This is a genomic window from Flavobacterium aestuarii, assembly GCF_040049115.1.
Taxonomy (GTDB): Bacteria; Bacteroidota; Bacteroidia; order Flavobacteriales; family Flavobacteriaceae; genus Flavobacterium; species Flavobacterium aestuarii.
In genome coordinates, this window is record NZ_JBDLZZ010000016.1 from 1 (window position 1) to 57,671 (window position 57,671).

At 35.2% G+C, this 57,671-nt stretch carries 40 protein-coding genes (1 of these 40 running past the window's edge); 31 read left to right on the forward strand and 9 right to left on the reverse strand.

What is annotated here, in order from left to right:
- Positions 1–323 precede the first annotated feature (323 nt).
- The 4 genes from ABEG11_RS15205 to ABEG11_RS15220 are packed head-to-tail and all read left to right on the forward strand — an operon-like array spanning position 324 to position 5,830.
- Positions 324–1,226, forward strand: coding sequence for an IS1595 family transposase (locus ABEG11_RS15205; RefSeq protein ID WP_348825027.1), 903 nt, complete (start codon positions 324–326; stop codon positions 1,224–1,226).
- A 12-nt stretch (positions 1,227–1,238) separates the two neighbouring features.
- On the forward strand, positions 1,239–3,404 hold the full coding sequence (locus ABEG11_RS15210; protein WP_348825104.1) for an AAA family ATPase: 2,166 nt from the start codon (positions 1,239–1,241) through the stop codon (positions 3,402–3,404).
- Between the two features lie 2 nt (positions 3,405–3,406).
- Positions 3,407–4,831 carry a hypothetical protein gene (locus tag ABEG11_RS15215; RefSeq protein ID WP_348825028.1) on the forward strand — a complete coding sequence of 475 codons (1,425 nt, stop codon included), beginning with the start codon at positions 3,407–3,409 and terminating at the stop codon, positions 4,829–4,831.
- A gap of 33 nt (positions 4,832–4,864) precedes the next feature.
- On the forward strand, positions 4,865–5,830 hold the full coding sequence (locus ABEG11_RS15220) for a hypothetical protein (protein WP_348825029.1): 966 nt from the start codon (positions 4,865–4,867) through the stop codon (positions 5,828–5,830).
- A gap of 344 nt (positions 5,831–6,174) precedes the next feature.
- On the opposite strand, the gene ABEG11_RS15225 is transcribed toward ABEG11_RS15220, so the two are convergent.
- On the reverse strand, positions 6,175–6,939 hold the full coding sequence (locus ABEG11_RS15225) for an XRE family transcriptional regulator (protein WP_348825030.1): 765 nt from the start codon (positions 6,937–6,939) through the stop codon (positions 6,175–6,177).
- An 86-nt stretch (positions 6,940–7,025) separates the two neighbouring features.
- Between ABEG11_RS15225 and dinB the strand changes: the two genes are divergently transcribed.
- From dinB to ABEG11_RS15350, 25 genes are all read left to right on the forward strand, one after another.
- A complete protein-coding gene (dinB, locus tag ABEG11_RS15230; RefSeq protein ID WP_348825031.1) occupies positions 7,026–8,207 on the forward strand; it encodes a DNA polymerase IV in 1,182 nt (393 codons plus the stop codon).
- Positions 8,208–8,213: 6 nt separating this feature from the next.
- Positions 8,214–11,270 (forward strand): DNA polymerase III subunit alpha, encoded by a 3,057-nt coding sequence (locus tag ABEG11_RS15235; RefSeq protein ID WP_348825032.1) that lies wholly within the window; start codon positions 8,214–8,216, stop codon positions 11,268–11,270.
- 58 nt (positions 11,271–11,328) lie between these two features.
- Positions 11,329–11,763: a DUF1810 domain-containing protein gene (locus ABEG11_RS15240; protein ID WP_348825033.1), complete on the forward strand. Its 435-nt coding sequence runs from the start codon at positions 11,329–11,331 to the stop codon at positions 11,761–11,763.
- A 396-nt stretch (positions 11,764–12,159) separates the two neighbouring features.
- Complete coding sequence (locus tag ABEG11_RS15245; protein WP_348825035.1) at positions 12,160–12,555, forward strand: single-stranded DNA-binding protein; 396 nt, start codon at positions 12,160–12,162, stop codon at positions 12,553–12,555.
- 37 nt (positions 12,556–12,592) lie between these two features.
- The gene (locus ABEG11_RS15250) at positions 12,593–13,654 is read left to right on the forward strand and encodes a DUF932 domain-containing protein (RefSeq protein WP_348825036.1); all 1,062 of its coding nucleotides are present in this window, start codon (positions 12,593–12,595) and stop codon (positions 13,652–13,654) included.
- A gap of 47 nt (positions 13,655–13,701) precedes the next feature.
- Positions 13,702–13,908 carry a hypothetical protein gene (locus ABEG11_RS15255; protein WP_348825037.1) on the forward strand — a complete coding sequence of 69 codons (207 nt, stop codon included), beginning with the start codon at positions 13,702–13,704 and terminating at the stop codon, positions 13,906–13,908.
- A 4-nt stretch (positions 13,909–13,912) separates the two neighbouring features.
- Positions 13,913–14,452: a prtrc system protein e gene (locus ABEG11_RS15260; RefSeq protein WP_348825038.1), complete on the forward strand. Its 540-nt coding sequence runs from the start codon at positions 13,913–13,915 to the stop codon at positions 14,450–14,452.
- The gene (locus ABEG11_RS15265; RefSeq protein ID WP_348825039.1) at positions 14,446–14,664 is read left to right on the forward strand and encodes a PRTRC system protein C; all 219 of its coding nucleotides are present in this window, start codon (positions 14,446–14,448) and stop codon (positions 14,662–14,664) included. Before ABEG11_RS15260 ends, ABEG11_RS15265 begins: the two co-directional genes overlap by 7 nt.
- 56 nt (positions 14,665–14,720) lie before the next feature.
- Positions 14,721–15,812 (forward strand): hypothetical protein, encoded by a 1,092-nt coding sequence (locus ABEG11_RS15270; protein ID WP_348825040.1) that lies wholly within the window; start codon positions 14,721–14,723, stop codon positions 15,810–15,812.
- Positions 15,809–16,525 (forward strand): PRTRC system protein B, encoded by a 717-nt coding sequence (locus tag ABEG11_RS15275; RefSeq protein ID WP_348825041.1) that lies wholly within the window; start codon positions 15,809–15,811, stop codon positions 16,523–16,525. Before ABEG11_RS15270 ends, ABEG11_RS15275 begins: the two co-directional genes overlap by 4 nt.
- A complete protein-coding gene (locus tag ABEG11_RS15280) occupies positions 16,522–17,325 on the forward strand; it encodes a PRTRC system ThiF family protein (RefSeq protein WP_348825042.1) in 804 nt (267 codons plus the stop codon). Before ABEG11_RS15275 ends, ABEG11_RS15280 begins: the two co-directional genes overlap by 4 nt.
- Before the next feature lie 886 nt (positions 17,326–18,211).
- Positions 18,212–21,046: a KAP family P-loop NTPase fold protein gene (locus ABEG11_RS15285; protein ID WP_348825044.1), complete on the forward strand. Its 2,835-nt coding sequence runs from the start codon at positions 18,212–18,214 to the stop codon at positions 21,044–21,046.
- A 270-nt stretch (positions 21,047–21,316) separates the two neighbouring features.
- Positions 21,317–21,457 carry a hypothetical protein gene (locus ABEG11_RS15290; protein ID WP_348825045.1) on the forward strand — a complete coding sequence of 47 codons (141 nt, stop codon included), beginning with the start codon at positions 21,317–21,319 and terminating at the stop codon, positions 21,455–21,457.
- Positions 21,458–21,515: 58 nt separating this feature from the next.
- Positions 21,516–27,794: a P-loop NTPase family protein gene (locus ABEG11_RS15295; protein WP_348825046.1), complete on the forward strand. Its 6,279-nt coding sequence runs from the start codon at positions 21,516–21,518 to the stop codon at positions 27,792–27,794.
- A complete protein-coding gene (locus tag ABEG11_RS15300) occupies positions 27,751–28,476 on the forward strand; it encodes a hypothetical protein (protein WP_348825047.1) in 726 nt (241 codons plus the stop codon). The genes ABEG11_RS15295 and ABEG11_RS15300 overlap by 44 nt, the downstream gene beginning before the upstream one ends.
- Positions 28,477–28,594: 118 nt before the next feature.
- Complete coding sequence (locus ABEG11_RS15305; protein WP_348825048.1) at positions 28,595–30,019, forward strand: hypothetical protein; 1,425 nt, start codon at positions 28,595–28,597, stop codon at positions 30,017–30,019.
- 522 nt (positions 30,020–30,541) lie between these two features.
- On the forward strand, positions 30,542–31,777 hold the full coding sequence (locus tag ABEG11_RS15310) for an exonuclease SbcCD subunit D (RefSeq protein ID WP_348825049.1): 1,236 nt from the start codon (positions 30,542–30,544) through the stop codon (positions 31,775–31,777).
- A 1-nt stretch (position 31,778) separates the two neighbouring features.
- Complete coding sequence (locus ABEG11_RS15315) at positions 31,779–35,516, forward strand: AAA family ATPase (RefSeq protein WP_348825050.1); 3,738 nt, start codon at positions 31,779–31,781, stop codon at positions 35,514–35,516.
- Between the two features lie 20 nt (positions 35,517–35,536).
- Positions 35,537–37,444 carry an ABC-three component system protein gene (locus ABEG11_RS15320; protein WP_348825051.1) on the forward strand — a complete coding sequence of 636 codons (1,908 nt, stop codon included), beginning with the start codon at positions 35,537–35,539 and terminating at the stop codon, positions 37,442–37,444.
- Positions 37,441–38,061 (forward strand): ABC-three component system middle component 1, encoded by a 621-nt coding sequence (locus ABEG11_RS15325; protein WP_348825052.1) that lies wholly within the window; start codon positions 37,441–37,443, stop codon positions 38,059–38,061. The genes ABEG11_RS15320 and ABEG11_RS15325 overlap by 4 nt, the downstream gene beginning before the upstream one ends.
- A complete protein-coding gene (locus ABEG11_RS15330; protein WP_348825053.1) occupies positions 38,048–41,008 on the forward strand; it encodes an AAA family ATPase in 2,961 nt (986 codons plus the stop codon). The genes ABEG11_RS15325 and ABEG11_RS15330 overlap by 14 nt, the downstream gene beginning before the upstream one ends.
- Positions 41,009–41,044: 36 nt before the next feature.
- Entirely contained in the window at positions 41,045–42,370 is a 1,326-nt protein-coding gene (locus tag ABEG11_RS15335) for a hypothetical protein (RefSeq protein WP_348825054.1), read from the forward strand.
- Positions 42,340–43,020, forward strand: a complete 681-nt coding sequence (locus ABEG11_RS15340; RefSeq protein WP_348825055.1) for a condensin complex protein MksE — start codon at positions 42,340–42,342, stop codon at positions 43,018–43,020. The genes ABEG11_RS15335 and ABEG11_RS15340 overlap by 31 nt, the downstream gene beginning before the upstream one ends.
- Positions 43,013–46,324 (forward strand): hypothetical protein, encoded by a 3,312-nt coding sequence (locus ABEG11_RS15345; protein WP_348825056.1) that lies wholly within the window; start codon positions 43,013–43,015, stop codon positions 46,322–46,324. Before ABEG11_RS15340 ends, ABEG11_RS15345 begins: the two co-directional genes overlap by 8 nt.
- On the forward strand, positions 46,308–47,276 hold the full coding sequence (locus ABEG11_RS15350) for a hypothetical protein (protein ID WP_348825057.1): 969 nt from the start codon (positions 46,308–46,310) through the stop codon (positions 47,274–47,276). Before ABEG11_RS15345 ends, ABEG11_RS15350 begins: the two co-directional genes overlap by 17 nt.
- A 229-nt stretch (positions 47,277–47,505) precedes the next feature.
- Here the strand turns inward: ABEG11_RS15350 and ABEG11_RS15355 are convergent, their stop codons facing one another.
- Positions 47,506–48,327: a universal stress protein gene (locus ABEG11_RS15355; RefSeq protein ID WP_348825058.1), complete on the reverse strand. Its 822-nt coding sequence runs from the start codon at positions 48,325–48,327 to the stop codon at positions 47,506–47,508.
- A 236-nt stretch (positions 48,328–48,563) separates the two neighbouring features.
- Here ABEG11_RS15355 and ABEG11_RS15360 point away from each other — a divergent pair, with 236 nt between their 5' ends.
- Positions 48,564–49,106 carry a TetR/AcrR family transcriptional regulator gene (locus tag ABEG11_RS15360; RefSeq protein ID WP_348825059.1) on the forward strand — a complete coding sequence of 181 codons (543 nt, stop codon included), beginning with the start codon at positions 48,564–48,566 and terminating at the stop codon, positions 49,104–49,106.
- Positions 49,107–49,748: 642 nt separating this feature from the next.
- Positions 49,749–50,261: a hypothetical protein gene (locus ABEG11_RS15365; RefSeq protein ID WP_348825060.1), complete on the forward strand. Its 513-nt coding sequence runs from the start codon at positions 49,749–49,751 to the stop codon at positions 50,259–50,261.
- 162 nt (positions 50,262–50,423) lie between these two features.
- On the opposite strand, the gene ABEG11_RS15370 is transcribed toward ABEG11_RS15365, so the two are convergent.
- The 7 genes from ABEG11_RS15370 to glf form a co-directional block, all read right to left on the reverse strand.
- Positions 50,424–53,708, reverse strand: coding sequence for a chemotaxis protein CheB (locus ABEG11_RS15370; protein ID WP_348825061.1), 3,285 nt, complete (start codon positions 53,706–53,708; stop codon positions 50,424–50,426).
- 136 nt (positions 53,709–53,844) lie between these two features.
- Positions 53,845–54,108, reverse strand: coding sequence for a hypothetical protein (locus ABEG11_RS15375; RefSeq protein WP_348825062.1), 264 nt, complete (start codon positions 54,106–54,108; stop codon positions 53,845–53,847).
- Positions 54,109–54,126: 18 nt separating this feature from the next.
- Entirely contained in the window at positions 54,127–54,609 is a 483-nt protein-coding gene (locus ABEG11_RS15380; RefSeq protein WP_348825063.1) for a CinA family protein, read from the reverse strand.
- A 25-nt stretch (positions 54,610–54,634) separates the two neighbouring features.
- The gene (locus tag ABEG11_RS15385; protein WP_348825064.1) at positions 54,635–55,237 is read right to left on the reverse strand and encodes an SET domain-containing protein; all 603 of its coding nucleotides are present in this window, start codon (positions 55,235–55,237) and stop codon (positions 54,635–54,637) included.
- Positions 55,238–55,239: 2 nt separating this feature from the next.
- Positions 55,240–55,680, reverse strand: coding sequence for an adenylyltransferase/cytidyltransferase family protein (locus ABEG11_RS15390; protein WP_348825065.1), 441 nt, complete (start codon positions 55,678–55,680; stop codon positions 55,240–55,242).
- Positions 55,681–55,697: 17 nt separating this feature from the next.
- Positions 55,698–56,843: a hypothetical protein gene (locus tag ABEG11_RS15395; RefSeq protein WP_348825066.1), complete on the reverse strand. Its 1,146-nt coding sequence runs from the start codon at positions 56,841–56,843 to the stop codon at positions 55,698–55,700.
- Positions 56,843–57,671: the 3' portion of a UDP-galactopyranose mutase gene (gene glf, locus ABEG11_RS15400; RefSeq protein ID WP_348825067.1), read on the reverse strand. It continues 356 nt past the right edge of the window; 829 of the gene's 1,185 nt are visible here — the last part of the coding sequence; the start codon falls outside the window, past its right edge; the stop codon is at positions 56,843–56,845. Before glf ends, ABEG11_RS15395 begins: the two co-directional genes overlap by 1 nt.

The window sequence follows — 57,671 nt, forward strand, 5'->3', positions numbered from 1 at the left end:
TATATCAATAAATTCATTTTTGATAGACCGATAAACAATATTAAAAATCAAACAATTTAATTACACCCAACGGGTTAAAAATAGACTTTTCTTACATCTGCTGTATGGTTTGAGTGGAAAAGAAGTAGCGACAGTGGAAAATAGTCAAAGTTACGAGATGATATTTAGAATTATAGAAATTAAAAATTATGCTGGAACAAATAGAAATTAAAAAAGTTGCATCTTATGATTACACCGGTATTCAAATCACAAATTTGAAGAAAGTAAATTTTATCGAGTTATTAATTTAAATTCTGTATATTATAGCTTGTAAATATTGTATTATGGAAGAATTTAAAGGTCAAAATATCCTCAATTTAGTAAAAGAATTACCCAATGACGATGCATGTAAAGCCTATTTGAGTAAAATCAAATGGCTGGACGGTTTTAAATGCACTAAATGTGGCTCTGAAAAAGGATGTGAAAAAACTGGTTTTAACTATCATTGTTATGCTTGCAATCATGTTGAGAGTGCAACAGCAAACACTTTATTTCATAAAGTAAAGTTTGGTCTGCAAAAAGCATTTTTAATAGTTTTTGAAATGACCACTAGCAGTAAGAGTTTATCTAGTGTTCAAATTGGAAAGCGATATGGAATTAGTCAAACAACCGCTTGGTTTTTTATGCAAAAAGTTCGAATTGCAATGAAAAGCAGTCAGAAATATCCTTTGTCAGAGATAGTCCACGTTGATGAGTTTGTAGTTGGCGGAAAAGAAGATGGCAAGCAAGGAAGAAGCTATGACACAAAAAAGACAAAAGCAGTCATAGCAGTTGAATTGACAGATAAACACAAAGTTAAACGTGTTTATGTAAAAGCAATTGATGATTATTCAGCCAAATCATTAACACCAATTTTTGAAGAACATATTAGTACGAGTGCTAAAATATTTACCGATAAATGGAGAGGTTATTCCCCATTAAAACTGAAATATAATATTGAACAAAAAGAAAGTAAAAACGGAAAGAATTTTAAAGAAATGCACATTGTAATTCATCAGATAAAATCTTGGATAAGAACAGTTCCGACTCATGTCAGCAAAAAGCATATTCAATCCTATTTTGACGAATTTACTTTTAGAATTAATAGATCTATTTTCAAAGAAACTATATTTCACAAAACAATTGAAAGAATGATTATAGCAATGCCAATATATCAAAATCAAATAATACAGAAACTAAATATATAACTCATAAATTTTATTTATGGAGCAAATGGTTGTGGTAAAACCACGATATCTAATTTTTTGCATAATGATTCAGAACCAAAATTTGAAACTTGTGCTCTAAGTTGGAAAAATGAACAAGTATTAAAAACATTAGTTTACAACAAAGGATTTAGGGAAAGAAACTTTGGTAAAGGAAAAATAGGTGGAGTTTTTACCCTTGGTGAAGCCTCTACTGATGAAATCAAAACTATTGAAGATAAGATAGAAGAGTTAACAGTTATAAAAGCGGACGGTGCTAAAAAAAGAGAAACGCTAAATACTCAAACTCAAAAAAAAGAAACATTAGAAAGCAATTTTAAAGAAGCTTCCTGGACAAAGATTTATAAGAAATATGAAACTGTTTTTAAAGAAGCATTTATAGGGTCGTTAAACAAAGAAAATTTTAAAAATAAATTATTGTTAGAATTTGGTAGCAATACCGTAACATTAGCCACATTTGACGAATTAAAGGAAAAAGCAAAAACTATTTTCGGAGAAGTGCCTCAAAATATTCCGCTAATAAATACAATTAGTTTCGATAGAATAATTGAAATAGAAAGCGACCCAATTTGGAAAAAAATAATTGTGGGTAAAGCTGATGTAGATATTGCAAAACTTATTCAAAAATTAAACCTAAACGATTGGGTAAACCAAGGTAGAAATTACATTCAAGAGGATAATACTTGTCCGTTTTGTCAGCAAGACACCATTACGAGTGAGTTCAAAAATCAATTAGAAGATTACTTTGACGAAACCTATCTTGGAGATTTAAATACAATAAAAACCTTAAAAGAAAAGTACAATTCTTTGATGGAAAACTTCGTTAACGAGTTGAATAGTATTGAAACCAATCAAAAAGCATTTCCGAATACAAAATTAAATATTGACAAGTTTTCAGCTTATCTTAAAACCTTAATTAGTCAAAACACAACCAATAGCGAATTTTTAAACAATAAAGTTAAAGAACCAAGTAGAAGTGTCGAATTGGTTTCGATAAAAGAACAGTTTGATTTAATTTCAGAATTAATCACAAATGCCAATATTGAAATCTCAAAACACAACGATATTGTTGCTAATTTTAATACTGAAAAAGCCAACTTAACCCAATCTATTTGGAAATTCATTATTGAAGAATTTAAAACAGAAATTACTAAATTCAATACGGATAGTAGCGGTTTGCAAAGTGGCATTACTTCTTTGGAAGCACAGGTAAAGAAAAAATTAAGTGAGTATAATGTTTTAGATGCTGAAATAAAAATATTAAGTAAAAATGTGACAAGTATTCAACCAACAATCGATGAGATAAATCGACTTTTAAAGTCGTATGGTTTTCTCAATTTTGAGATTGTACCCTCTGCCGAAGAAGGCTTTTATCAAATTCAACGTCAAGACGGTACTATTGCAGAATCAACATTAAGTGAAGGTGAAATTACTTTTATTACTTTTCTATATTACTTACAATTAGCAAAAGGTGGAATTTCTGAAGAAACAGTAAACGACGAAAGAATTCTGGTTATTGATGATCCAATTTCAAGTTTAGATAGCAATGTATTATTTGTTGTCAGTACTTTGATTAAAGAAATTATAAAAAGCATTAAATCTAATACTGGAAATATCAAACAAATTATTCTGTTAACACACAATGTCTATTTTCACAAAGAAGTATCTTTCATTGATGGTAGAACAAAAGTTTGTAATAAAACTAATTTTTGGATATTGAGAAAAAATGATAGGGTTACAAATATTCAATCCTTTTTAATGGCAAATCCTATTCAATCATCCTATGAATTGTTGTGGCAGGAACTAAAAAGTGAAAATGTGAAATCAAGCATTACGGTTCAAAATATTATGAGAAGAATTATTGAGAATTATTTTAAACTTCTTGGAAAATATGGTGATGATGATTTAATACAAAAATTTGGAACCAAAGAAGAACAGGAAATATGCAAGTCATTAATTAGTTGGATAAATGATGGTTCACACAGTATCAATGATGATTTATTTGTTGAACTACAGGATAGAACAATTGAAAATTACAAAAATGTATTCAAGGAAATTTTCATTTTAACTAATCATGAAGGACATTACAATATGATGATGGGAATCAGTGAAACGATAGAGTCTGAATACGAAGAAATTAATATAGTTGAAAATAGTTAATTATGATTAAAGTATATTTAGATTGGAATGTTATGTCAGGAATGAAAAACAATCATTTCCAAGAGCTAAATGATATAATTTTAAACAAGGATAAATTTTTATTATTATACTCTACTTCACACATTGGAGATATCTTCGCTAGTATTAAAGATCACAGTGAGCAAGAACAAAAAATAATTCGAGAAGATTTAGATTACATAACACATTTGACAGATGATTTGTGTTTGGTAAATAATTCAAAAGAAGTAGTTTTAAGCAGTTACCAACCCGGAGAATTACTCGATGACAGAATTAGAGAAGCTCCACTTTTTGAAGATTTTAGTATTGATAATTTATTTAAATCTATTGAAGGAGATGATGCTTTGAATGGGATGGTTAATTCTTTAAAAAATCTTATCGCTTCGATACCATTAGAAGATGTATTTAAAGAAGCTTTCGAAAATCCTGAAAGTGCAGTAATGTTGGATAAAATGTTTCCAGGACTAAAAGAAGATAAAACAATGAATGGTTTCTTTAAGAGTTTTGGAAAAATGTTTCACAATCTGAATGAAAAAGAAGATTACAAAGATTTAAGAAATATAGTGCAACAAGTTGGAGTAAATAGCGGACACTTCAACGAGAATAAAAATCCTTTTGAAGTTATTGATAATGCTTACAAGAAAACAGGAATAGAAAACTTTAATGTAGCTAAATATTTTGATAAAACTAAAAATGCTCCAGAATGGTTTAATGATATTACCAATGAGTATGTCAAGTTAGATATTCACGGTTTTAAAGCCGACAAAGTAAAAGTTACTGATAAAGAGAAAAATACATTTAAGAATACAACTGAAGATGCTTCACATTCTGCATTTGCTTCAAGATGTGAATTTTATATTACGAATGATGATAAAAACTATCAAAAAACAAAAGCAGTTTTTCAAAAGTTAGGTGTTTATACTATTGTATTGAAACCAAATGAATTTATGGAATACTACAATTCATTTTTGGATATAAACAATTTCGATGATCACTTTAGAGGTGTAATTGATGAAATGCAAAAAGTTGAAAACTTTCAAGAACAAAGATATGAGAGTGGAGAAAGTTTTGGTTGGGTAAATTATACAAGTCATTATTTTTTTAATTTTTTCAATAAGATAATGATTCCTAAACCAGAGATAAATGATGCAATGTTTATTTTAGGAAAAGAAAGTCCTTCAAAAAGCTATATCATCAGTCAGCAGGAATTAGAAGCAATGTTGAGATTATTCACTGATAAACTTGGTATAGACGCAAATGGAAAATCCTATTATGAATCGGGAGAAATAAACAACGAAGAAAATTGGATAGGTCGAAGCTGGGAAACAAACATTGGTCAAATTAACATAAAAAGATTAAATGGTTGGTTTCAGATGTACTTTTTTCCTAAAAAAAATGGAGATGAATAGATTGAAAATTAGCCTTATTACAAAAATATAAATATGATGAACTCATTAGAAGCCCTAATAAAAAGTACCAATTTCGCTCAAAATATTAATAAGCAATTAGGTATTGGCAATTCAATTACTCAATTACTCCAGTCAAACCAGTTATGGCAAAAGCAATTGAGTGCTATGACTATGAATGATGCTATTTTCAAAGGTATCGCACAACAACAAAATCTATTTCCAAAAAACATTGCTGGACTTGATACTCTTTCAAAAACATTAGCTATGCAGGCTAAATTATTCCAAATTCCACAGCCCACATTAGATGCTATTAGAGGAATAAGTCAAATGCAGGAAAGTTTATTTGGAAATTTAAGAGATGTTTCAGCAATGCTAGTAGAAAGTCAAAAACCCTATTTGTCCCAAATCAATAGCTTGCAGTTTGCTATGAATGGAATATCAGGGCAAATTGCTGCAATTGCCGCGAAAAGTAATCAATGGAGCTTATTAGACGAGTTTGAAGATATTAATGAACAAGCAATTGAAATAACAAATAGTTTTACTTTAGATATAGCATTAACAGAAGAAGAAAGTATAAGGTTTGAGCAATTAATTGAAAAAATTGTTACTTTCTTCAAAAACAACAAAAAGTTTGGGGTAAGTGCTTTACTATTCGTTTCGGTTATGGTAAATCTTATGAACATTCATCAATACTATGATTTTGTAAAACCAAAAGCTGAACCTGCTACAAAAGAGGATTTAGTAAAGTTCGAAAGGAAAATTCAGCAATCAATCGAATTAAAACTCAAAGAAATAAAAGAATACAGAACTACAAACCGAGTTTCAAAAGTAATGTTGAAACCAAAAACTAAAACCATTATTGTAGCATCACTTCCAAAAGGTTTTGATGTAATTGTATTGCAAATAAACCACAAATGGGCATTTGTAAGCTATATCAATCCAAAAGAAAATTTAATGGAAACAGGCTGGATTATGAAGAAATATTTGGATAAAAATTGATTTCTCAGCTAAAAAAAGAGGATGTCTTTTTCGGTAACCTTCAACTAACTATTCTAAAAAAGAATTACTATTTCGGAACGCTAAAAACTGAACACTATTTTTAAGGCACCCAAAAAAGCAAAAAAAGCCAGCAAGAGTATGGATTTTAATGGTGGTATAAAGTTTCAAATCGGTACAATAAAAATCCATACACTTGCTCACGCTACTGCCAACGCTAGGTATGATGTAAATAGGAAATTTTATGAACATTGCATTACCTATAAAAACTGTGCATTCAGTATAATTTGGGAAGATTAATAACGATCTTCCTTTTAAAAAAGCTACCTCTTATAGCCCTGATAGTATTAATGTTTAATTTTCAAATCATTAATATCCCTTTTCAACTCCAAAAACATATCTTTTACACTTACAGTTTCAGAGCTTTCCTGCTTCCTATCGCTTCGTCCAATATTACACTCGTATTCCCAAATCTCAAGAATATCCGAAGCTTTAACTTCATAAGCGGGGTAAAAATTGTTATCTGATTCCACAACCAGTACATTTTTTTTATTTTTATTCAATCGCTTATACACCATGCCTTCGCTTTTTGTTATAAATATATAAGTCTTCCCATCCATGACTTCGCCCAATTTCTCAATATAACGTCCAACTATGATGGAACCATCCTCATGCGGCGGCATAGAATCGCCTTCTACAGGAAACCCCCTATGCTTTCCTGGTCCCAAAAAAGGCAATGAAATATGTTGCAGGCTTTCAATATATTCTGGATCGGCATAACCATTTAGATAGCCAGCCTTAACTTTTTGTGTAACTACTTCAATAAAATTCTCTCCGGCTGCATCAACTGTGATCGGCAGTACCAATCTGTTATTTTCCAATTTCAACAAATCATCCGTCGGAATTTTTCGCACGTCCACAGAAAGCAACAGATCAATACTGATATGGTAATAATGAGCTATTTTCTTCAGTATTTCATACGGCGCTTCCGAGCTTCCGTCTTCGTATTTGACGTACCTCCCTCGTGTGATTAGAAGGCTTTCAGCGAGCTTTTCCTGCGAAATCTTCTTATTAACCCTAAGGCTCCTGATGTTGTCTGAAAATAAAGACATGTTGATTTTGTTACAATTTGTAACAGCAAATATAAGTATTTTTGTTACAACCTGTGCTAATTTTGTATCGTATAAATGAGATGACCATGCAAAGAGCAATTGTACATATGGATTTGGATACGTTTTTTGTATCCTGTGAAAGGTTAGGCAACTCAAAATTAGAAGGAATACCGCTGATTATTGGCGGCGGTGACCGAGGCGTAGTTGCTTCTTGTTCCTACGAAGCAAGGACGTTCGGCGTTCGTTCGGCTATGCCTATTAAAATGGCACTGAGGCTCTGTCCACAGGCAAAAGTGATGAAAGGGGATATGGAATTGTACTCTAAATTATCCCATGATGTTACCCAAGTTATCGAAGAGAAAGCCCCAATAATGGAAAAAGCCAGCATCGATGAATTCTATCTTGATATTACCGGTATGGATAAATTTTACGGAGGCTATAAATGGACCAATGAGCTGGCACAATCGGTTACCAATGAAACTGGCCTGCCGATAAGCTTTGCTTTATCGGTTAACAAAACGGTTTCTAAAATTGCCACTGGAGAAGGAAAACCAAGGGGGAATTTGGAGATACCGGAGAACATGGTAAAGCCATTCTTAAATCCGCTGTCCATTCAAAAAATTCCTATGGTGGGTGATGTAACGTTTCAGTTATTGTCAAGAATTGGTATCCGTACGATCCAGACACTTTCTGAAATGCCTGCAGAAGTATTGCAACGAATGATAGGCAAAAACGGCATCGAAATATGGAAGAAAGCCAACGGTATCGACAACAATCCTGTTGAGCCCTACACAGAACGCAAATCAATTTCAACAGAACATACTTTTGTACAGGATACTATCGATATCCAAAAATTAAAATCGATACTGATTGGGATGGTGGAAAAACTGGCCTTTCAATTACGCTCCGAAGAATGGCTGACCTCAACGGTGGTTATTAAGATACGGTATTCCAATTTCGATACGGAAACCAAACAATGCCGGATACAATATACATCTGCCGATCACATCCTGACTAAGAGTGTTACTGATTTATTTGATAAACTATACCAACGTCGCATGCGTCTCCGATTGATCGGAATCCGTTTTAGCGGGTTGGTTCGCGGTACTTATCAAATCGACTTATTTGAAGACACGGAAGAAATGCTGTCATTATATCAGGCTATGGACAAAATGAAAAGCCGTTATGGCTTTGATGCCGTAATGCGTTGTGCTGGTGCAACGTTCAAGCCGAACAACAAAGCAGAAATTTTAAAACGTAAATTCTAACTCGCCATGTACCTCAACTGTCATTCCTTCCACTCCCTGCGCTACGGTACTATCCCGTTGATGGATTTGATACAACAAGCTGTTGCATCTAACGTGAAGGCTATGGCATTGACAGATATCAATACGGTTACTGGCATCTACGATTTCATAAAAGCCTGCAATGAGGTTGGGATAAAACCATTGGTTGGTATGGAATTTCGCAGCAACAATCAACTTCGTTATATAGGACTTGCCAAAAATGCTGAAGGACTTGCAGAAATGAACCGATTTCTGACTAAACATAATTTTGAGAATACAAGCCTGTCTTTGGAAGCACCTGAATTTAAGGATGTTTTTATAATTTATCCTTTTGAGAATGTACCAGTGGTTTTGAAACAAAACGAATACATCGGTATTCGTCAGGAACAGCTCCCTAAATTATACCTAGAGGAATGGAAAAATAAACAGAGTAAAATGGTTATTCTGCAACCCGTAACATTCCGCACAAAAAAAGAATTCAATCTGCATAAAATCCTTCGGGCTATCGATACTAATGTCATTTTATCCAAGCTTACTGAGGATGACTACTGCAAAACATCCGAAGTGATGCAACCTTTGGACGAACTACTGGCAAAATATAACGAGTACCCAGATATAGTAGCGAACTCAGAAAAAATAATTCAGGAATGTAATTTCGAATTCGATTTCAAAACCCCAAAAAATAAAAAGTTTTACACCAACAGCAGGAAGAGCGATATGGCATTACTTACAAGCCTTGCACACCAAGGACTTGTTTGGAGATACGGCGACAATAACCCTCAGGCAAAAGCCAGAGTGGAAAAGGAATTGAAAGTTATTGATGAATTGGAATTCAGTGGCTATTTTTTAATTACCTGGGATATTATTCGCTACAGCAACAGCCGAGGTTTTTTGCATATCGGTCGTGGAAGCGGTGCAAACAGCATAGTAAGTTATTGCCTTGGTATTACAGACATATGTCCAATTGAATTGGATTTATATTTTGAGCGCTTCCTAAATGTGAACCGAAAAAGTCCACCAGATTTTGATATTGACTGGTCTTGGAAAGAACGAGATAGCATACTTGAATACATTTTCAATCGCTATGGTGCTGACCATGTAGCTTTTTGCGGAACCAATGTAGAATTCAAATACCGATCAATATTTCGGGAAGTTGGAAAAGTGTTTGGCTTACCAAAAGAAGAATTGGATATGCTGGCTAAAAACCCAATGGCCTTACATGATAAAAATTCAGTAGTAAAGTACGTTCAGCAATACGGAATGATGCTCGAAAAATATCCGAATCAGCGTAGCATGCATTCTTGTGGTATATTGATTTCAGAGGAACCCATTACCAACTACACGGTACTGGAGATGCCACCAAAAGGTTTTCCAATCGTTCTATTCGACATGCACATTGCCGAAGACATTGGCTTTGAAAAATTCGATATTTTAAGCCAGCGCGGTATTGGACATATTGATGATAGTGTAAAGCTGATTCAAAAGAACCGTGGTATTAAGGTAGACATCCGCAATACGTCACTATCCAAAGATGAGGCCAAAGCCAATACGTTTTTAGAACGCGGAAAAACAATCGGATGCTTTTACATTGAAAGCCCAGCCATGCGCGGACTGCTCCGCCGCCTTAAATGTGACAATTACAAAACACTTGTTGCAGCTTCATCAATTATTCGTCCAGGTGTAGCTCAATCAGGAATGATGAAAGAATATATATTCCGTCATAATAATCCAGATAAGTTCGAGTATTTCCATGATGTTTTTAAAGAACAGCTGGGCGAGACCTACGGTATCATGGTCTATCAGGAAGATGTAATTAAGATTGCCTTACATTATGGAGGACTTCCAGCTGCTGATGGTGATATTCTACGTCGTGCTATGAGTGGCAAAGGCCGTTCAAAAGAGGCTTTGCAAAAAGTGAAAGATAATTTCTTTATCTGCTGTGCGCAAAAAGGGCATCCCTTAAAATTGAGTGAAGAAATATACAGACAAATCGAATCTTTCGCTGGATACTCTTTTTGCAAGGCGCATTCCGCATCTTACGCTGTCGAAAGTTACCAAAGCTTATATTTGAAGGTATACTATCCAGTCGAATTTATGGTAGCGGTCATCAATAATCAGGGTGGCTTTTACCGTACTGAAGTCTATGTTCACGAGGCGCGGATGTCGGGCGCAACCATACACAATCCATGTGTCAATAAGAGTGAATACGAAACTACGGTATACGGTATCGACGTCTATCTAGGCTTGATGCACCTTGAAGGTTTGGAAACTAAAATAGCACATGTTATAGTTACGGAGCGGGAGGAACATGGCGAATTCAAATCGTTGGAAGATTTTATAAATAGAGTCCCCATAGGAATTGAAGGAATCCAGATTCTGATTTTTATTGGCGCATTCCACTTTACCGGCAAAACAAAAAACCAATTGCTGGTGATAGCTCGATTAATTTTGGTAAACTTCAAACCTGAAAACCGAAACATGCTGCTGCTTCAGGAGCCGGTAAAAGAGTATAAGCTGCCTGTATTGGAACGCTCTGCATTTGAAGACGCCTTTGACGAAATAGAACTGTTGAGTTTTCCGGTTTCCTGTTCCCCTTTCGATCTGTTGCAGACCAGATACAAGGGTGACGTAATGGCAAAGGATTTGATAAATCATCACAAAAAAAAAGTAAAAATGTTGGCTTATCTGATTTCCCGAAAACACGTGCCTACCAAAAGAGGAACAATGTATTTTGGCACTTGGATGGATATAGAAGGGGAATATTTCGATACGGCGCACTTTACGGACAGCCTTGAAAAATATCCCTTCCAAGGCGGTGGCTGTTATTTACTTTTAGGCAATGTAGAAGTTGATTATCATTTCCCTACCATTACTGTTACCAAAATGGCAAAAATGCCTTTCATTCCTGATCCGAGATATTCAAATACTAAAGACAGGCAATATAAAGTCCACGAACATATTCGGGAAGACGTCAGCATGACACATCGGTCTCCATATCCCCAAGAGCATGAAATTAATTTACCAAGACAGAAAATGAGTATCTAATAACAAATAAATTATTAATTTAGTGATACGGTTTACCGGTAGCACCTAAAGTAAAAAAATGACTGATAACAACGAATTAATCAAATTTTTAGACGCACAAAATCAGGTGTACCTAAAAGCATTCTCAGAAATAAAAAAAGGCAAAAAGAGTACCCATTGGATGTGGTATATTTTTCCTCAAATTAAAGGACTGGGTTCAAGTGAGACTGCAAAACAGTACGGGATCAAAGATTTGAATGAAGCCACTGCATATTTACAGCATCCCATCCTGGGTAAGCATCTGGTTGAAATTTCTGAGGAAGTATTAAATCTCAACGGAAAAACGGCAACACAGATATTTGAAACTCCTGACGATATGAAATTACGATCATGCATGACATTATTTGCAAATGTTAAAAATACCAATCCAGTATTTCTAAGGGTATTGGAAAAATATTTCAATGGATTACCTGATGAACTCACACTACAATTACTAAACTTGATACAATCATAATCCAAAGAAAATAGTATAATCTGAAAATATATTCTTCTAGCAGAGCTATTAGGTATCTATCAATAATAGATTGCTTATTCCCACATTCCGAAAACATTTACCACTTAATCTGATATTTTGAATATCAGATTTTTTTTGTCTAAAAATTAAGAAGTTTTAAAGGATATTTTCATTCGAAACGGACTAAAAGGCAGCTAAGATAGTGTCTTAAGGATGCTGCAAGCGCATAATGGCTGCGTTGCACTTGCCACCCTCTGGGACTTATAGCTCTTCACATCCTTAAGCCACTTTTATCTTGCTTTCTTTTTTTCCGTTTTTTCTTTTGAAAACATTTTTTGAGTGAGACGGTTACAGAGAAAGTAAGGTAAATAATAGTAATCATTAAAAAATCAAGTTATGGAAATTACAGGAAGAGTAACAGCAGATGCCGTAGTTCACAAAGTGAGCAACGACAAACAGGTGGTCAATTTTAGCATCGCTATCAATGACAACTACAAACCCAAAGGAAGTACCGAGGTAAAGGAAGTAGTTACCTATATCAATTGTTCCTATTGGTTAAATGCAAAGACAGCCGAGTGGCTTAAAAAAGGAGCACTCGTACAATTATCTGGGCGTATCGGGTTGAATGTATATAGCAACCACGAAGGCAAACCAATAGGTAGCCTTACGTTTCACACCAATAACATCAAAATTTTGGCTTTTGCAAAAAAAACGGAGCGAACAGAAAACGGTGTAATGTCTTCCATAGCACAGGGGAAGAAATCTGAAACAGCAGACGATTTGTCTTTTTAATCCAAACAATATACTAATCACTTAAATTTTTAACATCATGGCACATAATATAAATTACAACGAGCAAACAGAGAAACACAGTTTTTTCAGCGTTAAGGAAAAAGCTTGGCACAATTTGGGTCAAATCGTAGACGACTACCCAACAAGCGCAGAAGCAATCAAATTCGCAGGATTGGATTATGAAGTAGAAAAACGCAAGTTATTTACGTCCTGTTCAGAGGAAATCAATTTGACTAGTGAAACCATTCACAACAAAATTGAAGTACCAAATTATTTCAGCACTGTACGCACTGATAACGATGCCGTGCTAGGCGTAGTGGGTAAAGACTACCAAATTGTACAAAACAGGGATGCCTTTTCTTTTTTCGACAGCATCGTGGGTGGTGACGGGATTTTATACGAAACAGCAGGAGCTTTAGGTAATGGAGAACGCATCTTTATAACAGCGAAATTGCCTGATTACATTCGTGTGGGGAATGACGATTTAATTGAAAAATATCTTTTCCTTTCTACCTCACATGATGGAAGCGGAAGCATAACCGCCGCATTTACACCAATTCGCATCGTATGCGCCAATACCCTTAATGCCGCAATGAATAACAAAACCAATACGGTACGCATTCGTCATACCTCCAATGCCAAACAACGTTTGGAACAGGCACACAAAGTTATGGGGATATCCGACATGTTATCGGCACAGATGGAAACCATTTTCAACCATTGGACAAAAGTACCCATTACGGACAGCGAGGTAAAAAAACTGATACAGTCTGCTCTAGTTCCCAATAAGGAAGTATTGAAATCCATACAGGAGGGTAGGGAAGAGGAACTTTCCACTTGTTTTACTAATATGGTAGATAGTGCTTTTGAATATGCCATGAGCGACCCTGCACAATTGATGGACACGACAAAAGGAACGGTATTCGGAGCGTATAATTCCGTGACCGGGTATTTTCAAAATGTTAGAAATTATAAAGATGATGAAGCTAAACTAACCTCTCTTTTGATGGGTGGCACGGGACAACTCCGCACGCAGTCTGCTTTTAATCTTTGTTTGGAATTTGCCAATAAAGGTTCGGACGCTTTAATTCTTAATTAACTAATCGGGACAGGCATACCCTGCCTGTCCTTCTAAATCGGCACACCATGATACAAGTAGAAGATAAAGACGGAAAAAACATAACCGTTACCAATTTACCCGAAGCCTTGCAACAGGCAGACTATTTCAGAGATTTCTTCCATACCGATAAAGCCTTTAAGCGGTTTGACCAAGAACGGCAAGCCTATTGGCAAGACCTTTATGAGAAATTAGTGAAAATTAGTGATTTAGATGAAACACAAACTAAACAGTAAAACTATGGAAACCAATTTTTTTAAATCTATTCTAGCCTTGCAGGTAGCAGGAAACTGGAAAATAAGCATAGCCAAAGAAGATACGGACAGGCTCATTGTATCTGTATTGTTTTTTAATGACAACATCGGCGATGATGCCCGTAAAAAAGTACCTCCCATTTTGCTAAAAGGCACGGCAGAGGAACTGGACGAGGGTTTTTTTGAGGCTATTGAACAGCCTGTGAAAGAAACCGCAGAACTTTTTGCCAATATGGAACAGTTCCTTAAAGAAAAGGAACAGGCAAAAATCGCTTCTCAAATGGGAAAAGACAATGCTCTCAAGATGGATAAAGAAAAAACCGAAATGCAGAAAAAGTATGAGGAAGCCATGAAAAAAGCAGACGAACTCGAAACAGCAGGAAAATTTAAGGAAGCGTGGATGAAAGTTCCACAGGCTGACCTTTATCCCGAATACAAAGACATCATTCACACACGCAAAGCGGAACTTTCCGATAAGTTTCCTATTGACCTTTTCAATGACCCTAATACAGAAGAACCATGTTAGTAACTACCACATTAGAGCGCATTTTTACTTTTAGGGACAAGGAACAAGATATTAAACTCGCTGACCCATCATCCTCATTTAGTCCCGAAGCGGTTTTGAACTTTTATGCACAAACCTATCCGATTTTAACAACGGCAACCATAGAAGGTCCTATAATAAATGACGATGCGGTGCAATACAAATTTGTCTCACAAATAGGTACAAAAGGGTAAGCCATGAAAACGAAAACCCCAACAGGCAGTATCAGACTGCCTAAAAACAAAAAACTATGCAAACTATATCAACAACTAGGCACATGGGCAGAAAACGCAGACAGATTGCCCGATGCACAGGAGGTAAAAAAGAACAGGAACAGCTCCGCACCGTTGGAGTTATTGCCGATGGTTTTTTAAGACATCAATTTTTGCCTTTGTTTGAACAAGGTGAAAAACTGCCTGACCCGAAACAAGTAGAAGTAGAATTTTTCAATTCGCTTGTTATCTTGACAGAGGTATATGGTTTTGAGGTAATGGATGTAGAAAACAAACCCTATCCGTACAATATCCTATTGACACATTCATACGTTCAAAAGCAACTCAGAAAATTGGGACAGGATATTGTGTTGTCAATAGTGCAAGATGACAAGGGTACTGTAAAACTGACAACCAACCGCTCCTACAGCACAGGTAATACGCTGTATTATATCCCTGTACTGCCGTTGTACCGACTTTTACAAAACAAAAAGCAAAAACAAACCGCAGAATTAGTACTGTCAGTATTTGCCTATTTGTACCATATTGCTGGGATTCCGTATTATAGAGAAAACAATAGCTATCTTTTTTATCAGTACGAATGTATGGAGGAATGGCTTATAGACGATTTAGAGAATTGTGAAACTGAGGAAGACAATAGTATAATTTCAGAATTTAATGAAGCCATTTATTATGGAGATATAATGTTTCGTAAAATATACAACCCGTATCATCTGAATTGTTTTGAACAGCGAATGGATAGCTACAGACCAAGCACTTCTTTTCAAAAAGATTGTTTTGCAGTGGCAGAAAAAGCATTGACATTACTGCTCGAATATCCTAGCTATACTGTTTTTCATAATACCTTCAATCGGGAATTTGAATATGATGACGGGGTCATCAAAGCAGAACAGTACATTTCCTTTATAGCCGACAGCGACGGATTACTGTACGAGAATATCGCCCGTGTAGTCAATGACGAGTTCAATGAATGCTCCGAAATGGAAGAACCTACTTTGCTACAAATCTATGATACCGAAAACCAACAATTTAACAAGGGACTGGATTTTGAATACAGACTATTTCCTTTAATCAATGATTTATGTACCCTTTTAAATAATACACCATGAAAGATATAACCACACTATTCGGAGCATTATACCATCCAGTAAAAGCCTTTGTAATCTATCAGAAAAATAATACTGACAAGACTATTTATGTAGAAGCCTATGACATGGACAAAAATGGCTATCCTATCAATGCGCATCCTTTAAACGGTAAAGAAAGTGCTGAACTCGCAACTGCGTTGGACACTTCTGACGAACTTACATGCAAATTTTTAAAGCCATTGGGATTGCTTCCTAAAAAAGTGCTGTACATTAATCCCGACCATGATGGCTATGCGATTTGGTACACCCCAGCACAAAAAGTAAATTTGTTTTTCGTGGACAGTTTAGCCATTACAAACGGCAAAGCATTTGTACCACCCTTGCTTTGGAAAGCCTCCAAAAATACCTTATACATTTATGCAATGGACACCGACTCCGAAATAAATGAACTGACTCCCTTATTCCATGCGCCCTTTTTTAATTTATATGCAGATGGCAAAGTTTGTATGGGTACTGTATCGGTCAACATCAAGACGGACTGTCTTTTAGAGGAATTCATACAAGAGTGGGAACAGTATTTTTTTAACAGTTATTTCAGTCATCTGATTGGAGATGCAAGTCCTGTAAAAGGAAACATCATTCAATTATGGCAGACCCTTGTATGTAGCGGAAAGCATTTTCCAATGAAATCCTTACTTAAAAATGGTTTAACAATTAAAAATCTACTGCCATGAACACACAAAAAGTTATACATTATACAGACAATTACCTTATTAATCCAACTAATCCTGTAACGGTAAACCTTATTGGAGCAGGAGGGACGGGGAGCAGAATGCTCACAGAACTTGCAAGAATGAACCACAGCCTTATCGAATTGGGTCATGCGGGATTGCAGGTCAATTTATATGATGATGATATTGTAACCACAGCCAATCAGGGACGACAGCTATTTGCTAATGCTGAGGTGGGACTGCCCAAAGCCGTCGCACTTATTAACCGCACCAACCGCTTTTTTGGAACGAATTGGAAAGCCATTACCGAACAATTCAGTACTACCAATCTGAAATCTCTGCCCAACCGTGGCAAAGCAAACATTTATATTAGTTGTGTCGATACCGTATCGGCACGTTTCGATATTGCAACTGCCTTGCAGGATTGTACTAAACAAAGCAATTTTGAACGCACCAAATCTTTGTATTGGCTCGACATTGGTAATGCCCGAAATACAGGACAAGCAGTACTATCCACTATCGGAGAAATCAAACAGCCGAATTCAAAACTATACAGGACGGTATCAAATCTTCCTATGGTCACGGACGAATTTAGAGAACTGCTTAAAGCGCAGACTGACAACAACGAGCCGAGTTGTTCCCTTGCCGAGGCATTGGAAAAACAAGATTTGTTTATTAATTCCACACTTGCCAATATGGGAGCATCCCTCTTATGGAAGTTGTTCCGTGAGGGGATGACGGCTCATAGGGGCTTCTTTTTAAATCTTTCTAACTTCAGGTCTGAACCAATAGTGGTAGGTTGATGCCCGCCGCCCCGGAATTGTTCTTCCTGGGTCAGAACAATTCCGGGGCGTTTAAAAGCGGAACAACATCCTTATGCGTATTCCTTTTTAAGGAATACGCATAAGGATGTTTGCTATTTAGTTTTTAGTTATTTGGAAACTCTCAATAAGGTACAAATCCACAAAAACAAAATATTACTTTTTTAATTGACAGGCTTTAAAAAAGGAAATGGTAAAAGTAAATAAATTATAATTCTATTTAAAATTTTAAAAATGGTATTAAAAAAACAATAAAAGCTAGCTTATAATCCATATTGCCTATGCTAGATTAATCTAAAGCTGTATATTGGTTTGTAAGAAGTTGTCTTCGTTCTATTTCCTAGATGAGTTAAAAAAAATTTAATAAATACATATGTTTTCGCAACTAAAGTAAAAATTGTTTTGAACTCTCCGGGTATTTTCTGCTTCTGCTACAGCTAAATATACAGTATAACTGTACTTTCTGGTATAGAGAAATCAATGGGTTAATCAATAGCCTTTGCTGTTGTTTAATATTTGTCAAACTTTCCAATTATTTCGTAAGGATCTTCAACATAAGGCAACAATTGGCGATAAAAATAATTTTTGTTTGTCTGAGGTATATGTTCCTATTTGCATATTCATCGATCAATTTAGGTAATAATTTTTAGTTAAGAAGTAATTGTATATTTACACAAAGTTTAATACTGCAATTACAAATCTACCGGCTATGGGCAAGTTTTTACGCGTTTTTTTTCAAAATACCAACATAATATTATCTGCTGTTATTATTTTTATCTTTCTTTATTTCCAAAAAGCGATTAACTTATTTATCGAGACTTTTCTAATGTCCGATCCCTCGTATAACACCAGGTATCTTCAACTCGTTATGATACTAGCTTTTATTAGTTCATTTGTCCTTTTGTTCAAAAAATTAATTACTAATAAATATCTGCCTGCATCAGCAGAGTATTCATTTATTTCTTTATTGTCGCTCTTGCTTTTATATTATCGCTTTAATTGGAATGAATTAAACTGGAACCTGCATGCAATAGTCGAAAACAGATGGTTTTCTATAAAATATATTGACCTCGCACTCGTACTATTGCTTTTTTACTGCAGCTTTAGTTACTTCAATCAGATTAAAAAAGGAATGAAACAATCAATGTCTGTAAATAATTTTCTAGTTAGCGACGATCCTATTTCGAACAGTGAGCAAGATCAGATAAACTTTAGTCCTATTGTTGGAAAACTAACTGAAATATTACTAAATGATAAACATCCAAAATCAATTTCAATAGGATTAATAGGTTCCTGGGGTAATGGAAAATCAAGTGTTATACAGCTTGTTAAAAACAATATTGATACATCGGAACAATTTAAAAAAAATGAAATAATTTCAATTCACTTCCTGCCGTATCTTAATCACAATGAAAGTGAAATCATAAATGAGTTCTTCACATTGCTGAGTAACCAACTGGCACCTTATAACGGCATGCTGTCCAACCAGATAGTTGACTATTCCGAAAAATTAACAGACCTCTATCAAAACAAAAACCTCAAGAGTTTTCTGGAGAACCATATTACAAACTTCTCACAGTCCTCGGCATGCGAGCTATATGAGAACATAAACAAAATGCTTGAGGAAACAGATAAAAAAATTATTGTTTTCATTGATGATCTGGACCGCCTGAACCAAAAAGAAATCCTGCAGACTCTTAAACTTATCCGTAATACTGCCAACTTTACCAATACCTTTTTTGTCCTTGCAATGGATAAGCAGTATGTGATAAAACGCCTGACCGAAAAAGGAAATATTCTTGATACCAAGTTTGTCGATAAGTTTTTCCAGCTGGAGATTTATCTTCCTGAGATACAAAACAGTCTATTAAAACAGTACTTTATCACAGAAATGCTTCGCCCTTTTAGTCCGGCACCGGCTGATTTAGAATTAAGATTGAACACTGCTGTCATGGAACCAAATCTGCTTTTTGAGGATTATGTAAAAAATTTTAGGGACGTGAAAAGGGTCGTAAATCAAATAAAGTACGATATTTCTCTTTTCAACGAAGATTTTTCATATCTGAACCTGAAAGATTTTATAAATTTCACCTTCTTTAAACTAAAATTTCCAGAAGTCGTGAAACAGCTAAATGACAGCAGAGGAGATTTTTTAACCGTTGACAAAATAAAAGGAACCTATAAATTAAAAGAAGTTCCCAAAGATCAGAAAGATATTGCTGAAGAGGTTCTTTATTCGTTCGCCAATGAATCAATAGGCAGTATTAAGCATCTTGATAAATACCAGCTTTATGCAGAAGTTTTAAGTAGTACGGGCGCACATAATAATAGTAACGAAAAAATTAACCGAACTGATAAAGTGCTGCTTGTAAAAACAATGGCCTACCTTTTTGGCGATGAAAACACTCCTGAAGGACAAGACTCGATCAGATTTACCAATAACTTTCAAATGCTGGTCCAGCAGCGTATCTTTCCAAACTACTTTAAGCAGGCCGAATTTGAAGCCTTATTTACAGCTGAAAAGCAGTCGCTTAAAAGCGAACTGCTAAACATAAAACAACAAGGTAAATCAGAACAGCTTATTGGCAGACTGGATTATTTTTCGACCGATGACATTGAGAAATTGCAACTTATTATAGAGTACCTTACAATTATCTATGAAATGAATGGCATTGAGAGCCACTATAACATGGATACCTATAAACTTATAGAAAAATTTGCTTCACAACTTTATGAGCGGCTTGGTGCAGTTAGAATTGCGGAGTATCGAAAATGGCTGGATGAATCTCTATTCAGTAGTAATGCAGTTTCCAATGAAACAAGACTTATTTTACTAAGTACAATTTGGAAAATTAAGGATCTGAATGAGCTTTGGCAACTTGAAGAAAACTATATAATTAAAAAAGCCACTGAATTATATAAAAAGTACCTATCCAGCTATGACGCCATACTTTGGGATGTAAATAATTTCAGAACATCCAGCGTCTATCATGGAGTGAAGTTAATAAATAAAAATAAAATCAATAAAATTTTAATAGACTTCTGGCTGCGTAACAGCATCGAGCTTTTATGCGTTCAGTTTACCGAGCTCGATCCGTTTTCAAATACTGCATTTAGAATTTCTGATACTGTCACAGAAATTTTTGGATCTAAAGATAAGTATATCGATTTTGTCAAGGCTCATAAAGACAGCACCCTACCACAAATTAAGGAGTTTATCAAACTTTTTGAACTTTTAAAGGTCATTAACTTTCACTATACACTGGAATATGATTTTGTTATTTCTCCCCTTATGTTGAAAAAAATAGGGATTTCGAAGGATGATCCTGGCCGTGAAGAGTATGACCAACGCACACGACACGAACAGGTAATAATAAAAATAACGGATACCGATTTAGGTTATCATTTTGCAGCCGAAGCCAATTATAAGGAAAAGTATGGTTTGACTTTTACAATCTCCCAGGACGTTTTCTACCTCACAATTAATGTTAGATATGAAAAAATTGACAGTCTTCTCTCGGATTTTATAGTGGACGTTTTGACTCTGTATTACAGCAATCCTGATTGGACAATCAGCCAGAAAATAATTACTGAAGGCATGAGAATCGACCTTAAGGGAACTGATTATATTGAATTTGTTTCTATTAAACCAAAACCTGATCACGAAATAAAATATTTAAAAGAAGATAAAACAAGGATATAAACTAAGCCATAAGAAGACCAGTGTGTTAGATCGGATAACAAAAAAGCCATTATTTCAATTGAATATTGAAATAACATAACGAACATTTTCTATAAAAATTTGACTATACAGAATTTTAAATATATTTTTTATTTTAAAGGCTACTGCAAATTCTAGTGATATTGACTACCCAATTCCAATTTAAAGTGACCACTTGATTCCAATGCATTTTATAAATAATAATCTAATTGCAATTGGTTGATTTTTATTAAAATAAATGAATTTTTAAAAATGGATTGGTTACTAATTTGTACTGGTCAATTAAAACTGGAAAGAGATGGTCAGTTGAACCGTTTTTTCCACATTACTGCTGAAACTTATTATTCCTTTGCAGATGAAGGCGCTTTTTGGCGCCTTTATTATTTAGATTAAAAAGAAGGTGCTATATTAGTCACGGTTATCGTTTTTCTTACATTAAAAAATAAAAATAATGTCTAATGATTTAGTAGCTTATTCAAGAGCCGGTGATGTATTTCACTACAGATGGGCAGCAAGACGCTGCTTAAGACTCATTTATCCTAATACTTCTCTTCGTTCCATAGTGATTGAAGGGTCTAAGGAAAATAAAAAGGAAGGAGAATATGTCATAGATGTTTCCGAATACTACGATTTGCAGGATGATAATAAGCGGATCAAGTATTATCAGCTCAAGCATACGACGGTACAGAAAGACAGCCCTTTTACCTTAAGTGATCTGAAAGATACCATCGAAGGCTTTTCAAAAAGATATAACCAGCATAAGGAAGAGACTGATGCTCCTGCTGACATTTCATTTATTTTGGTCACCAATAGGCCTGTGCAGAAATTTTTTAAAAATAAGATTCTTTTATTGGCAGAAGGTAAACCTGTTTCAACGGGATTTCTTAAAACGATTACTGCTTATACAGGACTCACCTCCGATGAATTATCGCGGTTTTGCGGATTTTTAGATTTTAAGGACGGCGAGGGGGATTATGACAGTCAGAAAGACGAACTCAGATTTGAAATTTCGCATCTTATAGCAGGAAGTGTTGATAATGCGCAGATCGAAAATATCGTTGCACTGGTGCAGGAAAAAATCTTGCCCAAGTCTAACAGAGTAATTAACCGTGAAGATATTTTAAAACGTTTTAACATATTCTCAGAAAGAGATTTATTTCCGGCTCCTGCAATATGGGAAGAAACGGCAGAAGTTATTGTAAGGCAACAGTATGGGGAGCTTATAGAAAGCATTTCACTTTCTAATTATCCTGTTATTGTGCACGCTCCGGGGGGTGTTGGAAAGTCTATGTTCTGCAGGCAGCTATCCGCCTCCCTACCTTTAAACTCAATCGCTGTGGCTTACGACTGCTTTGGCGCGGGACAATATAGGAATCGCAGCGAACCGCGGCACAGACATCGTGATGCTTTGGTTCAGATAGCCAACGAACTTGCCGTAAAGGGGCTTTGCGATCCTTTGATCGTTCAGGATACATCTCAGGACAGCGATATCATGCGAAAATTTTTATGGAGGTTAGAGGCATCCGTAAAAAACTTAAGACAAACAGATAATTCTGCTTTGTTATTTATTTTAATTGATGCAGCTGATAATGCAGAAATGGCAGCGCAGGAATACAGCACGCCATGTTTTGCCAATGAGCTTTTGCGTGAAAATATACCCGAGGGAAGCAGGCTCATTTTATTATGTAGAACCGAACGTATTGATCTCCTGAAGCCTAATTCAAAAATCGGAAGAATTGAATTAAAACCGTTTTCAAAAAAAGAGTCCTTGCTGAATTTAAGAAGATGGTTTGAAGATGCTGACGAGAAAGATGGCGAAGAATTTCACAGGCTGACAAGCGGGAATCCCCGTGTGCAGGCTAATGCATTGAGCGTTAAGGTAACTAGCGTACTGGAACTTCTAGGCAGGCTTGGGCCTTTGGGAACGACAGTTGAGCAGCAGATCGAACAGCAGCTGCATTCTGCTGTGTCTGCACTGAAGGATTCTCTATCAATTTCTTTTCAGGGGCAGATAGATGCAGTATGTTTAGGTCTGGCAAGCCTGCCGCCTCATATCCCTGTAAAAATTTTAGCAGAAGCTGCAGGAGTTTCCATTGAGACAATTAAAAGCTTTACAGCTGATATTGGAAGATCTTTATGGCTCTCTGATGAATCGGTGCAGTTCAGGGATGAGCCTTCGGAGACCTGGTTCAGGAAAACTTTTTTAGCAGAAAAGAAAAATTTTGAAACTTACATCAAGCTTTTGGAGCCTTTGGCAGGCGATTTTACCTATGTGTCAGAAGTGCTGCCGCATCTTTATCTCCAAGCAGGGCAGTATGAAAAATTAATTGAAACCGCTCTCTCGGATAGTTATCTGCCACAGGATAATCCTATTGATGCCAGAAGCGTCAGAATTTATCGCCTTCAGTTTGCTTTTAGGGCTGCAGTGCGTGAAACAAAATACAAAGATGCGGTAAAAATAGCGCTACGTGCAGGAGAGGAAATGGCAGGGAACCAAAGGCAGATCAGTCTTTTTCATGGCAATATTGATCTTCTGACCGCTTTACAGGACAAACAGAAAGTTCAGGACATCGCTTTTAAAAGATTGCTAAGCGGAGCATGGAACGGTTCGGAGAATATCTATACTGCGTCCTTGCTCTCAGGAATAGATGAATATAAAGGAGAAGCCAGAGGGTATTTGAGAGCTGCTGTAAACTGGATGGGGATCTACTTTGATGAATTAAAAAAAAGTGAGGATGATCATTCTCAGAATGAGGTTACCGACGGGAATGTCCTGGAAATGGCATCTGCCTATTTTAATATTTACGGAGTAAAGGACTGTATCGGTTTTTTAAACCGTTTCACCTCAAAACTTTTTGTTTTCAACGTACTTGGTAATCTAGCAAGAAGACTTATAGATGCGGGAAATTTTACAGCTGTGGAAGAAATGTTGCAAGTTAGCATCGGTGAACCCTACTATATTACGGCTATTACCAGCGAACTTGTAAGCACAGGCCATTTTCCTGAGAAAGAACACCTTGAGGACTGCCTGGAATTATTTGTTAAGGCAAGGACGAGAATCAAAATTCCCAAGCACTATTATCAAAATGAAAACCTTAACGGAGCAATACTTTCATTTGTAGAGGCATGTTTGTATAGAAAACTGCCCAAGTCAAAACTCTTAAAAGTACTACAGCATTATATTCCTGAGAAAGCGACTAGAATGGTTTATGACGGACATCAATGGCATGAGCGCAATTTCTATTTAAAGGCGTTGGCAGTTAGAATGATACTTCAACAGAAATCAGATCTGGATTTCGACAGTATTCTGCCAGATGACCTTGCAGAGAAAAAGAAAAAGAATCAATATGACCGGGATAATGAAATCAAGAAATTCAGGGAAGTAATAGGCGGTTTGTTCCCATGGTATCATCTGCGGGCTTTAATATTAAGCGGACAGGAGTTTGATTTTGAAACTCAGGTAGGAAAGACAGATGAAAATTCAAAAAAGGCAAGAACAGGCAGGTACAGTTCCCACGATACCCTTCCGAATGAGATTGCCTCACAGCAGTCTTCTATTCTGAGGCTTTACAGCAAAGGAAAAAAAGAGGAGATTCAATTATTTTATGAGACTTATTTAAGGAACAATAAATTTTTATGGATTCCGGACGACCTGGACAATGTAAGGGCTGCCTTCAGGCTCGAGCATCTGGACTTCCTGAAACAAGAACTCGAGCAGCATGCATATAAAAAGATTAAGAATATTACCGATGGTCAGCCGGATACTGCCGCCGAAAGATATATCAGCCTAGCTCGTGCAGTGCTAAACACAGCACCGGATGATGCAGCTGTTTATTTTGAAGAGGCGGTAGATATAGTTTCTAAATTCGGGGATGAAATAGTCAGAAGATGGGAAGCTGTTGTGTCGCTTGCAGAACGGTCATGCAGTTCAAAGAGTAGTTCAGGCTTACTTGCTTATCGTTTTATACGCTGTGCGGAAGTGGTTGGAGAATATGTCGACCGTGAAAAACACTGGGATAGAAGCGAGGCAATTGCGGTGTGTGCCAGAATGTCAAGCGGTACTGCTATTGCAGCATTAAGCAGATGGAGAGACAGGAACATAGGAAGATTTGAGTATCAGCTCGAAGCATTGTCGGTCGAATTAGTGGAGTCTGAGATTATATCTCCTGCAACGGGCTGGGCGCTTACAAGATTCTTATCCTATCATCAACATGGTGAATTCCTTTCACTATGCCTTCGAAAAGAGCCAAACGCAAAAATAAAAGATAAGATATTTGCCGATTCGGTCAGATTGCTGCAGTCAGTTGGCACCAGTCCCGAATTCTGGGAGAGAATCAAGCAGATCGGGTATGATGAGAATATTAAAAATGACATAGTAGAAAAAATTTCGGCATACCATGAAAAGAATAAAAAAGAACCGGTAATAGACATTGAAAAGAGACCTATTGCTGATGCCAGCCAAAACGGCAATGATGTTGCATGGGACGATGTATTTGAAGCCTGGGATATTTTTGAGCTCGGACATTTTCAAAAGTGCCTTGAATCATTTTATTCTTTATCAGATAAACGTTTTTACAGAAATATTGAATCATTCTGGGAACAAATTGTACAGAGACTGGGTGAAAAGTCGATTTGGAAGTTTATTGAAATACTGCTGTCTTCTGAATTAAGTCACTATGAAATCAAAAGATTTTTTCAATCGCTTCCTGATGCCTGGAAAAATAAAATAAGTTATAAAAAAAAATGGCCGTCTCTTATCAGAGAATTAGGTAAAAAATATGCGCATGAACTGACTTCTCCATATTCAATTAAATATTTTATTGAAGAATTTAATTTCGATAACGCTGAAATTGATAAACTCAAGGAAGGAATATTTGAAGGACTTGCCGGCACATACGAGTTCTCTGATGCTGAAACATTTTTTGGATTTGTGGATATGACTGCGCCCTTAATTGTACCTGACGAAGCGGCTGAACTTCTTGATTTTGCCTTGTTCAGGTTTGAGCTTCATATTGAACAGGATTTTGGCGATGGAGTATGGAGTGAATGGCTGGCTGTTTCCGGAAATGTACACCATCAGATAGCAGGTTTTATCTGGTCGGCGCTTGGTTCTCCAAGCTCTGCTGAGCGCTGGAATGCAGCCCACTGCGTAAGAATGATGGCAGAATTTAACTGTATGGAGATCATTGAAGCGCTTTTTAAATGGATGCAGCACGATAAAACGGATGCTTTTGGAAGTGCTGATTTTCCTTTTTATAATCTTCATGCACGATTATATCTGCTGATTGCCTCGTCGCGGATCTCTCTTGACAGAGCCGTTCTGCTGGCTCCTTTTAAGGACTTATTTGTTCAGCATGCCCTTGGCGAGCCCCATGCACTTATCCAAAAATTTGCAGCAGATACGGCAATAAATCTAGCTTCTTTTTGTGAAGATATTTATGATATCGAGACATTGGAAAAAATAAAAATGACGGGTAAAAGTAAAATGCCTGTGATAAAAATGAATTACAATGATACAGTTGACAGCTATTGGCATGTTAAGAATGAAATTACTACTGAGTACGACTTTTATTTCGGATACGATTTTGACAGATACTGGTTTGATCCTCTTGGTGATGTTTTCGGAATATCGGGCAAACAGGCAGAAGATATTGCTGCTGATGTAATTATAAAACAATGGGGATTAGATAAGCAAAACGGCTGGAAGAATGATCCTCGTGCAGATCTTTGGAGTAGATATTCTGATGAAAGAGAAACATGGCATGATCACAGCAGTTATCCAAGAACAGATAATCTTGATTTTTATCTCTCTTATCATTCTATGATGGCAGCGGCAGCAAAACTTCTGGAAAAAATGCCGGTGGTTTCAAAAGATCAATGGACGGACAATGAATGGGATGAATGGATATCAAGACATCTGCTCACTAGTGCCGATGGGAAATGGCTGTCTGATTATCGAGGCGCGGTACCCTTGGAAAGACCGGAATGGATTTCTTTGAGTAAGAGTGAGAACTGGAGAGATGATATATCGGAAGAATGTTTTTATAAAGCTCTAAGAACTGAAGACTCTAATGGTGATCTATGGATTAATGTGCGAGGCAGGTGGGAAGAAAAACATTCTGAGAGAACCGAGAAAGTTTCAATTGCTTCGGCATTGGTTTCCAGAAATGCATCTGATGCATTAATGAGGGCACTGCAGACCTGCAGTGATCCAGACGATTTTAAACTTCCCGATTATGAAGAGAAGAGGATGGAAATAAGTTCTAATCCGTTTGAGCTTAAAGGGTGGATTAATAAAGATTATGGATCTAAAAGATTAGATGAACACGATCCTTATGCGGAGAATGTCGATTATCCTCCCTATATGATTGGTGGAGATATTTCCGAAAAACTGAATTTGTCTGCAGGAAATGATGGAAAATTATGGTATCTGCCGCTTTCGTCTGATCCTGATTTGGAATGCGAAATATGGAGTACTTATAGTATGGAGAGGGATGAAACACCAGACCAGTCAGGCAGCAGGATAAAAGCCTCAATAAAGTTTTTGAAAGAGCTGTGCTCAGTTTTTAATTGTGATCTAATATTGGAGGTAAGTATTAAAAGGGATATTACCTATAAATATCGAAGCCGGGAAGAAAAGTATGAATATTCAAAACCAGTAAATAAACTATTTATATTGTCATCAGATGGAGAACTTAGAACAACAACAGCAAATCATAAACCTTGGTAAACTATTTGTCAAAGAGCTTAACCTAGAGCCAGGAGTGGATACTTTTTCCCGATGGATGGCTCATTATATTGCCGAAAAAATAACTATAGCAGAGCTGTCTGAGGCAAATATAAAAAAGGAAGCGGAAAAAGAGTGTTTTGATACTATTTTAAAGTTATGGCAGCACCGACAGTCTATTCCTTCGGGAAGAAGGCCGCTTGAGAGTTTTGAGCCCATTTTTGAAGCATTGTCTAAATTAAATCCCGAGAAAGAACAGCCCTATTTTTACCTGCCAGACAATAACAGGGATGAAAAAGAGCCATCAGCAGCCGATTTGGATGATAAAGCAGAAGTAGAGAAGTGGATTAAAATTATTGAAACTGTGGATAAGACCGCCAGAATATGGATTGAGTATGCCTTAGGCAGAGCAGCTTCTAGAGCAAAAGATGAAAAAACAAAAGTATGGATAGATGCCGCATCAAAGCTCCCTGATAGTACAGATGTAGATATAATAGATACTTTGCTTGATGAGATCCCTCTTTTTGATTATGAAGATGATAAAGATGAATTTTCAAAAAAATATGATATTGAAAGATTAAAAAAACGAATTTCAGAACTTTTAAAATATAATGAGTTAAATGCACTATTATTAACCGAATATCAAAATGAATTAAACAGGCTGGAAAAGCAAGTAGCTAATTAAAAATCAGAATAGCTTTCCAATTTTGTTTTAACATTTTAATCATATGAGCAAATATATAGTTTGAATTGCGCATGTTTAGTTCAGAATCCTATAACTAAAAAATATTTTTTAAATTTAGATGTCAATCAATCAGCTTATGGAAAAATATGAAAATATAAAAGAAGAACCAATTGAAGTTGATTTGACTGCTGTAATTGATTTCCTTTCGGAGTTTAAAAGAATAAAGAAAGGAAAAATAATTTCAAAATACGATACTATTGATAATCTCGATATTGAGTTTTTTAATACCGAAGACTGTATTGAATATAAAACCTCTCCTCTAAATAAGATAGATCAAAAGATTGAATACATTGGTTTTGGTTTACTTGATCCATTTGAAATTTTAGTTGACGATAGAAGATTTCAATTATTTAAAGGAGCAAAGTCTGCAAGATTTAAGCTGTCTGAATTTGAAATGAATGGGGAAATAAAAGAAATAGAATCTAACCTCTTGAACAGCAGAGGTTACTATAGAGCGATATTTACCATTGATGGATTTACAAAAATTCCCAGTAATTATTTTTGTACAAAACCTTTCAAAATAAAACAGAATATTAGAGCGGCAGGGTACTTGGAAATAAATATTGGCAATTATAGTTTGGGGTTGTTTGATTATCAAATAGAAAAGCAGAATTATTTGATTCTTGATTGTTGCAATGAATTGAATATTAATGAGTTTCGAAAATTGGTAGAAAGCGTAATATATTCTTTTGCATTAATAAGTGGAAGCTTAGTCAAGGACACTCAGTATATTTTGAAATTTAAGGATGCGGATTTTAGTAAAGTTGAAGGATTTTCATTTAAAAAAAGTAATGAAAGTGTTATCACAAATAAAGAACTTTATAATTATAGGGAATACAAGGCTTATTCTGGAACCGATGGATTGTTTTTTTTTCCAAGAAAAATATTTTCAAATTTAGCGCAATCCTGTCATAACAATGACATTTTGTTGCGTGCAGTTAGGATCATTTGCCAATCAAGAAATCTTTCAGTGGAGATTGAAGCGGCTGCTATTTTTGTAGCATTAGAAACCGTAAAAGGAATTGTGATAAAGGAAAATAGTGAAAAGATAACTCCATTCAAAGATCCTAAATTTGCTGACCAAATATTAAAGGAATTTAAGATTAAAATTGATTCTCTTGATGAGAGCAATTTTAATAATAAAATTTCAGTCATAAATAAATTAGACAGCATAAATCAAGTAGGAAATAACGAAAGTTTCAAGCTGGCTTTTGAATTGGTCGGTTTTGAATTAAACAAAAGTGATTTGAAATGCATAAGCATGAGAAACCGTTTTTTACATGGCAACATGCCTTATGATGACAAAAATGAAGATGTCAGAATGAAAGAGCTTATCAAAATCAGTCTTAATGCCCATTTTCTTACCTGCTGCTTAATCCTGAAATATGTAGGATTTAATGGTGTTGTCAAAAATTTTCTCAAATACTTGGATTTGATAAATTGTATGGATGAAGTCGATGAAGAATTATTTAGGCATATATAAACTGCAAATTCCAATGCCATTGATCATCTTATTCCAATTTGTAGTGACCATTGAATTCCAAATCATTTTATAAGCATCAATTCAGTTGTAATGTTTTGATTTTAAGTGTGATAAATGCATGTTTAAAAACGAACTAATTACAAATTTGTACTGGTCAATTAAAACTGGAATGGGTGGTCAGTTTGACCATTTTTTCCACTCTGACATATAAATAAGCATTTTTCATAACAAAAATTGTGTAGTGATTACTTTATTTATTTTTATTAGGGAGTATGTCTACGTATCTCATTTGCATATTATATATTTACGAAAATAATAAGGTTTTGGATAAATTAACAGCTAGATATTAGTGAAATTAATTATAAATAAATTGGTATAAATACGTGGTGGTTGATTTTTGTGAATCGATATATTTGAAAGGAGAATATGGTTTTCCGTAAAAAAGATTCATATTAAAGAATGATATTTGAATTATCTTACATATGTAATTCAAAAGTGTACTGACTAAAAGCAAAGTAAAATATGAAGATTCTCCATACTGCAGATTGGCATATTGGCCAATTGTTTCACGAATACGACCGTACTTACGAACACCAACAGTTTTTAAATTGGCTTGTTGATACTTTGCAAACAGAACAAATAGATGTTTTACTCATTAGTGGAGATGTTTTTGACATTTCCAACCCATCCGCATCATCGATAAAAATGTTTTATTCTTTTCTAAACAAAGCCACTAAAGCAATTCCTGATCTACAGATCGTTATTACGGCAGGTAATCACGATTCCGCATCACGTTTAGAAGCTCCAAAACCATTATTGGAATCTTCTAATGTACATATTATAGGCTTGGTTGAAAAAGATGGAGAAGGCAATATAGACTACCAAAAGCTACTTGTTCCTATTCATGATGATTCAAAAAATGTAAAAATATGGTGTCTTGCGATTCCCTTTTTGCGCATGGGCGACTATCCAACTATATTAAATTGTGCAAATCCTTATACTGAAGGAGTAACTGCATTATATAAAGATGCATTTGAATATGCTAGTTTGAAAAAGCAAGATGGACAAACTATTATAGCTATGGGGCATTTGCATACTCATTACGCCGAAGTAAGCGATTTGGATAAAACAGAAAGGCTTATTATGGGAGGTGTAGAATGTATTCCGGCTACTGCATTTCATCAAGATATTAAATATGTAGCACTGGGGCATATTCATAAAGCACAGAGAATTGGTGGAAAAGAACACATTCGGTATTCGGGAAGCCCATTACCAATGTCTTTTTCTGAATTAAATTATAAGCATCAGATTATCGTTTTTGAACTAGACGAAGAAATCAGCGAGCTAAAATCGATAGAAATTCCATTATCTGTTCCACTTCAAAGAATTCCACAAACTCCTCTGCCATTGCATGAAGTAATTGGATTACTAGATAATCTGCCAATTATGGATAATAATCTACAAACAGTTCCTTTTCTGGAAGTAAGAATACTACTCGACGGACCTGAACCAGCTTTGCGACATAAATTAGAGACGGCATTAGCAGGAAAGAGAGTTAGGCTTGCTAAAATTGATGTAAAATATCCAGCATCAACCCTGGAAGCAGCAGAATTTATTACACCAGATGAACTTAGCGAACTACAGCCTATTGATGTATTTGGTAAAGTATATCAATCTAGGTACAATATTGATGTCCCTAATGATATTCTGCAACTTTTTAAACAAGTCGCAGAAGAAATAAACCAAATAGCCGAATAAAATGAAGATATTAGCTATACGCATAAAAAACTTGGCTTCCTTAGAAGGAAATACTGAGATTGACTTTACTGTTGAGCCACTTTGTTCGGCAGGAATTTTTGCCATTACCGGAGCTACAGGAGCGGGAAAGTCTACAATTTTAGACGCACTATGCCTTGCCTTGTATGGTAAAACTCCCAGATATCTACAAGCAAAAGAAACAGGAATAGATATTTTTGACGTGCAGGGAAGCACACTTAGTCAGGGAGACGTTCGTAGTATCTTGCGGGACGGAACGGCAGAAGGGTCTGCTGAGGTAGATTTTATAGGTATTGATGGGCAGCATTATCGTGCAACTTGGAGCGTACGACGTGCAAGAAATAAAGCAGAAGGCAGTATGCAGGCTGATTTGATTACGCTAAAAAACATTACTTCCAATGTAGATATCCCTGGCAAAAAGCAAGAAACTTTGAATGAGATTGCACGATTAGTTGGTTTAAATTTCGAACAATTTACGAGATCAGTATTGCTGGCACAAGGTGATTTTACTGCCTTTATGAAAGCCAGTAAGGACGAGAAATCTTCCTTACTCGAAAAATTGACGGGAACTCATATCTATTCCGAAATTTCAAAAAAAATATTTGAAAAATATAAAGTGGAAGAACAGCAGCTTCGGGATCTTAATTTCCGAAAAGAAGGTGTTGTTATCTTAACTGATGAAGAACAAAAAACTTTAGTGGAGGAACAAGGTAGCTTGGAAATTCAAATTAAAAGTTTAGAAAAAGAAATAGAAATTCTAGCAGCTGAAATTACCTGGCAGGAACAGCTTTCCCAGTTACAAACCAATCATCAGAATGCTCTAACTACATTACAAAGTGCAAATCAAATAAAAATAAATGCTCTTCCACGCAGACAAAAACTGATCGTTACCGAGTTGGTTCAACAAACCAGAAGCTGGGTAGATGCCTTGAAGCACGCACAAAATCAGCATACCGAAAAAACTGCCAACTTAGTTGCTTTAAAAGAAACTATTAAGTCACTCGAGCAAAAAAAAGAAACGTTGGATAATCAGATTGAAGCTTCAGGAATTGCGTTGATTGCAAATAATAAAGCATTGAACGATGCCCTGCCACTTTTAGAACAAGTCAAAAAACTTGATACGCTGCTTGCTGAAAAAAGGGAGCAATTGGAAAAAGCCAAACAAGAAGTAGAATATGCCACAGCTACTGTAAATCAACAACAAAAGGTTCTGACGGAGAAACAGACAGAATTCTTCGAGATTTCCACTCAAATTAAAGTGATAACGGATTGGAAGACAGAAAATAAAGAACGTAGCCCAATTGCTGAAAATAAAGATATTATTCTATCCAAATTGCAAGATGCTCAAAAGCTGTTGGAAATTTTTCAATCTTCAACTAAGGCGCTGAATCAATTGCAAGATCTGATCAAAACAGACGAAACTAAAAAACTTGAAATCGAGTCTAATTTGGAAAAAAAAGATTTGGATTGGGAAAATTTAAAGAAAAGCTATACTGTTAAAGCTAAAGAACTGCTCTTAATTCCCATCGAAACTTTGCAGTTGGATAAGATTGCGATAGATAATACGGTTGAAAATGCAATAAAAGCACAAGCACATTGGTCATTACTTTACAATGCGTTAATTGAATTAGATATTTTAAAGCATAAGCAAGTTAAAGATCAGTCTGATTACCAAACAAATCAGCAAACCTTACAACAGCTTGCCCAGCAACAGCTTGTAGAAAATGCACAAAAAGAAACTGCCGCCCAACTATTACAGCAAGCCCGTTTGGCATCTGCCGAAAATGTTGAATCACTTAGAAAGGGATTGATTGATAGTGAACCTTGTCCGGTTTGTGGCAGCACTGATCACCCTTATGCAGACCATAATCCGTATTTGGAAAACGTATTGAGTGTATTGACAGATGCTTATAATGAAAAAGAACTTATTTACCTGAACAGTTTCCGTAAACATAATGCTTTAGAACAAGCATTTCAAACTTTACAGCAAACTATTCAGAACCAGGAAGAAGCGATCAAGACAAAACAATCGGAGCTAGAAAACAAGAAGCAAGTCTGGGAGCAATTTGATATTGCTAAAGAAAGTCTCACACTTTCCGATGCAAAAAAGGCCGACTGGATTGAGGAAAACTTGCGAGCACTTAAAACAAAACAAGCCGATTTATTCGCAAAAATACAAGCACACGCCATCCAAAAGCAACAACTGGAAACAGATAAAAATAAAATCGACGCGTTAAAAGAAATCGTTGAAGGACTTGCTAATCAGGTTAAAGATCTGAAGAGCAAACTATCACTATACCAAGAACAACTAAGCAGTAAAACTACAGAACGCGACAAAGCAACTTCCGATCTTATCGGAGTACAAAAGTTGCTTTCCCCTTATTTTATAACCTCAGACTGGATGGATAACTGGAAAGCGACTCCAATTGTATTTACGGAAAGTATTGCAGATTTTGCACAAGCTTGGAAAGAATACACCGAAAAACTGGAGCAATATGCCCGTCAAAAAAGTGGACTTGAAGCAACTTTGAAAGAATTGAAAAGCCAATCTCAAAATCTTGAAGCAGAGCTTACTAAAAAGATCGCAACATATACTACTCAATATCAAAATTATCAGGTTCTCAATCAAGATCGTACCAATCTTTTTGAAGGAAAACCAGCAGAGCAAGTGGAATTAGAGTTGAAACAATCTACAGTGGAGGCGCAACATCGATTGGATCAGTTTAAAGAAATGCTGCAACAACTGAGTATTGATTTGACAAAAGCCAATACCCAAAGGGAAGAATTGGACAACACCTTAGCCACATTAGAAACTGATGCAACAACAGCGTCCCATAAAATAGGAAACTGGCTGAGGGATTTCAATCATAAGAGCGATCAGTTATTAACTATAGAAACGCTTTATAAACTGCTGGCCTTACATAACAATTGGATAGAAACCGAACGTAATGCGTTGAAATTCATTGAGGAAGATGTAATAAAAGCAACTTCTATCCTTGCTGAAAGGAAACAATCGCTGGATGTTCATCAACAAATAGCATTATCGGAACGTCCATTGGATCAATTGAATGAGTTGATTACAATTAAAAAAACCGATGCAGAACAACAAAAGCAGAAAAAGGGCGAGATTGGTTTTAAATTACAACAAAACGAAACTAACAAAGCCCAAATAGACGGTTTACTCAATAGCATTGCAAAACAGGCTTCTATAACAGAAAATTGGAGTAAATTAAACGAAATTATAGGCTCTGCCGATGGTAAAAAATTTCGCCAAATTGCACAGGAATATACGCTCGATGTTCTCCTTGGCTATGCCAACATTCATCTTCAGGTACTGACTAGTAGATACAAAATTGAACGTATTCCAGCTACACTTGGCTTACAGGTAGTGGATCAGGATATGGGCGATGAAGTTCGTACGGTCTATTCGCTTTCTGGTGGAGAATCTTTTCTAGTATCACTTGCTCTAGCCTTAGGTCTGGCTTCTTTATCATCCAGTCGTATGAAAGTAGAATCTTTATTTATTGATGAAGGTTTTGGTTCATTAGATCCTACTACACTCAATATCGCCATGGATGCTTTAGAACGATTACACAATCAGGGGCGTAAAGTGGGTGTGATTTCCCATGTACAGGAAATGACGGAAAGGATTCCTGTACAGATTAAAGTGAGTAAGCAGCAGAGTGGGAAGAGTTTGGTAGGAATTGAAAATATTTTTTAAAATTAATAACAGAATAATTAATGCTAGCTAAATTAAGATTAGACCAAACTAAAAAATATGAACAGGCTCTTGTAACCTACGAAATTTCAGTTATGCTGATTGATTTTGCATTAGGAAGAAGCCATTATATGAGGATTGGTTCAGAACAAGGAGATATATCTACATGGGATGATATAGTTATCGAAAAAGACAAGAATTCACAAATTCATATACAGGTTAAAAGACAAACAACAGGAGATTTTGGTAGTCAAAATGACGAATGTACCAGAAACGATTATTTACAAGGTAAGCGAAAAGATCAGAAAAGGGATTTGTCACCTTTAGATGAAACTTTAAGAAGCTTAGCTAATTGGTCTGAAAATATTAACACGTCTACTATAAGTCCTAAAAAAGAGTTTTGGATTGAATTACCAGAGTTGAATACGCAAATTAAAAACGGACTTCAAATTAAAGATTTGAAAAAATTATGCAACGAACAAATCAAACCTGCAGTTACGACAGCCTTAGATCTACAAACCCTCATAGGTATAGATCCAAATGTTAAAAAGTGTTTCGATTGGTTGACTACTTGGTGTGACTTTAAGGATTGGGAGCATATTTTAAATGCCTTACAGGTACTTAAGATAAAAAGTTCAGGAATAGAATCTGACATCGAAAGTAAGACAGAAGATAGACTGAAAGAAATATTTATCTTAGATAAGCTAAAAGAAGTACGATTAAAAATCCTTTCCTACACTATTGAAAACACTACTTTTTCAGGAGCTATCGCCCCTAGAAATTTATTATTCGAACTCAAAGAATATATTCGATCAGACATCAAAATTTGGACACAAATAGACAATATCAATAATGATTGGCATATTTCAGGCATCCTAGATTTAGAAACTAATACAGAAGTTGAAAGACCGTCTAAAGTAATACCTTTATTATGGTCTAATGACAGGGGGAGAAATTTAAATATCAATTTAGAAAATATTAATCCTCCTTTTGCACCTATTCATGAAAGCATATTTCGGCTAGCAATCCACCTGGAGGGAAATATAAGTGGATTGTGTTCAAATTGGGACGGTTGGAAAGTTCATATCCAAAACAAGATCGGCGGCACGTTTGGAATTTTTAAGAATGATTTTGAAAGTCTGAGTATTGCTGACAATAATGCTCCATTTGAAATAAGTGAAGGGAAAACTATAAATACAAATGCTGAACGAGAAGTTTTTGCGAGAGAAATGAGCGACCAAATGACAAAGAGAACTTGGGAGCTCGTTTCGGGAAAAATATCAGAACTAATAAATGATATGGACACTCATCAATCTCAAGAGTTAAGAGACGCAGTTGAAATGCGTTGGAATGCCTGGCAAAAAATTATAAACAAAGATGATTCAATACTTATTCCGCTTTTAAAAAAAATAGTACATCCTAAAGCTGAAGGAGAAGAAATATTGGGACACTTACGAATAGGTCCAAAGACAAAATTACTAATCGCAGATGCTGTATTTACCTGTTTACTTATTTCAGTGGCACTAGGTTCTATTGACGCAGGTATTATGCAAACCGAAGATGGATTAAGTATGGGAGCTATAGGACTTAATTGGTGGAGCGGACCAGCTGGAAAGACTAAAAAAATTAGGAAGATTGACGCAGAGGAATCGATAGATGATCTTATTGGTAAAGAACCATACGATATTCTAATCCTTTCACAAAGTGAACAGCCAGAAGGTGTAATTTACAAACAGTCAATTAGTGACTCAGCTAACATTGATCATTCCTTAGCAGCTGGACATAACCCCAAATTATTAATAACCCGAAACCGAATCTTTGATTCGATTGTAAGAAAAGGAAGTGTTGATGAACTTCAAAACTATTTAAAACAAAAACTCAACATCTACAAAGAGACACTTACTGAAACTTTAAACAATAATATATCATGACTTTTGACCAATTAGTATTGTATATCATTCATCAGATTGAAGCTCGTTTTTCCATAAAAAGCCAAGGGCCAATTGAAAACGAAATGATCGAGATAGCCTCTGAAAATCTTCAAAATAAAAAACTATTGCGTTTTTTTCGACCTTTAGAAACTTTAGAACCAAGCCTTAAAACCCTACTTATAGTTGGCATCAATTCGGATAATCAACTAAAAGATGTCTTGCAATGGGCAGCATTATGCAAAGAATTACTCTTAGATCCCGAAACTGCTGATATCTATCTTGCCATTATGTGGACTGGAGAAACTCAGCCTTCACTTGAAGAATGCTTAAGGATTGAGGCTAGCGAAGATTTCTGTCGAAAATTTGTATTACGCCCAAATGAAACAAAGGAATCATTTGTTGAAAGAACGTTTATCACAAAAGTTGATGTTCCAACTCCATTGGATTTAGGCCAAGATCCTCTTATTTCAGCTTTTTCAGTCTTAGAACAAGAATTTTCATGGTTTAATGATGACGAAAAAGTCAAATGGCGAGAGGCATTTAGTTCTGGCACTTCAAGTTTTGACCTTTTTAATACATTGATAAATAACAAATCAGAAAGCAATGAAGCATCTTAAAAAAATAACAATAAGTAATGCGAGACGTTTTGGTAAAGATGTCGAAATTGAATTAAGTTCTGGCGCTAATATATTTCTTGCTCCAAATGGAACTGGAAAAACAACTCTTTTCGAAGCTATCGAGTTTGCATTGACTGGCTCTATTCAACGTTTAGTAAACCCGCCATTATCGTTGATACGTGACAAACAGAATGATGTGGATGTAAGATTAGATTTTGATAATGGAAACTACTGTGAGGTTAATTACAGAAAAGGTGCAGAGCCTAACATATCGGGAAATCATGATGTATTGTTTCCAGGACACTCCATAAAAGATATTCCATTTCTTTTAAGACTTACACATCTTATAGAGCAACGTGGAAATAACTGGTTTATACAAAAAGGAGAATCTTCTCAAGCAGGAGATTTGTTAGATAAGTTATCAATTGGAAAAGATTTAAGTGCTATTGCCAAAACAAAATCAAATACTTTGAGTGCTGCTACGAAAACAATAAATGAAAAAAAAGATGAGAAGGATAAACATACAGAAAAGGTTTCTTTTTTTGAAGATAAATTAAAAGATCGTGATGCGGCAAAGTTAAACTACGTTCTCAAGCCATTAAACGAAATTATTGATCAAATACAAAGTATTCACAAACAATTTGATGGTTCATCAAATTCGGGAAATATTGGCCAAAATCCAGATGCCGTTGTTAGCTACCGCGGACTTGTAAACTCTGTTTTACTTAAATTAGAAGAAGATAATCAAAAGCGTTTATTTAATCTTTCAAATCTTGAAAGCAAAATTTCTCTTTTTGAAAGTAATAATACAGAAATAGAAGAAAAGCAAAAGCAGATAGCTGGAAAAGCAGAGATAGCTGAGAAAGCAGCTACAGATCTTGATCCCTTAAAGACAGCACTAGCTACACTCCAAGATACTCTTAATAAATCCACAGATGTACATAAAGACTTAAAGAAATCAAAAGAATCATTAAATAAAAAGAAAGAGGAAGAAGCCAGATCTATATCAACGGAAAAATCCATTAAATCCATATCTGAATCTATTTCTGAACAAAAAGAAAAATTAAAATCAGAGAGCGAACTTGTTGACAAGCTTAATGCTAAAATTGCCATGTTCAATTCTATCCGAGGACGTGAAGCAGAGGCTCTAAAAAAACAAGGCGAATTCAATTCATTACAGTCGGTAATCGAGGATTGGAATATCCATGTGCTAAAAATGACTGAAATAAAAAATCTCATAAACACTCAAACAGTACAAAAAGCAGAGTCTCATAAAAAAATAGAAGATTTTCAGGCTGATTTACTAAAAGCAGAAAACTCATTTAATGAAAGTCAAACGAAACTTAATTCACTAAAAAATGCTTCCGATGCAATTCTTGGAGCAGTAGGAATAATAGCATTAAATTTACTTGATGATCAGAGAAATTGTCCTGTTTGTAATGCAGAATATGAACCTGATGAACTTTCGAAGCAAATGGCTTTGGCTTTGGAACAAATAGATCCTGTTATAAGTAGTGAAATTGAAACTAACAATACATTAAAAACAGAGGTTGATAATAAAAAACAGCAAATACAAAATGAAAAAACAACACTAAGTAAAATCAGTGAAAATTTAGTTGAAAATGAAGATAAATTAAAAAATGTTCAAGAATTTATTAACGAAAAATGCCTACCTAGATTTCCTGATAGTAGCAATATCACCGAAGCAAATGAATGGTTAATAAGTGAAAAAGAAAAAAACAATGTAAATCTACAGAAGATTGTTAACGATAAAACAGAATTTGGAGAAGAACCATCCTCAGAGGAATTAAGCAGGCTCACAACAGCTAGAGACCAGACACGAGATACAATTCAATCCAATGAAATAAATATAAGTACTCTTACGGTATCTCTTGAAAATATTAAAAACGAAATTGAAAAAATAAACCAATCTCTTTCATTAATTAACACAGATTTATTAGACTCACAAATTTCTACTATAGCAACAGAAATTGAAGCCACAACATTAAAAATAACTGACGACACAAGGGTTAGAGAACAACTCGAGAAGGCTAAAAGAGAAGCTGAAGAACAAATCACAGACCTAAATATGGCTATTTCGAAGTTACAAGGACAGCGGAATGAAATCTTAGCGGAATGGAAAGATAGTAGTTTAATTCAACCTCCTTCATTGGAGAATCTTAATGTAGGGAAAACTAAATTTATCAAGCAATCAGATCTTATCAAAAAAGGATTAGAAGACCTAAATAAGATGAGTGATGAATTAGGTCGTTGGAACGCAGCAGAGAAGTTTGCCACATTAGATAAAGAAATAAAAGAAATTTGTGAGAACCAAGACGAGCAGGTTTATTTATCAAGTATCAAGGAACTATTATTAACAATAAATGGAGAACTATCTTTCATAACAGAAAGAAAAACTGCCCTTGAAAAATTATATCGTAAAATCGGTGAAGAAGTTAATGGCGTACACGATAAAATCAAAGCCATAAATCCGTTATGGGTCTCTTTACTAAAAAAAATTGTTGTAAATCCCCGCTTTGTAGAGACACAATTAGAAAGTTATTCATTTAGAAATAAATCGCAGGCAGAAGTAAAAATAAATCTTCATGATGAACAGGTAAGCGTGATGGAAGTAGCAAGTGAAGCGCAAGCAACAGATTTGCAATTAACCTTTATGCTTTCTATGGCTAGTAGCTATAAATGGACGCCATGGAAAACATTACTGTTAGATGATCCAACTCAACATCATGATCTTGTTCATGCTTCAGGTGTATTTGACCTTCTTAGAGATTACATAGCAGATCAGGATTTTCAAATTTTAATGGGTACACACGATGCGGTTCAAGCCAAATTTTTTCAAAGAAAGCTTCAAAATGAGAATATAGATGTAAAACTTTGGCGTTTAATAGCAAATGATGATGGAGTTAGAGCAGAAATAATAAATTAATAAGCATCCAGATCAGAAGGATCAGCTCAAATAATCATGAAAGAAATCGATCTCTATTCCGAAGCAAAACCGCGCTATTATCAGCTCATACCTAACAAGGAAGATGGGCTGATTATTCTTGCGTTATACCAAAAATATCAAAAGCAAGAATTTACGGAAGACCAGATCATACAGATTATTAATAAAGTTCTTATTGATCTGGGTGGCTCACAGCGAGAAGAGAACAACCGGAATAATACAATTATTCTACGTCTGCAAGAATTCTTTCTGTGGCGAGACAGGAAAAGAAAAGTGTATGGATTTAAAAATTACGGAGAAGAATTTTGTCAAAAAGTATTCAAACGTCTTTCAGAAAGCTATCATCCTGCAAAAATAGAACGTCTATTCAAGCATTTATTGGATACTTTAAAGACATGTCTTGAAAAAAATCCTGCTGAGATCTTGATTTGGATGGACGATCATTTCAACCATAGGAGCAATGAACTTGCCTTGCAAATTGAAATATTGGATCAGCAAGTGAGCGAATCTGTAGATGAATTTCGTTTCCAGATCAAGCAACCCCAAGCGAATATTCTTCAGGTAATCGATACCATTAGTGCAGGACTAGACCAAATAAAACAGCACGCACATGAACTGACCACTGGTTTTCAAATTACTTACGATATAGACGACATTTTGCAGGATATGCTTAAAAACCCTGAAAGTTTTGATCTTCTGGAGAGCATTAACCATGTGCTGCAATACAACCAAAATGTACGCAATCATTTAGATCAAGTAAGTGTACGCATCGACAAAATTAAACCCCGAATCCGGGAGTTTATTTTTGAATTCAATCAACGAGAACTCGATCGGAAGACAGATAAATTTCTTCATTATTTATTGGATACCGCCTCTTATATCCGTCAGGAAAATCAACCCAAAAGACTTGTTTTTCCTAAAGATATAGAATCTGTTACCATCAGGATTCCCGAATCTATACCCCGATTTTATATCCTAACCGAAAGAGATTTTGTAAGGAAAGCACCTCTACCATCTGCAGTCAGATCTATAGATGTTGAGCAGACTAATAGTGCTATAGCAAAGAACAAGGAAAAACTAGAAATAAAGAAAAAAATACAGTTTTGGGCAAAGAAAGCCTTAGATCAAATTGATCATGAAGGAAAACTTGAGTTCTCACCTTTCTTTTTCAGTATTCTTTCCGACGAGGAAAACAATCTTAACATCGCCGTAAAAATAGCTCAAAGATTAGTGAAACATTGTAACGGCTGGCAGTACAAAATAACTATCAATCAAAACGAATATCATGACCCAAATTATCTAAATCTTTCACTATGGAATATGACGATACAGAAAAAGACCTGAACATACGCTATTCGTTCATGTTAGATAGGACTGCAAAAAACACATTTGCCAAACTGGACTATTTGCTTAAATCAGGAATGCACATACAGCGTGATTTTCCAAAACCGGTTTCACTGTATGCATTTCTGGATAAACATTACGCCAGTTTGCAAGCTTATTATGATGATTTCTTCGAAATGCTACTCAAGAAAGAAGGCGAAGAATGGAATACCTATTTTTATATCGATTTTCATGAAGGTTCGAGGGGCAAGATCCCAACAGACAATCAGTATCGATGGTACTTGAAGTCAGAGTACATTTTAATAGGACTGATATTTTTTAAGATTTATAAACTCGATGGTAATATTGAATTGTCTAAAATATCTGATTTTATCAACTTGCTGTATCAGGAATACGATGAACTGCTCATTAAAATGCAACGTGTGGTCTCATCCATTGAAACTGATGCCGATTCGGATATGAATGAAGAAAAGCTAAGAAATTTGGTATATAAAGCGTTTACAGAATTTGAACAACTGGGCTGGATTGAAAGAGATTCTAATGACAGCGATTATTTTACCTATCAACCCTCTTTTGAAAGGTTAAGAAGGATTTATTATCCACAAATTGAAACTATTGATGAAATTATAAAACGAAAAGAACATGATTAGTTTTCAACCGAAGATTTATAGTTTATCGACGCTAAATGTAAGACAGCACTTCAACTGCGACTACAAATTCCACGAATTTCGGACCGATTTTAGCGGAGAAAGTGGAAGTGGAAAAAGTTTAATTGCTGATTTTATACAATTACTTCTGGTGGGTTCTCGTGTATTTAAATCAGGAACAGAGGGTGTAAAACATAGAGATACGAGCGGACTGGTTCTTAAAAACGCCTCAGGAAAATATGGACGAGGTTATGTTTTCGTTAACGTTGAGGTACAGCCAAGAAGATATATTACACTTGGAGGTTATTTGGAAACAACAAGTAGCCAAATGCAATTCTTTATTATTCAAGCTGGTTACGATTTCGATGAAACGCTCCTAGCAATGAATGAGCCTATTTTTTATCGGGATTTATTGGTAGATGGAAACATCGACACATTGGAAAATCTGGAAAAAAGTTTTGTACAAAAAGGCTATCTCAGGCGTGTAAGCAATAAAAAATACCACCAGCTTATTTTCAATAACGGCATACTGGCAGTAGATCTTAGCCAAAATATGCAAAGCTTGAAAAGTTATGCAGCCATTATCCGTTCATTTTCAAGAGGAAAAGGTTTTTTTACAGATTCAGATGCACTCAAAACATTTCTTTTCGGAGACGACGACCAGAAACAGCTTATTGATAAATACCGCGACGAAGTACAAAACATCAATGTTGACCAACAGCAACATCAACGCCTGTTAGAAGAAATTGCCACCATCAAAAGCAAGGAACAAAAAATAGAAAATGTTCTACGTGATTTCAAAACCTTTAGTCAGTTGCAAAAGCAATTCAGTGTGCAAAATATTAGTTTCTGGTATTATGAAAGTAAAATCCTTTCCACAAAACTTGAGCAAGCAAAACAAGATTATCAAACTAAACAGATAGAAAGATACTTGATCAAAAAGAAGTTGGCTAATGTAAAAATATCCGACATCAACTACCAAAATAGCACCGTAGCACTTTTAAAAAACAATATCAAAAATGCAGAGCAACTAAAAGAAAAACTAGAGTATGATTGGCAACAAGCCAAAAATGTACTTGACGAGAGTACAAAATTTAAAGACATTATAGATAAAGTAAACAACTGGTTTAGTGAAGATCGACATGATGTAGACACTATACGTCAATGGCATTTGGCTGAACGCAACAAAATTACGGATAGAGAAACCTTAAAAATATTTGAAAAACACCTTATAGAGAATAAAATCCAAAAAGAATTTGAACAATCAGATTGGTTCAACGATTTTATAAATGCGGGAAAATCCACTTTACAAAAGCTGAAAGACCTTGGACAAGCTATCACCAAGTTGGAAATACAGCTTGTTTTTTCGGACTTAGAAAATCCTGCATCATTAGCGCATTGGGCAATAGAACAACTGAATTTACCACTTAGTCTTGAACAAGAAAGCTTGCTAATCCATTTCCAGACCTTATCAAGAACAGTACCTAATCCACCGGAAAAACGATATCTCCCCTTTCCTGAAAAATTATTCAAAAAGCCTATTATAATCAAAACAGATCGTAATGGATTTTGGCTGGAGTTAAACGGTATTTATGAATTTATAACTAATGTTTCAAAACAACATCTAGATGCACCAGCTAATGAGATCACACTGGATAGGGAACCATTGGAAGCCTTCAGAAAACAACTTGAAGCGCTAAAACAGCAGCAAGAAAACTTAGGAAACTTAAAGGAAAAATTGGAAAGCTATCCAGCATTAGAGAAAGTAGTTTACTTATATAAAAATAGTCAGATTGAACTGTTTAGCGAAAAAGAAGAGATTTCTGAATTTACATCAACTGAACTTGAAAAGCATTTATCTATTTTTCTAGATTCAGAAAAGCATTTAGCGAATTATAAAAAGCATAAAGAGGTATACGACACCGCCTTTGACAAGTATAGCCATAGCCAGCAATTAGACAAAGATAATCAAGAAAAGATTGATCAAATCTATAGCTACATGCAAAAACAATATGGCTCTACTGACTTTGACTATTTGGTGAAAAATGAGGAAAATCTGCTTATTAATTTTGAGACAGACTTAGATAATCTTGTGACTAAAGAAAAAGTAACTCTTTCAAAAATTCAGAAAATGGAAGAAAACTTATTTAAAACCAACCCAGCGATAAATTCGCTTTATGAAATGGGGAATATTATTGGGGCTGAATATAATGAAACAAAGATACAGTTTGAACTGTATCAAGGGAATTACAATTTAAGTATTGCCAAACTCTCAGAAGCAAAGACAAAATTTACAATAGTACAAAATCGTGATTTCATTGTTGAAAAAGATTTAATAAAAACCGAACAATTGCCAACCGAACAACAAAGTATCGATGCTTACAGCAAATTCAAAGCTACTTACGATTATGCTTCCGAAGAAATAGAAGACAAGACCATTTTGAAAGATTATTCAGTTGGCGTGTTGGCAAATAAACTATTACCTACCGTTTTTCTTACACAGCAAATTCAGGAAGAATTTATTGGTGAGCAAATTGAAAAACGACTTATAGAATTAACCAATGACTTACAACGCATCGGTTCAAGGAAAATTGAAATTCTCCATAACGTATTTAATGAAGTACAAAAAGTCTATAATGAGTACTTGACGAAGGTTCAAAAAATAACCAGATTTTTGTCAAGCTATGAAATCACAGGAGGTAATTATGCTACATTACAGCATAAGCCAGCTATTGGCTATCCAGATGATTGGATGAAAGTATTCAGAAAACGACTCACGAACGAGATGCAGGATGTTGGATTGTTTGCGTCAAATAATAAACAGGACATTGATGAGATTATGATCAGTGTATTTCGGGAAGCGAGTGGAACAAGAGAAGCTAAAGTAAACGACCTCCTTAATCCTCGCTCTTATTTTGATCTCCTTTTCGAAATAAAATTAGAAGATGGACAAAGCAATTCAGGAAGTAATGGACAAACATATACTGCAAATGCCTTGCTATGCCTCGCTAGATTATCGCTTATAGAAGATAAAGATCATCCTGGAATCCGAATAATGCCCATTGATGAAGCCGAAGGCTTAGGAAGCAATTATGAAATGTTGCATAAATTAGCAAAAAAGGAAAATTATCAGATTGTAACCATGTCAATAGAAACAGCCGGTGATATCAATGATGAAGGGCAGTATATTTATATCATGAATGACAATAAAGATACAACAGGCTTAACTTATGTTCCACCATTAGGCATCTTTCAAAACGGACAATTAACAAAAAATATTGATGAAATCTTTGAAAAAACTACATAGTAAGGATTTTACATGGCCGGTCTTGAAAGCGCTCAATGATCTATACGAAAAAAAGAAAACCGCTGCTAAAATTCAAGAGGTAGATTTTATACGTTATTTGATTGCACAAACAGATTTTATTGCTCAAAAAAAAGGTAATAATAACATATTGATAGCACAGGACGGTTATAATGAGTATTATGAAGATAATTTTTATGCCGCTTATAAATATTATTATGATTTTCTGAATCTCATGAACATTCGTCCAGATGGTGGCAAAAAATTTACAGAAGAAGATATTCGTACGTTGATTTTGATTTATGAAAGCCGAAATGAATTGAAGGATAAACTTTCAAACATTGAAGATTTTTCCGCTAAACTTTTCGATTATGGAGGTTCTAAATATTTAAAATATAAGGATAGTGTTCGTAATGCAGTTTTGAAAATTCTTGAAATTGACGAATTTCCACAGTCAAATAAGGATCTACAATATAGATTAGTAGTTGACTATATAAACCCTAAAGCTATAATCCTCTGTGAGAACAAATCTTTTTTAAAACAACCTTGGAATGCAAAAGAATTGGAGGTTAAATTGTGGTATGTAGGGGGCAATAATATTTCTATTATAGATGATATTGACGAAATGGAATTAACGTACCCTATATATTATAGTTGTGATTGGGATTTTGACGGATTAAAAATTTATCAAAGAATAAGTAGCAAATTAAAAAAGAGAGGTGTGGATGTTAAAATTCTTATTCCAACAACATCACACCAGTATCTTCCAACAAATTCTTTTAAGCATTATAGCAGGTGGGATTATAAATTAGATTTTTCAGGACTTGATAGAAAATTGTTTTCTTCAAATGCCCAAGAACTAATTACTAAACTAGTAAAAGATGATTTATGGATAGAAGAAGAAAGCAATGTATTAAAGGAAATGTATTTTCATAATTTAAAAGACATCTTTTAGAGATGCCTTACTTAAAATAGGTAGTAAAAGATATGTTCTAATTAAAAACTAAACTTAAAAATCAAATGCTTTTATTTTCAAACCTCTGTTAGCTCGCTTAAAATCTGGAAATCTTCTAGTAAAAGGTTCGAATTTTGTACTGCTAAGTTCACAAAAAGCCACTCATTGAGTGGCTTTTTTGTTTGCTATAAACCCAGTAAAATCAGCACTACTATGGATCAAGATATTTTTAAAGAGGAAGCGACAAAAGAGGAATTTCACTTCTCGAAGCCATCATTCTTGTTTTGCTGATATGCATCAATGAGTCCCAAAAGCCGTATTTATGAGGTACCATAATCAGTAAATCAGCATTTATTTGGCTTATTTCATCCTGGATGGCTTTAATTATTGCAGTAGATGATACAGTTTTATACTTATAATCTGTTCCATTTAATCCATCTGCAAAATGTTCTATTGCTTTGGTTTCTTTTTGCTCGTTTTCCAATTCATTAAGCTTGTTGCTCACATGAAACATTTCTATAGCAGCGCCTAATCGGACAGCAATATTTTTCACCTTCTGTAATATAGCTTCATGTACATCACGGGTAATGTCGCACGCAAAAAGTATTGTTTTTAATCCTTTATAGGTCGCATTAAGAGGAACTGCCAGCACTGGAAATTTAAGTCTTTGCAGAGCTGCTGTAGTGGTATTGCCCAGCAGATCCTGTTCTATTGAATCTTTTGTCATTCCCATAACAGCAATATCAGCTTGAGTAGCATCAATAGTCTTTTGAAGCTGATTCTCAAAATCTCCCATTTTCAAAATCGGTGTTACTTCAATTTTATAATCCTCAGAAAGTTTCTTTGCCAGATCAGAGAGTTTCTTTACGCAGGCTGCCTGTAATTCATCTATTGAAGAGGATTGCACTCGGGCATTAAGCGCATGAATAGAAACATGATAGAGGTGGAATAAAATAATTTTAGCTTCTGTAGCAGCAGCAAGATGAGAAGCATAAGCAGCAGCATTGTTAGCTTCTGGTGAAAAATCTGTAGCAACAAGTATTGTTTTCATAAGTCTATTTTGTTTTTGTGTAATTGATAAAAATAATATGAAAGTGAAATTTTCTTTGTAGCAAAAAAAAGCTATTACCTTTACAAAGATACCAAACGTTTGGTATCTTTATGATTTTAAACTTTTAAAATTTAGAATATTTTATGATAAAAAGCGAAAAGAAACTAATTTTATAATGAAAATAGAATTCTAAGATTAAAATACAAAAGCAGAGTGCACTGCATAATATAAATGTCATGAATAATTACAAGAAGAAAAAAGACCCAATTGAAAGCCGAAAGCTGATTTTAGAAACTGCTGTTGAATTGGCAAATACGTACGAACTTAGCCAGATATCATTTGATGCTCTTTCAAAAAAGTGCGGTCTCAGCAAAGGAGGCATTATTCATCATTTTCCAACGAAAGAAGCCATTTTTGATACCCTTTTTAAAGAAAATTTCGAAGAATACAAAAACTGGGTTCAAGAAGAATTAGAGTCGGAAGATTTGCCCAATCCGGCAATTGCACTTCTTAGAATTACCCTAAGGAAATGTAATGATGAGAGCTATCGCAGACTGATGAAAGTAATCTATAAATGTTTAGTGAACAACGAACAATACTGCCTGCTATGGAATGAATGGTTTTCAGAATGCATAATTAAAGATTTAGACGAAGACAGCGAAATTAAAACAGTATTAGGTTCTCTTGTTGCTATTGGAATATGGAACATGAATACACTAGGATTATACAAAATAGAAGCGCAAAAAATGAATAAAATACTGACGGTATTGCCAAAATAATTCTTTGCTTGAATCTCCCCAGCTCGGCGAAGTATTGCAACTCTTGCATGCACGCTTAGCATTGAATTTCTGGGCATGAATGGCGAATAAAATAATTCCTGCCGATTCAGGCAAAAGATAAATCGATTAATAGGGTGAAAGAGTAAATAATGGTAACGAAATCAGTTTTAATACATATTTTTGTGAAAACAAACCATTAAGAAGCACTGAAACTGTTACAGCTGTTGTTTGCTTTTATAAAATGATCGTTTAATCTGTTGTAATTTTAGCATTGATGTAATGGATAAATCAATAAATGATATAAAAGCTTTAATAGATATTTTGATGAGCGCAACCTGAATAATATGAGAGCTTTTTACAACGCTTTTCCAATTTGGAACGCACTGCGTACCGAATTGAGCTGGCTCATTACAGAATTATTTCCAGAATAGAAAACGAAGAACATATGAAACCATAGTAAAATATTTGGTATTGGCCGAAAATGAGTATCTATTCGCAAGCAAGTACCGTCTTTATCTGCCAAAAGAAGAAGAATTAAAAAAAATGATAGACCAGGACTGTACTAACTTTGAACTAGACCATGACAGCTAAACCTGAAAATAGGATAGTAGTAGCAAAGTGTAGTAAAAATAAAAAAGCATAATGGAAAAATATTTACGGCAATTAATTTCAATAGAATTTGAAGACAAGAAAGACATCTTCAGCGGTTTTCTTATTGATTGGACAGAAGACTGGATTTTACTGAAAAACAATCCTGTTGATTTTATAATTGATGGCTATACCATATTAAAAAATAAGAATGTAAAGTCAATTATCCAAGACAAGGATCATGAATTCACAGAAAAAGTAATAAAGCTTAAAGGTTTAAAAACAAGTGCGGAGGAAATAATCCCGCTTAAAGATCTGCCTTCAATTATTTTTTTTCTAGCGGACAGATATGAGATTTTCCAGATTGCAACAAAATCAGACAAAGCGGTTTATCTTGGCAAGCTCATAGAATTAAATGACGAAGAACTCATAATAGATTTTATGGGAACGGAAGGTGATTTTGAAGGCGAAATGAGTTTTAAGCTCCATAAAATAAGAGTCATAGAATTTGATACAGACTACATCAATTCCTTAAAACTGGTTGTTTATCAGGGAAATAAAAAGTAAGTGCTGCTAAAAGGCTTTTGGGGTAGTCTTTACACATACTTTTTAGTTTGGACAAAATAGCCTCTCCGTTATACATTTTATGCCATTAATTATTAAAAGTCGTAACTTACTGTTATAGCATTTAGGACTCTGTTTGTCATTGAGGCTTCGGTCATTATTTTTTTAATACTGAGGAAAGAAAATAGTAACAGCCGTACCAATATTGATTTCGCTTTGCGCTGTAATTATTCCTCTATGATTCTCCACTATTTTTTTAGAAAGGGAAAGTCCAATGCCACTGCCGGGATATTCGTCATGGCTGTGGAGTCTGTAAAAAGGATCAAAAACTCGATCAGCATATTCTTTTCCAAAACCTATCCCATTGTCACTCACGGTAATTTTTATAAAACTGCCGCTTAAATTCTTATTCATTTCTTTTAATTGTTCAGGGCTAGCAGGTTCCGCTTTAATATGAATTTCTGGTGGTATTCCTGGTTTTGAATATTTTACTGAATTACTGATCAAATTGGTAAATAATTGCTGGATTTGAAAAGGAACTGCATTAATATCTGGTAAATCTGTATAGGTGACTACGGCATTTTTTTCAGCTAAAATATCTTTCATATCCTGAATGATTTTCTTGATAAGCATATTCAGGCTTGTTTTTTTGAATTGCTTATCTGTGAGTCCGATACGGCTATACTCGATTAAATCGGTAACTAATTGACTCATGTTTGCGGCTGAAAATAATATACGCTTTAAATTATGCCTGCTTGATTCGGAAAGGTCTTTGTCAGTTTCTAAGATTTTTTGAGAAAACATTTGCACCTTGCGAAGCGGTTCCTGCAGATCGTGACTTGCCGAAGTGCTGAACTGTTCTAGTTGCGCATTATATTTTTGAAGTGTATTATTAGTTTCAATAAGCATTGTATTGGCATGTGCCAGATCAGTAATGTCTTCTAATGCCACAAGAATCATTCCTGCTGGTTTGGCATCGACAATGCGTCGGGCATTTACCATCATGATTTTTTTACCAATATCTTTACAATGGGTATCTACCTTAAAATCTTCAACAGTCACTTTGTCTTGGAGGAGTTTATTAAGAAGTTCTTTGAATTCGGGAATATCCCACTGGCAGTCACCAATACTGAAAAAAGAATGACCTTCGGTTTCCTGTTCTGTGGTATTGAAATATTTGTAATAAGCAGAATTGGCACTTTTTATAATGAAATCCTTATCTATTATGATTAGAGGCTGCCGTATTGTTTTTATAATAGATTCAGAATAATTACGGAGGGAAATCAACTGTTCCTGACGATCCATAAGCTCGTCATTTACACACATTAATTCTTCATTATTGGATTGAAGCTCTTCAGTAGATGTTTCCAGTTCTTCGTTCATTGCCTGCAGTTCTTCGGTACTTCTCAATAATTCTTCGTTTGATGTTTGAAGCTCTTCAAAAGCCGTCTGCTGTTCTTCGGTTATTCTTTTTATGTCGTCGCGCAAATGTGATACTTCATTTTCAAGATCGATGATTCGTTTTTGGCTGGCATCTTTGCTTTTTAGTTTAGAAGTATCCGGAATTTGAGGCAAAGGTTTTTTATAAAACAGAATCATGCTATGGGAATCATTTGCATGTAATGGCAGGATTTCTATCGATACAAGGTAAGGCAGGCTTTTTTTGGTTATATTTTCTCTGTTGACAGCTTTTTTAAATTTATTTGCCTCTACTATTGCCTCTCTTAATTCAAAACTGATTTCTTCTTTCGCCATTTTTAAGATGTTGAAATTTGGCTTGCCTGGCGAAGGCTGCAGGAAAGGGCTTGTGTCACCATGAAAATGAACAATTTCCTGATATTGGTTTATAATTACGCTGGCAGGAGTGTATTTCGCAATTAAAATATCGGATGCTATTTTTTTATAATCAGTTTCGAGAACTCCACTTTTCTCGTTTACCGCAATTTTGCGACGAATGCCGATGCTGGGCGATTTATAAAATTCGGGAACAAAACGTCCTGATGCAGATTTTTTTGAATAGATTTTTTCAGCTTTGTCGATCTGTTCAAAAAGATTCGGAGTATTTGATGCCGTTTCTGATTTGCCTAATAGTAAATATCCTTTTTCTTTAAGCGAATAATAAAAAGCATTTAATGCTTTATCTTGCAGGTAATTATCAAAATAGATTAAAACGTTCCTGCACGATACCAGATCAATTTTAGCAAAAGGCGGGTCTTGAACAAAATTATGAACTGCAAAAACACACATATCACGAATCACTTTGTTAATATGATAAAGACCGTTTCGTTTTGTAAAATAATTATCGATTCTTGATTCTGAAAGCAGCTGGACATCTTGTGGTGAATACATGGCGGTTCGTGCTTTTGCAATATTTTTTTCTGAAATGTCCGAAGCAAACAGCTGTATCTGCATTCCAGCCAGATTATTTTCAATTAGGTATTCATGGAGGCTAATCGCGATAGAATAAGCTTCTTCTCCAGTAGAACAGCCAGCAATCCAGATGCGTAAACGGTTATCTTGCGCATTTTGTATTAATTGAGGAAATACAGTTTTTGGTAAAGCCACAAAAAAATTGATGTCTCGGAAAAAATAGGTAACTGGAATGAGTAAATCATAAAAAAGAGAATCCTGTTCTGTCTTATCATTTTTAAGTGTATTGTAATAATCTTCCAGATTCTCTTTTTTTAAGCTTACCATGCGTCTGGTAATGCGTCTTCGCAAGGTTGCCTGCTTATAATGGCGGAAATCATTCCCATATCTTAAAAAAATTACATTGATTATTCTTTCTAAAATCTCATCATTATCATTGCTTAAATCGTCATTATCATTGTATCCTTGGTTGGTTTGATAAGTGCTGTGTATTTTTAGCAGCTGTTCCGGAATGTTTTCTGGAGTCAGCACATAATCCACAGCATCCGATTCAATGGCGCTCAACGGCATGCTTTTGAAATCAGCAGTGTCAGGATCTTGTGCAATTGTTGCTCCTCCTTCCTCTTTAATTTTCTTGAGGCCTAAAGTTCCATCAAAGGCGGTACCCGATAAAATTACCCCAATAGCATAGCTTTTATGAACTGCTGCAAGTGATTCAAAAAAGATATCGATACTGTTGTTCCTTAACATATTGCGGCTGCGTTTTTCTAACTGCAGTACTCCATCAAAAGATGTTAATGTATGATTTTCGGGGATAATATAAACGTTATCGGGCGCTAGATTAATATTATTGATAATTTCATGAACAGGAAGAACCGTAGATTGTGCTAGTATTTCGGCGAGTCTGCTATCATAGTCTGGTGACAGATGCTGTACAATTACATAAGCCATTCCTGATTTTTCGGGTATTGCCTGCAGTAATTTTTTGAAAGCATTTAGGCCTCCTGCTGATGCTCCAATTCCAACTACTGGAAAGTTCTGTTCAGTCTTTTGTGGATTTTGGTTCTCTGCTGGTTTCATGATATAAGCGGTATGAATCAAAGTTACTGCAAATTGTCATAGCGCAGTTTCATTAGTGGAAATGATGTAACATATTCCGCAAAACTTGCAACTTGTATTTGTACACAAAAAATGGTATTGCTAAAAAAGAACGGACTTATAATTTTTTAAGATGAATTAAAGGATCGTCCTCATCTATTTTTCTATCAATTTCTTCTGAAGGATTTAATAGATCACGGTCTAAATTTTCTTCATCATTAGTAATTACATCTTCTTCCTGATCATTGGTTATAATTTCCTCATCAGGATCATCGTTCTCTTTAGTTTCATTGTTAAAATTATTAATTGGATTGATCTCTGGCAGCTCTTTATAATCGTTATTATTTTGAGCGGTACTGTTTTTTTGATTTGAAGTGTTCATAATATCTGTTTTTATTGATTAAATGCGAGTAATGCTATTGATTATAAGGCCTGCTGCTTTGTCTATGGACTGAATCACGATCTCTTCGGGAGTACCCAAAAAAACCTCACGATGATTTATTTTTGCGCCCGGCGTTATTATATGAAGGAAAATAGTTCCTACCGGCTTTTCTGGACTTTCGCTTCCTCCTGGTGTGGTCAGTCCTGTTACTGCCACCGTTATTTTTGCATTAAAAATCTTGTAGCAGGCCTCGGCAAGTTTTTGTGTCACTTGAGCAGATTCAGGTGTGTATTGCTCAATATAGCTATGTGGCAAATGCATAATCTGTTCTTTGACAAAAACTTCATAACAGGATATACCGCCACGGAGTATTTTGCCAGAATCCTCAGTTAAAGAAAATTCGGAACACATTCTTCCTGCTGTAGCACTTTCAGCAAAAGCGATGTTCCATCCCAGCTTAGCCAGGATCCTGCTGCATTTTTTAACAGTTTCTGAAGGCATAACAAATGTTTTTATATTGATTAAATTATACAGCTTGAAGAACATTTCGGTTAAAATGACATTCCAATATGGATTTCATTTCTTCAGGGTTCTTGATAGCGTTGAGAAACTCTTTCCAGACATAATCAGGAATAAAGTTCGCCAAAACTTGTTGTACATCTAGCACTTTTGGTGCGTTCTGTGCAATCAGCTGATCCCACTCTTTATAGAAATGCAGAATGTCATCTGGGTACACACGTTTTCTCGCAGTGCCTTCATCAATTGCATCAAAAGGCTTTTCTACATTGAGATAACCATAATCGTCGGTCAGTTCTTCGCCTGGATTAATGTCTTTTATGGCAATTTCAAAATCATAGGCAGTACTGAAACAGTTGGGTAAAAAGCTATGATTTACATATTTGCCATTATCCCAGCACAATACAAATTCTCCCTTTTTATTTATAAATGAATAAGTTTCCAGATATTGCATTGCAACAGGATTTAAATCAGCTGTCCTGGATCGATCAAATACCTGGTCGAGTTCGTCTTGAACCCATGTAATAGTTCCTCTTGGAATAAATTTTGTGGCTACAAGGCCATATCCTTTTTCAGGACCTATGTAACGCACTTCTGTATCGGGATGTATCATTTTTATACTAATTTTAATGATTCACATTGATAGACTTCTTTTCTAAGCCCGCTGCTCGAAAAGCGGTGATTGCGTTTGTTGTAAACCAATTGGATTTTCATTTTTTCGCAATATTCACGGCCGGTAAAGTTGACATTCTTATACTCATCACCTAAAATACGGACATCTATAGGTATAGCCTGCAGAATATCTTCGAGATCCTGTTCGGTAGCGTAAGGAATAATTTTATCTACAAACTTGCAGGCTTTGAGCTGGATGTAGCGTTCTACGACTGATTGTGCAGGTTTGTTTTTTTCGGGTCTGTCTATTGTCGGGTCTGTTTGAAGGCCTGCAATTAAATAATCACAATGCATTTTTGCTTCTTCAAGCATTCGGACATGACCTGCATGCAGAAGATCAAAGGCGCTAAAGGTGATTCCTGTTTTGTTTTTTGCTGTTTTCATCGGATAAGTTTTATTTGTTATTTAAAAAAATGAAGCACATAATCAAGGATTCCGTTATGCTGCTTAAATTTTTCCTGTGCTGTTTTGATGGAATCAATGTACTGCTGATCTGGAATCCGATTGCCATTGTTGTCTAAATCCCAGATCCCGCACTGGCAGTAACTGCTTAAATCATCCCAATCGGGTCTGTCTGTTACAGGATAAATGCAGATGCCGTTTAAATCGACGCCATTTTTTTTTGCAATTAAGCATTGCTCTGTAATTTCTTCGAGCCATTGTACCCGATGCATTCCAAAATGCCCCGTTTCCGACAGGAAAACAGGTTTGTTATACCTTTGATATGCTAATACGAGCAGTTCCGAGAGAGGAATCCTGTTTTGAAAATCTTCTGGCCATTGCAGTGGCTGGCCATTTAAATTCCATTGACAGTTCCAATAATAATTGAAGCCCAAGATGTCTAGAAAATCTTCAGATCCACCAAGTTCAGGGCAGATCCTTCCAGCAATAATATCCATTGCCTGAAATTGATTTTCGTTTGACTCCTGTAAATGAATTACATTATCATCAGCGCATCCGTGAATTTTTATTAACGGTTCTACCAGCACAATAATGCATTCAGGATCGGCTGCTTTTAGTGCCTTGATGCCCAAAATAGCGGCTTTGCATAGATGGTATTTTATATCCCAGCCACTGTTTATTGCAAAAGGTACTGTGCCTCGCACATCGCCCGAATGCCAGGATAGGAAGCTTATTTCGTTTATTGGCACTACAAATAACTGCTGTTTTGAATTTTTGTTATAAAAAGCGGCAAAGGCTGTACATAAAGCTTCAAACCTTTGACAAAATAAGGGATGAGCTGGAGAGAGCCCGTCTGGATATCCAAAATGAATAAGATCCCATATTTGCTGTATGTCATATTCATCTGCAGCTTTCATGCGGTTAAGCACTCCTGAAAAATCAAAGTTTCCTGCTGCTTTTTCAACCTCACTCCAGCAGATGCCTTCCCGCACGGTTTTTATTCCAATAGAGGAAAGAAGGGCATAATCCTCGGCAAAACGAATATCGTGCTGGGTTTCTTTTAGAAGATTAATTCTTTCTCCTGATCTATTGATGTGGTCGGCACATTCATATCCTCCCATGAAAAAACTATTGAAAAGCTCCATTATCCTGCAGTTTTATAAGATGGTTTATTATTCAGTTTTTCAAAAAGATCCAATGCATTCTTAAAGGCCTGATCCATATTGAAATATTTATAATTGGCCAGCCTGCCAACAAAATGTATGTCAATCAGTTTTTCTGCTTCAATTTTATATTTGGCATAGATTTCCTGATTTCTCTGATTGGGAACTGGGTAATAGGGTTCTCCTTCATCTACTGTAAATTCTCTCACTACAGTTGTTTTGTCTGACTGTTGATTCCCAAAGTGCTTGTATTCTATTATTCTGGTAAAATCAACTTCTGTCCCAGGATAATTTACTACCGAGTTTTCCTGAAAGTATGCAGTATCAATGGTTTCACTCACAAAATTGATAGAACGGTATTCAAGCTTTTCTGTCAAACTGTGCTTAAATTCAAAAAAACGGTCAACAGGACCTGTGTAAAATAATTTTTCGTAACTGATGTATTTTTCTTTAATATCAAAATAATCGGTATCTAAAACTATTTCTATATTGGAATGCTGCAGCATATTTTCGAATAATTGAGTGTAACCGTCTTTTGGAAGAGCTTGAAAAGTATCTGTGAAATAACGGTTATCAAAATTATCGCGCACAGGAATACGTTCGAGCACAGATGCATCAAGTTCTGCGGGGTATTTATCCCATTGTTTTTTAGTATAATGCTTAAACATTTTTTCATATAAAACAGGACCAACGCGGTTCAATACAGCTTCTTCACCATTAGCAGGTTTTTCGATAGGTGTACGGTTTTCCTCCAGCCAATTTTTCATCTCTTGCTCAGTAGAGATATTTATTCCAAATAATTCATTTACA

Excerpts from the sequence above, each read along its gene's own strand:
- ABEG11_RS15205 (WP_348825027.1), top strand. The coding sequence starts at position 324 with ATGGAAGAATTTAAAGGTCAAAATATCCTCAATTTAGTAAAAGAATTA.
- ABEG11_RS15215 (WP_348825028.1), top strand. The coding sequence starts at position 3,407 with ATGATTAAAGTATATTTAGATTGGAATGTTATGTCAGGAATGAAAAAC.
- ABEG11_RS15220 (WP_348825029.1), top strand. The coding sequence starts at position 4,865 with ATGATGAACTCATTAGAAGCCCTAATAAAAAGTACCAATTTCGCTCAA.
- ABEG11_RS15225 (WP_348825030.1), bottom strand. The coding sequence starts at position 6,939 with ATGTCTTTATTTTCAGACAACATCAGGAGCCTTAGGGTTAATAAGAAG.
- dinB (WP_348825031.1), top strand. The coding sequence starts at position 7,026 with ATGCAAAGAGCAATTGTACATATGGATTTGGATACGTTTTTTGTATCC.
- ABEG11_RS15235 (WP_348825032.1), top strand. The coding sequence starts at position 8,214 with ATGTACCTCAACTGTCATTCCTTCCACTCCCTGCGCTACGGTACTATC.
- ABEG11_RS15240 (WP_348825033.1), top strand. The coding sequence starts at position 11,329 with ATGACTGATAACAACGAATTAATCAAATTTTTAGACGCACAAAATCAG.
- ABEG11_RS15245 (WP_348825035.1), top strand. The coding sequence starts at position 12,160 with ATGGAAATTACAGGAAGAGTAACAGCAGATGCCGTAGTTCACAAAGTG.
- ABEG11_RS15250 (WP_348825036.1), top strand. The coding sequence starts at position 12,593 with ATGGCACATAATATAAATTACAACGAGCAAACAGAGAAACACAGTTTT.
- ABEG11_RS15255 (WP_348825037.1), top strand. The coding sequence starts at position 13,702 with ATGATACAAGTAGAAGATAAAGACGGAAAAAACATAACCGTTACCAAT.
- ABEG11_RS15260 (WP_348825038.1), top strand. The coding sequence starts at position 13,913 with ATGGAAACCAATTTTTTTAAATCTATTCTAGCCTTGCAGGTAGCAGGA.
- ABEG11_RS15265 (WP_348825039.1), top strand. The coding sequence starts at position 14,446 with ATGTTAGTAACTACCACATTAGAGCGCATTTTTACTTTTAGGGACAAG.
- ABEG11_RS15270 (WP_348825040.1), top strand. The coding sequence starts at position 14,721 with ATGCAAACTATATCAACAACTAGGCACATGGGCAGAAAACGCAGACAG.
- ABEG11_RS15275 (WP_348825041.1), top strand. The coding sequence starts at position 15,809 with ATGAAAGATATAACCACACTATTCGGAGCATTATACCATCCAGTAAAA.
- ABEG11_RS15280 (WP_348825042.1), top strand. The coding sequence starts at position 16,522 with ATGAACACACAAAAAGTTATACATTATACAGACAATTACCTTATTAAT.
- ABEG11_RS15285 (WP_348825044.1), top strand. The coding sequence starts at position 18,212 with ATGATACTAGCTTTTATTAGTTCATTTGTCCTTTTGTTCAAAAAATTA.
- ABEG11_RS15290 (WP_348825045.1), top strand. The coding sequence starts at position 21,317 with ATGGATTGGTTACTAATTTGTACTGGTCAATTAAAACTGGAAAGAGAT.
- ABEG11_RS15295 (WP_348825046.1), top strand. The coding sequence starts at position 21,516 with ATGTCTAATGATTTAGTAGCTTATTCAAGAGCCGGTGATGTATTTCAC.
- ABEG11_RS15300 (WP_348825047.1), top strand. The coding sequence starts at position 27,751 with ATGGAGAACTTAGAACAACAACAGCAAATCATAAACCTTGGTAAACTA.
- ABEG11_RS15305 (WP_348825048.1), top strand. The coding sequence starts at position 28,595 with ATGTCAATCAATCAGCTTATGGAAAAATATGAAAATATAAAAGAAGAA.
- ABEG11_RS15310 (WP_348825049.1), top strand. The coding sequence starts at position 30,542 with ATGAAGATTCTCCATACTGCAGATTGGCATATTGGCCAATTGTTTCAC.
- ABEG11_RS15315 (WP_348825050.1), top strand. The coding sequence starts at position 31,779 with ATGAAGATATTAGCTATACGCATAAAAAACTTGGCTTCCTTAGAAGGA.
- ABEG11_RS15320 (WP_348825051.1), top strand. The coding sequence starts at position 35,537 with ATGCTAGCTAAATTAAGATTAGACCAAACTAAAAAATATGAACAGGCT.
- ABEG11_RS15325 (WP_348825052.1), top strand. The coding sequence starts at position 37,441 with ATGACTTTTGACCAATTAGTATTGTATATCATTCATCAGATTGAAGCT.
- ABEG11_RS15330 (WP_348825053.1), top strand. The coding sequence starts at position 38,048 with ATGAAGCATCTTAAAAAAATAACAATAAGTAATGCGAGACGTTTTGGT.
- ABEG11_RS15335 (WP_348825054.1), top strand. The coding sequence starts at position 41,045 with ATGAAAGAAATCGATCTCTATTCCGAAGCAAAACCGCGCTATTATCAG.
- ABEG11_RS15340 (WP_348825055.1), top strand. The coding sequence starts at position 42,340 with ATGGAATATGACGATACAGAAAAAGACCTGAACATACGCTATTCGTTC.
- ABEG11_RS15345 (WP_348825056.1), top strand. The coding sequence starts at position 43,013 with ATGATTAGTTTTCAACCGAAGATTTATAGTTTATCGACGCTAAATGTA.
- ABEG11_RS15355 (WP_348825058.1), bottom strand. The coding sequence starts at position 48,327 with ATGAAAACAATACTTGTTGCTACAGATTTTTCACCAGAAGCTAACAAT.
- ABEG11_RS15360 (WP_348825059.1), top strand. The coding sequence starts at position 48,564 with ATGAATAATTACAAGAAGAAAAAAGACCCAATTGAAAGCCGAAAGCTG.
- ABEG11_RS15365 (WP_348825060.1), top strand. The coding sequence starts at position 49,749 with ATGGAAAAATATTTACGGCAATTAATTTCAATAGAATTTGAAGACAAG.
- ABEG11_RS15370 (WP_348825061.1), bottom strand. The coding sequence starts at position 53,708 with ATGAAACCAGCAGAGAACCAAAATCCACAAAAGACTGAACAGAACTTT.
- ABEG11_RS15375 (WP_348825062.1), bottom strand. The coding sequence starts at position 54,108 with ATGAACACTTCAAATCAAAAAAACAGTACCGCTCAAAATAATAACGAT.
- ABEG11_RS15380 (WP_348825063.1), bottom strand. The coding sequence starts at position 54,609 with ATGCCTTCAGAAACTGTTAAAAAATGCAGCAGGATCCTGGCTAAGCTG.
- ABEG11_RS15385 (WP_348825064.1), bottom strand. The coding sequence starts at position 55,237 with ATGATACATCCCGATACAGAAGTGCGTTACATAGGTCCTGAAAAAGGA.
- ABEG11_RS15390 (WP_348825065.1), bottom strand. The coding sequence starts at position 55,680 with ATGAAAACAGCAAAAAACAAAACAGGAATCACCTTTAGCGCCTTTGAT.
- ABEG11_RS15395 (WP_348825066.1), bottom strand. The coding sequence starts at position 56,843 with ATGGAGCTTTTCAATAGTTTTTTCATGGGAGGATATGAATGTGCCGAC.